At 53.9% G+C, this 57,671-nt stretch carries 48 protein-coding genes and 1 pseudogene (2 of these 49 cut by a window edge); 20 read left to right on the plus strand and 29 right to left on the minus strand.

All coding sequences use genetic code 11. From position 1 onward, the window contains the following. A protein-coding gene (locus tag JMJ04_RS38570; RefSeq protein ID WP_201375670.1) for a zinc-ribbon domain containing protein crosses the window boundary here: on the plus strand, nt 1 shows a 1-nt sliver of it. It extends 368 nt beyond the left edge of the window; just 1 of its 369 coding nucleotides falls inside the window; the start codon falls outside the window, past its left edge; its stop codon straddles the left edge of the window (only 1 of its three bases is visible, at nt 1). A 5-nt stretch (nt 2-6) separates the two neighbouring features. Beyond that, the gene (gene rpsU / locus JMJ04_RS38575) at nt 7-189 is read left to right on the plus strand and encodes a 30S ribosomal protein S21 (RefSeq protein WP_007919684.1); all 183 of its coding nucleotides are present in this window, start codon (nt 7-9) and stop codon (nt 187-189) included. A 153-nt stretch (nt 190-342) separates the two neighbouring features. Here the strand turns inward: rpsU and JMJ04_RS38580 are convergent, their stop codons facing one another. The 3 genes from JMJ04_RS38580 to JMJ04_RS38590 form a co-directional block, all read right to left on the minus strand. Then, the gene (locus tag JMJ04_RS38580) at nt 343-831 is read right to left on the minus strand and encodes a GNAT family N-acetyltransferase (RefSeq protein ID WP_201375671.1); all 489 of its coding nucleotides are present in this window, start codon (nt 829-831) and stop codon (nt 343-345) included. Between the two features lie 288 nt (nt 832-1,119). Beyond that, on the minus strand, nt 1,120-1,677 hold the full coding sequence (locus tag JMJ04_RS38585; protein ID WP_201375672.1) for a dihydrofolate reductase family protein: 558 nt from the start codon (nt 1,675-1,677) through the stop codon (nt 1,120-1,122). A gap of 79 nt (nt 1,678-1,756) precedes the next feature. Continuing rightward, nucleotides 1,757-2,422 (minus strand): DUF899 domain-containing protein, encoded by a 666-nt coding sequence (locus JMJ04_RS38590; RefSeq protein ID WP_201375673.1) that lies wholly within the window; start codon nt 2,420-2,422, stop codon nt 1,757-1,759. 656 nt (nt 2,423-3,078) lie between these two features. On the opposite strand from JMJ04_RS38590, the gene JMJ04_RS38595 reads away from it, so the two are divergent. Continuing rightward, nucleotides 3,079-7,194 carry a DUF6788 family protein gene (locus JMJ04_RS38595; RefSeq protein WP_201375674.1) on the plus strand — a complete coding sequence of 1,372 codons (4,116 nt, stop codon included), beginning with the start codon at nt 3,079-3,081 and terminating at the stop codon, nt 7,192-7,194. A 494-nt stretch (nt 7,195-7,688) separates the two neighbouring features. On the opposite strand, the gene JMJ04_RS38600 is transcribed toward JMJ04_RS38595, so the two are convergent. The 3 genes from JMJ04_RS38600 to JMJ04_RS38610 form a co-directional block, all read right to left on the minus strand. Beyond that, a complete protein-coding gene (locus JMJ04_RS38600) occupies nt 7,689-7,922 on the minus strand; it encodes a hypothetical protein (RefSeq protein ID WP_201375675.1) in 234 nt (77 codons plus the stop codon). A 416-nt stretch (nt 7,923-8,338) separates the two neighbouring features. Next, on the minus strand, nt 8,339-9,121 hold the full coding sequence (locus JMJ04_RS38605) for a DUF6585 family protein (protein WP_201375676.1): 783 nt from the start codon (nt 9,119-9,121) through the stop codon (nt 8,339-8,341). Between the two features lie 203 nt (nt 9,122-9,324). Then, nucleotides 9,325-10,131, minus strand: a complete 807-nt coding sequence (locus tag JMJ04_RS38610) for an AraC family transcriptional regulator (protein WP_201375677.1) — start codon at nt 10,129-10,131, stop codon at nt 9,325-9,327. 207 nt (nt 10,132-10,338) lie between these two features. On the opposite strand from JMJ04_RS38610, the gene JMJ04_RS38615 reads away from it, so the two are divergent. Together JMJ04_RS38615 and JMJ04_RS38620 are read left to right on the plus strand one after the other, a co-directional pair. After that, entirely contained in the window at nt 10,339-10,629 is a 291-nt protein-coding gene (locus JMJ04_RS38615; RefSeq protein WP_201375678.1) for a hypothetical protein, read from the plus strand. Beyond that, nucleotides 10,622-11,413 (plus strand): phytanoyl-CoA dioxygenase family protein, encoded by a 792-nt coding sequence (locus JMJ04_RS38620; protein WP_201375679.1) that lies wholly within the window; start codon nt 10,622-10,624, stop codon nt 11,411-11,413. Before JMJ04_RS38615 ends, JMJ04_RS38620 begins: the two co-directional genes overlap by 8 nt. A 76-nt stretch (nt 11,414-11,489) precedes the next feature. Here the strand turns inward: JMJ04_RS38620 and JMJ04_RS38625 are convergent, their stop codons facing one another. Beyond that, on the minus strand, nt 11,490-12,824 hold the full coding sequence (locus JMJ04_RS38625; protein WP_201375680.1) for a hypothetical protein: 1,335 nt from the start codon (nt 12,822-12,824) through the stop codon (nt 11,490-11,492). Then, nucleotides 12,824-13,363, minus strand: a complete 540-nt coding sequence (locus JMJ04_RS38630) for an RNA polymerase sigma factor (RefSeq protein ID WP_201375681.1) — start codon at nt 13,361-13,363, stop codon at nt 12,824-12,826. Before JMJ04_RS38630 ends, JMJ04_RS38625 begins: the two co-directional genes overlap by 1 nt. 568 nt (nt 13,364-13,931) lie before the next feature. On the opposite strand from JMJ04_RS38630, the gene JMJ04_RS38635 reads away from it, so the two are divergent. Next, entirely contained in the window at nt 13,932-15,200 is a 1,269-nt protein-coding gene (locus JMJ04_RS38635; protein ID WP_201375682.1) for a chitinase, read from the plus strand. A gap of 61 nt (nt 15,201-15,261) precedes the next feature. On the opposite strand, the gene JMJ04_RS38640 is transcribed toward JMJ04_RS38635, so the two are convergent. Then, a complete protein-coding gene (locus JMJ04_RS38640) occupies nt 15,262-15,678 on the minus strand; it encodes an SRPBCC family protein (protein WP_201375683.1) in 417 nt (138 codons plus the stop codon). Nucleotides 15,679-15,977: 299 nt separating this feature from the next. Further along, nucleotides 15,978-16,436, minus strand: a complete 459-nt coding sequence (locus JMJ04_RS38645; protein WP_201375684.1) for a hypothetical protein — start codon at nt 16,434-16,436, stop codon at nt 15,978-15,980. A 372-nt stretch (nt 16,437-16,808) separates the two neighbouring features. On the opposite strand from JMJ04_RS38645, the gene JMJ04_RS38650 reads away from it, so the two are divergent. The 3 genes and pseudogenes from JMJ04_RS38650 to JMJ04_RS38660 all read left to right on the plus strand — a co-directional run. Next, a complete protein-coding gene (locus tag JMJ04_RS38650) occupies nt 16,809-17,261 on the plus strand; it encodes a hypothetical protein (protein WP_201375685.1) in 453 nt (150 codons plus the stop codon). A gap of 577 nt (nt 17,262-17,838) precedes the next feature. Continuing rightward, a complete protein-coding gene (locus JMJ04_RS38655) occupies nt 17,839-18,264 on the plus strand; it encodes a hypothetical protein (RefSeq protein WP_201375686.1) in 426 nt (141 codons plus the stop codon). 15 nt (nt 18,265-18,279) lie between these two features. Then, nucleotides 18,280-18,714 (plus strand): annotated as a pseudogene (locus tag JMJ04_RS38660) (DUF4037 domain-containing protein); the annotation flags it as partial. 71 nt (nt 18,715-18,785) lie between these two features. Here JMJ04_RS38660 and JMJ04_RS38665 read toward each other — a convergent pair. After that, nucleotides 18,786-19,973, minus strand: a complete 1,188-nt coding sequence (locus JMJ04_RS38665; RefSeq protein ID WP_201375688.1) for an MFS transporter — start codon at nt 19,971-19,973, stop codon at nt 18,786-18,788. 624 nt (nt 19,974-20,597) lie between these two features. On the opposite strand from JMJ04_RS38665, the gene JMJ04_RS38670 reads away from it, so the two are divergent. Next, complete coding sequence (locus JMJ04_RS38670) at nt 20,598-21,035, plus strand: RidA family protein (RefSeq protein WP_201375689.1); 438 nt, start codon at nt 20,598-20,600, stop codon at nt 21,033-21,035. A gap of 332 nt (nt 21,036-21,367) precedes the next feature. Then, nucleotides 21,368-25,393 carry a DUF6788 family protein gene (locus JMJ04_RS38675; protein WP_201375690.1) on the plus strand — a complete coding sequence of 1,342 codons (4,026 nt, stop codon included), beginning with the start codon at nt 21,368-21,370 and terminating at the stop codon, nt 25,391-25,393. On the opposite strand, the gene JMJ04_RS38680 is transcribed toward JMJ04_RS38675, so the two are convergent. Continuing rightward, nucleotides 25,385-26,086 (minus strand): DinB family protein, encoded by a 702-nt coding sequence (locus JMJ04_RS38680; RefSeq protein ID WP_201375691.1) that lies wholly within the window; start codon nt 26,084-26,086, stop codon nt 25,385-25,387. The genes JMJ04_RS38675 and JMJ04_RS38680 overlap by 9 nt on opposite strands. Nucleotides 26,087-26,663: 577 nt before the next feature. Then, nucleotides 26,664-27,905, minus strand: a complete 1,242-nt coding sequence (locus JMJ04_RS38685) for a YbfB/YjiJ family MFS transporter (RefSeq protein ID WP_201375692.1) — start codon at nt 27,903-27,905, stop codon at nt 26,664-26,666. Between the two features lie 572 nt (nt 27,906-28,477). On the opposite strand from JMJ04_RS38685, the gene JMJ04_RS38690 reads away from it, so the two are divergent. The 8 genes from JMJ04_RS38690 (at nt 28,478) to JMJ04_RS38725 (ending at nt 38,554) form a co-directional block, all read left to right on the plus strand. Continuing rightward, nucleotides 28,478-28,813: a hypothetical protein gene (locus tag JMJ04_RS38690; protein WP_201375693.1), complete on the plus strand. Its 336-nt coding sequence runs from the start codon at nt 28,478-28,480 to the stop codon at nt 28,811-28,813. Then, nucleotides 28,779-29,780 (plus strand): class II fructose-bisphosphate aldolase, encoded by a 1,002-nt coding sequence (locus JMJ04_RS38695; RefSeq protein ID WP_201375694.1) that lies wholly within the window; start codon nt 28,779-28,781, stop codon nt 29,778-29,780. Before JMJ04_RS38690 ends, JMJ04_RS38695 begins: the two co-directional genes overlap by 35 nt. A 48-nt stretch (nt 29,781-29,828) precedes the next feature. Then, nucleotides 29,829-30,686, plus strand: a complete 858-nt coding sequence (locus tag JMJ04_RS38700; protein WP_201375695.1) for a DMT family transporter — start codon at nt 29,829-29,831, stop codon at nt 30,684-30,686. A 125-nt stretch (nt 30,687-30,811) separates the two neighbouring features. Then, a complete protein-coding gene (locus JMJ04_RS38705) occupies nt 30,812-33,592 on the plus strand; it encodes a winged helix-turn-helix domain-containing protein (RefSeq protein WP_201375696.1) in 2,781 nt (926 codons plus the stop codon). 212 nt (nt 33,593-33,804) lie between these two features. After that, nucleotides 33,805-34,479: an MOSC domain-containing protein gene (locus JMJ04_RS38710; protein ID WP_201375697.1), complete on the plus strand. Its 675-nt coding sequence runs from the start codon at nt 33,805-33,807 to the stop codon at nt 34,477-34,479. Nucleotides 34,480-34,767: 288 nt separating this feature from the next. Further along, nucleotides 34,768-36,261 carry a PfkB family carbohydrate kinase gene (locus JMJ04_RS38715; protein WP_201375698.1) on the plus strand — a complete coding sequence of 498 codons (1,494 nt, stop codon included), beginning with the start codon at nt 34,768-34,770 and terminating at the stop codon, nt 36,259-36,261. A 139-nt stretch (nt 36,262-36,400) separates the two neighbouring features. After that, nucleotides 36,401-37,510 carry a WD40 repeat domain-containing protein gene (locus JMJ04_RS38720; RefSeq protein ID WP_201375699.1) on the plus strand — a complete coding sequence of 370 codons (1,110 nt, stop codon included), beginning with the start codon at nt 36,401-36,403 and terminating at the stop codon, nt 37,508-37,510. A 78-nt stretch (nt 37,511-37,588) separates the two neighbouring features. Further along, nucleotides 37,589-38,554, plus strand: a complete 966-nt coding sequence (locus JMJ04_RS38725) for a hypothetical protein (RefSeq protein WP_201375700.1) — start codon at nt 37,589-37,591, stop codon at nt 38,552-38,554. A 155-nt stretch (nt 38,555-38,709) separates the two neighbouring features. Here the strand turns inward: JMJ04_RS38725 and guaB are convergent, their stop codons facing one another. Then, nucleotides 38,710-40,191 (minus strand): IMP dehydrogenase, encoded by a 1,482-nt coding sequence (gene guaB, locus JMJ04_RS38730; protein WP_201375701.1) that lies wholly within the window; start codon nt 40,189-40,191, stop codon nt 38,710-38,712. A gap of 204 nt (nt 40,192-40,395) precedes the next feature. Here guaB and JMJ04_RS38735 point away from each other — a divergent pair, with 204 nt between their 5' ends. Next, nucleotides 40,396-40,572 carry a hypothetical protein gene (locus JMJ04_RS38735; protein WP_236038883.1) on the plus strand — a complete coding sequence of 59 codons (177 nt, stop codon included), beginning with the start codon at nt 40,396-40,398 and terminating at the stop codon, nt 40,570-40,572. Between the two features lie 38 nt (nt 40,573-40,610). On the opposite strand, the gene JMJ04_RS38740 is transcribed toward JMJ04_RS38735, so the two are convergent. The 15 genes from JMJ04_RS38740 to JMJ04_RS38810 all read right to left on the minus strand — a co-directional run. After that, on the minus strand, nt 40,611-41,381 hold the full coding sequence (locus JMJ04_RS38740; RefSeq protein WP_201375703.1) for an SDR family oxidoreductase: 771 nt from the start codon (nt 41,379-41,381) through the stop codon (nt 40,611-40,613). Nucleotides 41,382-41,492: 111 nt separating this feature from the next. Continuing rightward, nucleotides 41,493-43,295, minus strand: coding sequence for an ABC transporter ATP-binding protein (locus JMJ04_RS38745; protein ID WP_201375704.1), 1,803 nt, complete (start codon nt 43,293-43,295; stop codon nt 41,493-41,495). A 243-nt stretch (nt 43,296-43,538) separates the two neighbouring features. Then, nucleotides 43,539-44,627 carry an energy-coupling factor transporter transmembrane component T gene (locus JMJ04_RS38750; protein WP_201375705.1) on the minus strand — a complete coding sequence of 363 codons (1,089 nt, stop codon included), beginning with the start codon at nt 44,625-44,627 and terminating at the stop codon, nt 43,539-43,541. A 207-nt stretch (nt 44,628-44,834) separates the two neighbouring features. After that, nucleotides 44,835-45,452: a GTP cyclohydrolase I gene (folE, locus tag JMJ04_RS38755; protein WP_201375706.1), complete on the minus strand. Its 618-nt coding sequence runs from the start codon at nt 45,450-45,452 to the stop codon at nt 44,835-44,837. 101 nt (nt 45,453-45,553) lie between these two features. Beyond that, complete coding sequence (queE, locus tag JMJ04_RS38760; RefSeq protein ID WP_236038885.1) at nt 45,554-46,354, minus strand: 7-carboxy-7-deazaguanine synthase QueE; 801 nt, start codon at nt 46,352-46,354, stop codon at nt 45,554-45,556. A gap of 6 nt (nt 46,355-46,360) precedes the next feature. Beyond that, nucleotides 46,361-46,816: a 6-pyruvoyl trahydropterin synthase family protein gene (locus tag JMJ04_RS38765; protein WP_201375707.1), complete on the minus strand. Its 456-nt coding sequence runs from the start codon at nt 46,814-46,816 to the stop codon at nt 46,361-46,363. 88 nt (nt 46,817-46,904) lie between these two features. Further along, nucleotides 46,905-47,663 carry a 7-cyano-7-deazaguanine synthase QueC gene (gene queC / locus JMJ04_RS38770; protein WP_201375708.1) on the minus strand — a complete coding sequence of 253 codons (759 nt, stop codon included), beginning with the start codon at nt 47,661-47,663 and terminating at the stop codon, nt 46,905-46,907. A gap of 15 nt (nt 47,664-47,678) precedes the next feature. Then, entirely contained in the window at nt 47,679-48,122 is a 444-nt protein-coding gene (gene queF / locus JMJ04_RS38775; protein WP_201375709.1) for a preQ(1) synthase, read from the minus strand. Nucleotides 48,123-48,689: 567 nt separating this feature from the next. Beyond that, on the minus strand, nt 48,690-49,136 hold the full coding sequence (locus tag JMJ04_RS38780) for a hypothetical protein (RefSeq protein WP_201375710.1): 447 nt from the start codon (nt 49,134-49,136) through the stop codon (nt 48,690-48,692). Nucleotides 49,137-49,325: 189 nt separating this feature from the next. Continuing rightward, nucleotides 49,326-50,285 carry a tetratricopeptide repeat protein gene (locus tag JMJ04_RS38785; RefSeq protein WP_201375711.1) on the minus strand — a complete coding sequence of 320 codons (960 nt, stop codon included), beginning with the start codon at nt 50,283-50,285 and terminating at the stop codon, nt 49,326-49,328. 106 nt (nt 50,286-50,391) lie between these two features. Next, nucleotides 50,392-53,403: a winged helix-turn-helix domain-containing protein gene (locus JMJ04_RS38790; RefSeq protein WP_201375712.1), complete on the minus strand. Its 3,012-nt coding sequence runs from the start codon at nt 53,401-53,403 to the stop codon at nt 50,392-50,394. A 69-nt stretch (nt 53,404-53,472) separates the two neighbouring features. Then, nucleotides 53,473-54,606 carry a PP2C family protein-serine/threonine phosphatase gene (locus JMJ04_RS38795; RefSeq protein ID WP_201375713.1) on the minus strand — a complete coding sequence of 378 codons (1,134 nt, stop codon included), beginning with the start codon at nt 54,604-54,606 and terminating at the stop codon, nt 53,473-53,475. After that, the gene (locus tag JMJ04_RS38800; protein WP_201375714.1) at nt 54,507-55,403 is read right to left on the minus strand and encodes a hypothetical protein; all 897 of its coding nucleotides are present in this window, start codon (nt 55,401-55,403) and stop codon (nt 54,507-54,509) included. The genes JMJ04_RS38795 and JMJ04_RS38800 overlap by 100 nt, the downstream gene beginning before the upstream one ends. Before the next feature lie 52 nt (nt 55,404-55,455). Next, nucleotides 55,456-56,241, minus strand: coding sequence for a hypothetical protein (locus tag JMJ04_RS38805; RefSeq protein WP_201375715.1), 786 nt, complete (start codon nt 56,239-56,241; stop codon nt 55,456-55,458). 73 nt (nt 56,242-56,314) lie between these two features. After that, a protein-coding gene (locus JMJ04_RS38810) for a hypothetical protein (RefSeq protein WP_201375716.1) crosses the window boundary here: on the minus strand, nt 56,315-57,671 show its 3' portion. Its footprint extends 689 nt past the window's final position; 1,357 of the gene's 2,046 nt are visible here — the last part of the coding sequence; the start codon falls outside the window, past its right edge; its stop codon occupies nt 56,315-56,317.

Genomic DNA, 57,671 nt, shown 5'->3' on the forward strand with positions numbered 1-57,671 from the left:
AGCCTGATGAGTCAAGTTATTGTAGGACCAGACGATTCCTTCGAGTTTGCCCTTAAGCGCTTCTCACGTAAAGTGCAACAGGCGGGTACCCTGGCAGAGGCACGTAGACGCAGATTCTACGAAAGTCCCCAGGAGAGGCGCAAACGCAAGGCGGAAAGCTCCAAACGCCGTCAGCGTCGCAGCCGCTAAGTCGCTTGTCCAAACAAAAAAACAAAGACTATCCCGTCACCTACTCAGGTGGCGGGATGCTCTTTTTTGGCACGATAACAGAAGAGCGAGTGTGAGAAATATCCATAGAGGCCATGCTTATGGCAAGCCATGAGCATGGCCTCTATTATTTGCTTATTCCCAGATGAGTTCCATCTCGGGGACGTGGTTGTGTTTGATGACGAAGCCGAGCTTTTCGTAGACGGGCTGACCGTCCTGGGTGGCATAGAGACAAATGCGGTGCGCACTGGTCGTTTTGATGAAGGCGAGCATGTCTTGCAGGATGCGCGTGGCGAGGCCGTGTTTGCGCCAGGCGGGGGTGGTGTACATGTTTAAGATGAGGGCTTCTTTGCCAGAGAAGTGCCTGGGCGAGGGTGGCTTCTCGATGAAGATGAGGCCGCCACACGCGACGATCTCGCCCTCGGCCTCGGCGACCCAGCTATGGTAGCTTTCGTCGGCGATCTTTGCCAGGAAGTATCTGTGGCACTCTCCCTCCAGGGCGGAGAAGATGGCTTCGTCCTTAACTTTGCGCGTCTCGCGCAGGAAGTCCAGGCGCAGGCGCACGAGGGCCTCAAGGTCTTCAGTGGTGGCTTTGCGGAGTGTGGGGACAGTCTGTATACTCATATAAGATGCTTTACCTTTGTTCTAGATGAGAGATATGTATAGCTTAACCTCTCTCATTCTAGCACATCAATAACCTAAACATCGGGAAGGCCCGCCGCCCGTGCAGGAGGACTGAGGTAGGTGCGCGGCCGTGCCCCCGAATGGGGGTTTTCTCCGGCATGGGCATGAGAACCGATGTTTGCTGTCAACGCGGTGCCTCGGTAGAGCCACATTAACTGATGAACGAGGGGGTATCCGTTATCTTTTTGCGGACACCCCCTCGTTCACCAATTATTTTTCGTCACTCTTTCAAATATTCTGGTAGGTCAATCTTACGACGCCGTTACCAAACGTCTTTGTTTCTAGCAGTTTGAGGTTGACTTTCTCCTGGAATAAGGGCGCTCCACTGCCAACAAAAACAGGATGGACATACAGAACATATTCATCAATGAGGCCAGCCTTCGCAAAACTTTGAATGAGGCTGGCACTCCCAATAATCATCATATCCTTGCCAGACTGCTGTTTGAGTTTTTGCATCTCTTCCAGAGCATGCTCTTTGACCACTCTTGCGTTGTTATAGGTGCCCCAAGGAGCGCTTTCCAGTGTTTTGGAAAAGACCAGTTTGGGTTTCGGATTAATATGGTCAGCTAAGAACGGTTCCTCCTCCTTTGTCTTCTCAGGCCAGTAACTGACCATGCCGTGATAGGTGACCCGTCCCAATAAAAAGGTGTCGACCGACTGTTGGCCTTCACCCAATGCTTGCGCGATTTCATCCGTGTAGATCTTTTCCACCCAATCCATCTCAAGGCCAGGCCCTGAAACGAAGCCATCAAGAGTCATAAACTCGACTGCAATTATTTTTCTCATGCGGATTTCTTTCTGTAATCTGGTCCATTCCGGCTAGATATGGACCCTCACCGTAATCGAGGGTGGGAACTGCGACGCGTTAGACGTCATAGGTGTCGTGCAGGCGGAGCCATCCCATTGCCGAGGTCGTGCTGCGACCGGATGGCTCTTCCCAGTCCTCCTGCCGTCCGAGTGGGGTTAGGTCGAGATATTTGTACGTTCCAAGGAGCAGTTCGTTACCACGGTCGAACGTCGAGTACGTGTGAAAGATGTTCTCGTCCACGCGCAGGAAGACGCTCGTCGCCGAGACCTCGCCATCTTCTTCCGTGGCATGAAAGTCATAGTTGAAATTGCTGCCATACGAGGAGACCCACGGAAGAGTCCAGCCCATGCGCTTTTTGAATGGCTCGATCTTCGCCAGGGGCGCACGCGAGACAACAACCAGCGAGGTATCGCGGGCGTGCAGGTGGGCCAGGTGACCGACGTTATCGATCAAGAACGAGCAGCCCTTACAGCCCTCATCCCAGTCTGGACCAAACATGAAATGGTAGACAATCAACTGACGACGCCCCTCAAAGAGGTCCAGCAAACTCGCCTTGCCGTCCGGTCCCTCGAAGAGGTACTCTTTCTCAACCTTGACCATGGGTAGCCTGCGCCGTTCAGCATTGAGTTTGTCTAGCGCACGGGTGGCTTCCTTTTCCCTGGTGAGCAACTCCTGGCGCGCAGTGAGCCACTCGTCTCGTGAGACAATTGGTGGATAGTTCACGATATTCTCCTTTGGTTTGATGATTGGATTGCTCTGCTTCTCCCTTGAGTCGTCATCTGGAGGGCGCGTGCAAAGAGCAAGCACAGACAATCTACCAGAAGTCGATCAGGAAAACTTCTTCTATCTTGCTTACATCTCTGTGTGGCCAACCTTTCGAGTAATCGGCACTTTTGAAGCTCTCTCCCAGCACTGCCAACGGGTCCATGAAGCGACCGTGGAAACAGGGTAAGCTTGATCTGGTACATGGACAGGCCGATGAGATCCGCGTCAAGGGTCGGAAGATAGTCGCGTGGATGGGGTTAGCCATGATGGTTTCCACGCGGTTCTCAACGCGGTGCCTCTGGTGGGGTATTAAAATCTTGTATAAAATTGCGTGTTTCACCCAATTCTCCTAGTGGCGCTGGTTCTTTTTCAAGGGGTTCCTCTGGTATAATGTAAGGGATTATTTCATTTTAAAGGCATAGATGGCCCATCAGGCGCGTAAGTCGTACCATGATATGTAAGCGCGTGCTTTAGCAGCGTGGCTCCCCTCATGACGTTTCGCGTATTTCATTGTATACTTCGGCGGTGTAGCTTCTTATGCGGAAACCAACGCCACTGTCGTGGCTAGCGCTCCGCGCTCAGGTTCCCTGAATAGGAAGAGGAGAGTTCGTGGGATGAATAGCAAAACGACATATCATCAACAAGTCAGCTATTGTGGTAAGCCACGCTGCCGTAAGTGCCGCGAGGGGACGGGTCATGGGCCGTACTGGTATGCGTATAAGACGGTCGATGGGCGCACCACGCGTACATATATTGGTAAAAACCTGCCGCCGGAGATTCAGGCCCAGCTTGAGGGTCGCTCCGAGACCTCCGCGCTGGCGGAGGCCAGTTCGCAGTCGCAGGCCCTGGTCCGCATCTATGTGCTGGGCCAGTTTCGCCTGGAGCGCCGTTCTCCCCGCTCGGGCGAGTGGCAGACGGTGACGGAGTCGACCTGGCAGCACCAGCGAGTGCGCGCCCTGCTGGCGTCCCTGGTCTGCGCAAATGGGCGCAAGATGGGCCGTGAGCAGATTATTGAGATGCTCTGGCAAGACCTTGATTATGAGACGGCCTCCAATCGCCTGGATCGCGCCGTCTATAGCCTGCGCCAGCTCTTTGAGCCACAGCGTAGCCGTCCCGCGACCTCTCCACTCCTACTGACCGAGCGTGAAGTCCTGGTCCTGGGTGATCAATCCCAGGTCTGGATCGATGCCGATGCCTTTGAGCAGTTGTTAACTCAGGCCAATGCATTGATACATAGCGATCCAGGGCAGGCCGAGAAGCGCCTGAACGAGGCGGCGACGCTCTATGGCGGCTCCTTTCTTCCCGAGATGCGCAAGATGGAGTGGTCTGGTGCGCGCCGCAGCTCACTACAAAGGAGCTGGATCGGCATGCTGTTGGAGCTGGCTGATATGCGCACCCAGCGCGAAGCCTTCCAGGACGCCATCATACCTCTTGACCGCCTGCTCGCGGTCGATCCCACCAATGAGGCCGCTGTACAGCGCATAATGAAGCTGCTGGTCCACCTGGACCGGCGCGGCGAGGCTTTGCGCGCATATAAGCACCTGGCCCAGGTCCTGCGCCAGGAATATAATATTGTGCCTTTACCGGATACGCGCCAGCTCTATGAAGATCTTAAGCGCGGCAATAAGAGCGTCGCGACCGAGGTGCGCGGTTCAGCCATAGGAGTTGCCGAGCAGGTCGCGAGCGTCCAGGCCACGCGCACCAGTGGTACGGAGAGCAGCCCGGCCATCCAGATTGGTCGTGCCCACCAGAGTCCCTTGATTGGTCGCGAGAAGGAGCTGGCGATCCTGCGCGAGATGGTGGAGACGACCGAGCATGCCGCGCGTTTCAAGCTGACAGTGCAGAAGAAGACCATCGCCTCGACCCTGGATACACCGCGTCGCCCACAGTGTGGTGTGCTAATGGGTGAGGTTGGCATCGGCAAGACGCGCCTGGCCGAGGAGCTGAGCCGCGAGGCACGGGGCAAGAGCTGGGCCGTAGCCTGGAGCCGCGTCTATGCCCAGGAAGGCTCGATCCCCTATCGCCTCTGGACCGAGGTATTGCGTAAGGCCACGACCCAGGGAGCCTGGCAGCGCCAGGAGCTGACGCGCCGCCCCCTTGTCTTCCAGCCGCTAACCGCGCTCCTGCCCGAGCTGACGGAGTTCCTGCCGCCCGTGGCGCTGACGCCGCCCCTGCCACCCGAGCAGGAGCAGCTGCGCCTCTGGGAGGCCGCGCGCGAACTGCTCACACTTATCAGCGAGAGCACACCCCTGATTATAGCCCTCGACGACCTACAATGGGCCGATGGCAGCAGTTGCGAGCTGCTGGCCTACCTGGCGCGGCGCATCCAGGGCTACCCCATCGTTATCGTCGGCACCTGCCGCGATAACGAACTCCCGCTCAATCATCCGCTCAAGGCCCTACTTACCGACCTACAACGTGAGCATGCCGTCGAGACCGTCAGCCTGGAACCCCTGGAGACGGAGCAGATCAGCACGCTTGTCTCCTATGTCTCCAATATTTCGCAGCCACTCGCGCAGAGCATCAGCAAACGCGCCGATGGCAACCCCTTCTTCGCCGAGGAGCTGGCGCGTGGCCTCGGCGCACAGTTGGCGACCGCCGCCGCCGGCAATGGCCAGAACGGGAACGGCCACACTACAGTAAGGAGCGCATTGAACAAGGTCAATGCCAATGGCGAGGAGCCGCTGCCCGACACCATCTCCGCCGTGCTCGACCTGCGCCTGGAGCGCCTGAGCGATGCCTGCCGCCGCCTGTTGCAGAAGGCCGCCGTTCTGGGTGGTTCCTTCCAGTTTCAGGTCATCTGTGCCATGGAGGCCAACACGCCCGACATGGACGAAGACCTCGTGCTCGACCTGCTTGAAGAAGGCCTGACCTCTGGCATGCTCACCGAAGAGGGCACGGGCACCCGCGTCACCTACCAGTTCTGGCATCCCCTGCTCGTCAGCCACCTCTACGACAGGCTCTCAGCCGCGCGCCGTGCCAGCCTGCATCGCCGCGCCGCCGATGTCTTCCAGCAGATGTACGGCGACCACGAGGAGCACGCCGCAACCATCACCGACCACCTCGTCAAGGGTGGGTCCGTCTCCAGCAAAATCGCGCACTTCGCTGAGCTAGCGGCCCGCTTCTCCTACAGCCTCTCCGCCTATCCCGACGCCGAGAAGCACTACAAGATCGCCCTCGAAAACCTCGATCGTATCACCCAGAACCAGGAGCACTACGCGTATTTGCTAGAGTGCCTGGGAGAATGCACCCGTGTACAGGGAAAATATGAGGAGGCGCGAGGCTTTTATGAGCAAGCTTTGGAAGAGCGTAAAAGGCTTAACGGCTATGTATCAATTTCTAAAGATGAGGCTCAACTACAAGCGTTACTATGCTGTGAAATTGGTGTCACCTGGTACGATGTGGGTAACAGTGTTAATGCTCAAAACTATTATTTAGAAAGCGAAGAAATACTCAAGGCCTCAGATATAACTACAGGTTATGTATGGGCTTATCTTCGCTACCAGGAGAGCCATATCAGTTGGAGAGAAGGCAACTATAATAAGGCGAGAATGAACACGGAAGAAGCACTCCGCCTGTTTCAAGAGGCCGAACAAGTACAAGCACACAAGGTGCCGTTCCAAGATCTTTCAACTCAATTACGTCGTATTTTATCTGGAGACACTGTTACTCTTGGTCGCATACATAATTTATTAGGTATGATAGAAGCGACTGGAGGACGTAGCGGCGATGGTTTAAGTCACTATAGCAAAGCGTTAACTTTGTTTGAACAATATGAGAGAGCAAGAGATATTGCGCTAATATCTTGTAACATGGGCGATGTTCTTCTAAGAAGAGCTGAGTTTGAACAGGCTCAATCTGTTTTAAGACGTTCTTTAAATCTTGCTGAACGTGTAGGGGAAGCACCACTTGTGGCCTTTGTATATGGTAATCAAGGGGTGTTAGATACGCGTATTGGGAGTTTGATCGATGCAGAGAATGAGCTTAAGAAATGTTTAGAGCTGGTAGAGAGATTAAATGAGCCTGCCTCAATTAGTGTATGGTGTATGTATCTTGCTGTTGCTTTACAAGAGCAAGGCAAGCTTATAGAGGCATCAAAAATGCTTCGCAGAGCTTTGGGAATTTGCCGTTCTATGGGCATTATCCCATATATTGGTATAGCATTTGTAGATATTGGCAATCTGCGTATTGCTCAAGCTCTAGCCAGTGAAGATACACAGCAAAAGCCAATGCTGAGAAAAGCAAAGAGTACGCTGGAGAGAGCATTAAGCCTTGAGGGGCTGGAGGCTGAAACGAGAGCGGAGGGCCAGTTGGCTCTTGCTAAAGTTTTGCTGTTAATGAGAGAACATGAAAAGGCTTCCGAACATGTGAACCAAGCCTCTGTTAATATCAATAAATATGAGCTTATATGGCTACAATGCCTAGAGCAGCGAATTCTCGGTAGCGTAAAAGAGTATGCTACGAATATAATAGAAGCGGCTCAATGCTATGATCATGCCTTGAGCGCTTCACGTAAGTATGGTATGCGCCTTGAAGAGGCTCACACACTCTTGAGTTATGGGCAACTCCTGCTTAAGAAGTATGCTGATCTCGCAAACCACGAAGAGCAAGGCTACCAGCGTGGCATGCGCTATTTGCAAGAAGCCCTGCGCATCTTCAAAGAATGTGGCGCGGAGCTGGATGCCCAGCGCGCCGAGAAGATCCTCGAAGAATCCTACCCCACGTTATAGGCGCCCCGTTTACGGCGCACAAGGCGATTTATCGCATGGATATAAGGTTGCGATCAACCATATGGCCTTGGGGCCGTCATTCATGCAAATTCTGCCTTGCGGTAAAAGACGTGACTCTGTACTCGGGCGATAAATCGGGCGTCTATGGTATTGGTGTGTGGGCGTGTGTGGTGATTGGTTGTGGCATTGGTGTGTGGGCGTGTATGGTGATTGATTGCCCAGGAACCCGTGCAGACATCCAAGAATTTGACGATGTTCACCTCAGAATGATATGTCCCTAACAACTTGTAATCCTCAGCGACGAAAGCGACGATAGCCGTCCATCTCTACGATCCCCCGCGCCTGGCGAGGCATGTCCGCAACGCGTGAAAATTGTGATCAAAAGGCCGCGCTAAAGCCCCCTTATCCGGTATTATTCTCTCACAAGGATATGACGCAGGCGAAACCAGAAACTAAAAAACGCTAAAAAAGGTCAGTACCAGGCTCGCCCACCGTCATCGCTTAGTACCGCACCCTTTGATCCTTAGCTCGCTGGCCTGCATACCTGGTATCGTCGACCAGGGCAGGCACCCATGACACACCCGTCCGCACCCAGAAAGGATGTGCCACCCATGAGTCTCGCACTGCGCAAAAACCAGATGTTCGCCCTCTTCCTGCTCGCCATCTTGACCCTGATCGTCGTTGGCCTTGTCGCCTTCAGCACCATTGCTCACATCAACTTGTGGCATGCATTCACTTCTTTAGACTTCAAGCCTAATGTGGTATATCCCCACAGCTAGAAGTTAATTCTTTGGCCAACAGCACTTATTATCTGCGACAAGCCGTATGATCGGGCGAACCGCAGGGACGCAATTTTAGCGCTCGCCAGCCAGTATATCGAGGACCAGGCCTGTTGAAAGGATGGTTAGCATGTCACATTACGATTAGCCAGGCAACATCTCATCTTGACACTACTCCGTCTCGGGCATTGCCCGACACCGCGCGAACGAGAGGACCATCCCTAGTGAGCCAGGGATGGTCCTCTTTTGTGGGTGGGCTGCCCATGCAGGAGGGGCCTTGGTAGTGCGAGAGGCCCGCTGCCCATGCAGGCGCGAATGGTAGGTGCGCGGTTTACAAGCACCTACCATTCGCGCCTGCTACATTGCTATCGCCTGACCTGGTTGAGGATGGAGCGGGTCAGGCTCATGAAGACGAAGAAATTGGGGATTTTAGCAACGGAGATGGTGGACCAGTTGAGCCACTTGCCCTCTTTACGGACAGAGACAATACCGCGATTGACGCCGAACTCTTTGATCTCGTGCCAGGGAATGGTCTCTTTGCTATTGCTCACACCTTGCCGGCTTACACTGAGAGGGCCGAAGTTGAGGACCTGGCCCGCATTATAGGCGGCCAGGGCGCGTGGTAGCATAAAGGTGGTTATAGCATCGCTCAGGGCATCGCCGAGCTTTCCCACTTCTTTGAATTTATTATTGAAGATGACCTTATGCCCGTCCAGGCGTTGGATTGTATATTTATGCGTCGTACCAGTATAGATGCCGTTGCGATAGTGCTTGGTGACCTCTTGCCACATGCCCTGGATCTGGTCCCAGCGGAAGGGGTCCGCTTGACTGCCCTTCATAAGCAGGAAGCCTTGCTCACAGAGATAGACTCGCCAGGACATATGTATCAGGAAATCTACAACATAGTAGATCAGCAATATGAGGCCTAACAGAAAAAAGATGAGCATTACATTGCTACTGTCATTGCCTGCTTTCACGAGAAAAAAGCCGAAGAAAAGTGTTATAGCCAGCCCTAAGATGATTCCGCTAATATAATGTCGGTTTAAGCCCACCTTGAACTCTGAGTGGTAAGCGCCTAGTTGATAAGTGCTTATCGCCTGTTGCGCGGCGGGAGAAAGGGTTGGACCTGCTTGATATGGATAGGCCATAGAAGTGGTTTCTCCTTAAGAATAGATGTACTCACAGGCGCCACTGGCGCGATATGCATATAAATTAACAGATCAGCTGAGATTTGACTAGAGTTTTTATCTATTTTTATTACAAATGTGAGGTAATACCACTTCTCGCACCTGCGGTGCTCGCTGGGTAAGGGTTATTGGTGGGAGAGTCGGCTTCTCACCACACTATAACATCATACTCCGCAGAGGCCTTTGCGGTAGGCGGCGGGTGAGACACCAATATGGCGCGTGAAGATGCGCGTGAAGTAATAGCGGCTACCAAAGCCGCTGGCGGTGGCGATCTGCTCGATGCTCTGGTTGGTCATCAGGAGTTGCTGCTCGGCCTGTTTGACGCGCTGCTCCTGGATATACTGGACGGGGGTGCGGCCCATGCTCAGGCGGAAGCAACGGATGAAGTAGTCAGGGGTCATATGGCAGAGCTGCGCTAAGATAGCGTTGGAGAGCGTATCCTCAAGGTGAGCCTCGATATATTGTAGCGCGGGGAGAATTGGCTCGATGGTCTCAGATTGTAGCAGATAACGCTGGATTTGCTCATCCGTCAGGTTCTGGAGATAGAGTAGCAGTGCCTCGTAGAGGATAGCTTTAATGCGTAACTGTAGGAAGAGATCCAGCTTTTGTTGCTCTAATTCGGTGCGGAGTGAGCATACGGCCTCTTCTAGTGCGGGTCCGGCTGGTAGGCAGATGGGGTTGGTAAAGTTTTCCTGTTGCATTTGGTAAGGGAGGCCTAGCATGTCAAAGTGGACATACAGGTGCCCAACGCTTTGCAAGAGATTGGTGGAGAAAGGTACCTTGGCAGGTATGAAATACAGGCGTCCCTGTTCCAGGGTATAGTGCTGTCCCGCGTGTTCAATCCATGCTCCATCGGCGTCATTGCAATAGAAGCGCCAGAAACTGCTATAGCGCGTGGGAAAGCGCCAGAAGGGTGGCTCCAGGCGTACAACGTGATAGGCCAGGAGCCGGATATGAACGTGGTCAAGCATCTAAATCCCTCGATTAAAACCTGCCTGAGTAGAGAAACAGGCCGGAATCGGACACAACTGGTTCGAATCTGAGTATACCATTGAGACGCCGTAGAGTGTACTCTTTATGAAAGAAGCCAGCGTGGTTTATTGGTACATCCAATAAGCTGTATGGTCCAAGCTCGCTTGGACTAATAGGCAAAGCTAAGAAGCAAGAAAGGTCTCTCAATGAGTCAGACTCGCCAGCAAATTCTGATTCTCCACCTGGCGCTGCCCAGCCTGGAATCAGACACAGTTGCCTGGGCGCTCTACGATGGAGCTACACCCAGTGGAACCCTTCCAATGCAGTCGGGTGATTCCTATGAACCTCCCTATTCCTCAGTTCTGGAGGCCATGCGCGATGGCTGGAATGTAATTCAGGTGCCGCCGCTCCCTCTCTATATCCATGGATATGAGCACGAAAGTGGACATCTGCCTTATGAGTATGTTTTGGAACGAAAGGTGGCGCTTCATGAGTAATGTAGAACGACAGCATCTCCTGACGGCCAGTCAGATGGCGTATTTTGTCACCTATGGCTACTTGCAGCTTGATGAACTGGTGCCGCGTCCATATAATGAGGCTGTGCTGGCAGATGAGAAGCGTATGCCAGATGCAGGCTATCATTTCTGGCAGCGTTCAGAGGCTGTACAAGCCGTGTTTGATCTACCCCAGGTCAAAGGCGCTGTACAGAGCTTCGTTGGCGTCGATCCCGCTTATGATCACTCCTATCTCCATATCGTTGGCCCAAAGGGCCTCAAGGCCCAGGAGTGGCATGCTGACTCCGTGATTGATACACGACCCTTTGCCTTCGACATCCAGGCCTTCTACTTCTCCCATGATACCCCTGCCGAGATGGGGCCGACACTGATCCTGCCTGGTTCACACCTGCGGCGCGTTAATACTAGCAGCATCGCCCGCTACAAGAATATCGTCGGCCAGCGTCAGCTCGCCGCCAAAGCGGGTACGATTGTCTTTATGCACCAGGCCATCTGGCACTGCGCCCAGCCCAATCATACCGACCAGACGCGCTACGTCTTCAAGCTGCGCCTGCATCCCCGGCAGCAGCAGCGCAACCTGTTTAACACCGAGGGCTATCAAGATCCCGAGGCCACGAGCATCATTGAGCGTGGCTATCTGCCCTGGCAAGGGAACGAGGCCCGCCTGGAACATATCATGCGTGCCCGCTTCTGGCGCTATGTGACCGGCGATGACCTCGTCGATGTCTCCTTTGAAAAGGCCCTGACGCGCATGGCGCTTGAGTAGAATAAATGCCAAGAAACGGGTTGAGGCCAAGCTAGCCTGGCCTCAACCCGTTTCTTGGCATTTATTCTATATAAATTTAGGCGGCTGGGACGGTGAACTGGAGTTCGCCGCTGCCGATGCCCAGGGGTTCACCTGTGGATTGAATCTTCAAATTCCAGGTGCCTGGCTTGCCGAGCCAGTCCTCGGTAATGGCGATTGACATGCCTTTGAGGGGATCCCATTTGCCGGTAAGCTTGCCATTGTCGACCTCATAGATCTCGGTCTTGCTTCCATTGACTGTGGCTGAATACGTTCGCTCGGGAGGAGTATTCACTGCCTCTTCGGGTTTCACGGAGAGGTAGGTCGCGCTCAGGGTGACACAGACCTGGGTGAGCTTCAAACGGTGTCCGTTGATGACGAGGTTCTGATTGGGAGTCGCGACCCGCTTTTCGCTTTGCATTGGCACGGTAAAGTTGAAGAATGTGGTCGGGAAGCTTGTACCTACAGGATCTTCCCTGGTGGCACCTCCGACCGCTAAGAATGTGGCCGTGATTTGAAGCTGTTTCGCGTTAATCGCATCCTGTGGTATAGAATAGGAGTCCAGGAAAAATGTTTGCTTGCTCTTCTGATCATAGTAAGAACCGCCACCATGTGACGTATAGCCAGCTACAGGATCGTATATGTATGTCTGGTTGCCATCCTGAATAGTCAACTTAGATATGGAAGCGCCACCATCATATCTCTGGCTGATGTTGCCGGTTTCGACATACTTAATGAGCAAGCGGTTGGCGTCCGCGTAGGCGGAGATCAGTGTGAGCTTATGATCGTTGATGGTTGCTGAATCTTGTAGCGGTGTCTCTTTGCCCTGTAAACAAACCGCGTGCTCGCCGTTATCGGGAATATAGTTTCCATCTGCGAAAACGTGAGAGCAATCAACCTTCACTTGTGGTTGGGTTGTGACGTTGCTGGAGCCAGTCGTTGTTGATGGGTTGGCGTTCCGGCGTGCGTTCAGCAGGAGTGCGGCGCTGCCAACCAGAACGGCGACGACCAGGACGGCGGCGATGGTATTGAAAAGGCGTGAGATATGGCGCCACCTGGGTTTGCGCTGAGATGCAAGATCCTTCTTGCGTGAACTGGTTGCCTCAGATTGAGGAGCATTATCGATCATCATCGTCTTCCTTTCATGATGTTCGCGTATTTCTGCGAATGTAAGGATATTTGTTTCCTGGTGTGAAGGCTGCAAGCGGCTCTCCAGGAGCTTGCGCACGCGCTGTAGCGACTCCTCGTTTGCCAGCTTATCATCACTCTGGGTGTGATACATCTGCTGGAGATCCTCCACCAGGTACCTTGCCTTGGTATCCAGGTAGCGAGCAGGCTGTTCGATCTGCTGATCGAGTTGCTCCTGTTGGAAATCTTTGCTATGCTCAGTCATCAGAAACTCCTTTCTGCTCGCTCATCGTCGTAGACGCTACGTAGCAGTTTTAGCGCGCGATAGAGTAAGGCGCGAACTGCGCTCTCACTTTTCGATATCACCTGAGCAATCTCCGCACAGCGCATATCCTCGCCAAAGCGCAACTGCAAAACTTCGCGTTGCATCTCTGGCAGGTTTCGCACATACCTTTGTAGTTGTTGGTACTCCTCCTGGCGCAGGGTTGCCTGTTCAGGTTCACGTTCCTCGCGCTCATAAATACGCTCCTCGACACCAACAAGCGACACCTGGGGAAAGCGTCGTGAGCGACGATAGTGGTCAACGACCTTGTTACGGGCTATGGCCATAATCAATGGGCGTAATGAACGTTCATCCTGTCGTAAAGCTGACCCTTTTTCTAGAACAACAGTAAATACCTCCAGCAATATATCTTCCGCATCTTCACGCGAACCTAGCTGCCTCAGCAGGTATGCCAACACAGCCGGAGCGTGCCTCTCGTAAAGATCCATTGATTGCTCAGGGACCAGGCCGGGTTGTTGCATTGCTTACTCCACTATTCTTGAGATCTCATTAGTATATTCGCAAAAACGGGCAAAATAACGCGCAGTCTTACGAATGTATTGCCTACTTTCGCGCCTACGGCGCTCAAGGTAGGATGTGTGAGCGTGTGGCACTGGCATTCGCCAGTGCCACACGCTCACACATCCTACATACAGGCGAGCTTGCGAGCCGAGGTGGAAGAGAAGATACGCAAGAAAATCTTAAAAAATTGGCTTAAAAAATTGGTATATACATATTGACATTAGTATGAGGATTGGGTACACTCATGTATAAGTTCACTTGTATTTAGTGTTTTCCTGCTATCCGTGCCATTCAACGTATCATTCACCTTGCTCATTTTTCGGCTGCAAAAAAGCCTTTTTGTAGCCTGGAGGGCTGTGCCCTAAAACTTGTGTGAACGGTGGACCTGTCTACCGAATGTATGTAAGTAAGTGAGTTGGGAAGGTGTGATGGGTTGCATAGCTGGATCAAAGCGCAATTGGGATCGACTGACAGCGGTAATGTTTGCCCGCAAGGATTGCTGGCAATACCTAACGCAAGGAGTGACGCATGTCGAAAAAGAAGCTGTTGCGCCTGGGCGCACTCTCCCTGGTTGGATTGTTTCTCTTCTCTCTTCTGATCGCTATCGCCGATAAACCATCTACGGCGAGGGCGGCCTTCAACACAAACTGGTATAACGCGGCCCCCTATGTCATGCCTCTCGCCAACAACCCTCCCAGCCTGACATCGGTGATGTCGGCGAGCGGGGTCAAGGCCTTTACCCTGGCCTTTATCGTGGCCAACGGTGGTTGTACCCCTGCCTGGGAGACAGATGCCGGGATGGATAATGTCTCCTCTGATACGCAGATAGCTCCCATTATCAACGCGATTCGCGCGGCTGGCGGGGATGTCGTGGTCTCCTTTGGCGGCTATAATGGCAATAAGCTTGGACAGACCTGCGGCACGCCCCAGGCGACCGCCGCCGCGGAGCAGGCCATCATTAACAAGTATAGTCTCCACGCCCTCGACTTTGATCTGGAGGAGCCAGAATACGAGAACGCTACTGCCATCAATAACGAGCTGGCTGCGGCCCAGATTCTCCAGGCCAATAATCCCGGCCTCTACGAATCGATTACCATTCCTGGTACCACCAGCGGCACAGGCTACTTTGGTCAGCAACTGCTCAACAACGCGAAGACGCTGGGCTATACCCCCAACAACTACGCGATTATGCCCTTCGATGGCGGCTTTAGCGGCGCAAGCAGCCAGATCAGCGCCTTGCAGAGCTTTAACACAATTCTGATGAATACCTTTGGCTGGAGTAGCGCGACTGCCTACGCACATGAGGGCATCTCATCGATGAATGGTCGGACCGATAGCGCGGAGTACTTCTACCAGTCGGATTTCCAGACCGTGCTCAACTTTGCCGAGAGCAACCACCTGGCGCGTTACACCTTCTGGTCGGTCAACCGGGACCGCCAGTGCAATCCCCCCGATAACAATGGTTCACTCTCGGGTACCTGTAGCAGCGTGCCACAAAGCGATTGGGACTTCACCAAGATTATTGTGCAGTTTGCGGGTGCAACACCACCTCCACCGACTCCCACACCCTCGCCCACATCAGGCTCCACGCCGACACCCACGCCTACTAAGACCGTGACCCCAACTCCCACGCCCGGTGGTTCATGTGCGGGTGTTGCCGCGTGGCAGTTGAATGTCGCCTACGTTGGAGGAAATCGCGTGACCTATAACGGCTCCCTCTGGCAGGCCAAATGGTGGACAGAGAATGATGTCCCTGGAGGCGCGGCTGGCGTCTGGACCCTCATCTCATCCTGCTAGCTAATAGCAAACAGAAACGCCAGGTTGACGGAGCGCCGTCAACCTGGCGTTTCTATTAGCCTTAGTTCTCTTCGGTGTAGCGTGCCAGTGAGTTAACAGTCTCTTGCAGTTCTTCTTGCTTGAAGCCCATGGCCTGGGCCAGGCCCTCGGCATCGGGACCTTCAATCTCAATAATATGCGTAATCTGCGTGCCATTGGCCAGCGGGGTCAGCACATGGCGACCGATGATGGCTGTGTCTGGTCCAACAGGCGTGCGATCCACAAATTGGCAACCTTCTTCAACGAGGAGCAGCGAAAAAGGCATCTCTGGCCCTCCCTCGGGCTGCAAGACGCCAGATGTGCCAGTGGCGAAGGGGCCATCTGGCCGATAGAGGACCAGGCCCTTATCCCATCGGGGCCAATTGGCGACATCTTTATAAGCAGCCCAGACATGTTCAGCCGTGGCACTGGTCTGTATTGTTGCAGAGATAGTCCACATAAACGCTTAACTCCTATTTTTTCATAATTAGCACTATTGCATATGCTGATGATACTATCATAGATGAGCTTTAGTATGCAAGCAATGATTTAAGAGTAGTTTTTCTGTACTTCTCGGCAAATGAGGAAATGTCTGCCCGCATAGGCGCGTACGTAAGTAGCGCACTGCAACCAATGAGTGGGCAGTGCGCTACTTACGTACGCGCCTACGTAGTTGTTGCGTGATAGATGCAAAGATTGCATCCATTTGGTAAATGAGGAGATGCTCACCCGCATAGGCGCGTACGTGAGCGCATCCTTTTACGCGCACTTGAGGGCGACCTCGGAGGAGGCGTTTTCGGGAACTTGATGCCAGTCGGTGCTATCCTGGTAGCTGCCGGAGGCCACGCTTCTAAAGGTCAGGGTCTGGCCCTGCGAGCAAGCGACAGAGGCGGCTGCGCTCAGGCTCTTGGCATACGAGGGACCCGAGGTATTGCTCTCACTGAGCTTGTACCAGGAGCCGCCTACGTTGACTTCGAGGCGTGAATTGACCTGGAGCGAGGTTACAGCGCGTGCGCATTGGATACTGCTTGCGGATGTGACCTGCTGAGTCTGTCCCAGCGCTGGCGCGCGTGCACTTACCTGGCAGATGGCTGGTGAAACCTGGAGATGATGAGGACTGAGGCTGTGAGCCTGCACAGCCCGGGTGGTTCCCAGAGCCAGGGCCATGCTCACTATAAGCACAACGAGGGCCTTGTGCCAGGAAAGCATACGAAGCATGTTGCTACCTCCTTCTCAATGCATTTTTATGTCTATGAGTGACGATAAGAGGGCGCTAAGGCAATCCATGAGTTGGCCTCACCCTCCAACATCACAACGCATTGAGAAGGCCCCATGTGACACAACCTTTATCCAACTTCGATGCCCACCGCGCCAACCTCCTGCTTGAAAATCAGCAATTGCCACCTCCCTCTTTGTGAAGCAGGGTTTCGCGAAGATCTGTAGTAGGGAAATCACCCTGGCAGCAGGCACGAAAGCTTAAGCTGGCTATGGCGATTGATTTTATCTCGCATGCTATTCTTTATATAGAGATCTACCAGTAGAGTACTCTTTTGTCGCTTGGAGAGCTAGAGAAAGGAGTGGGTGAGTTTCATGAGTGGGCCAGAGGAAAAACAATCTCAGCCAGAGAAGACAGAACACGTGGACGAGCGCCTGAACAATATAGCTTATTCCCTGGGCTACTTTCTGGGAAATACGCGTTTACGCGCTCAGCATTTCGCTCAAGCCTTTCGTGAGGGGAATATAGAATCAAATCACACACACCAGGAGCCTGTGGAAGCGCAAAGGGAGCCTTCAGAGCAGCAAATGGAGACGAATTCAATCATCACTGAATATGCGGCGACTCCCAGGCAGCCTGAGCCTACCTTGACCCAGAAAGCAGAGGATGTGATAGAAATTGTGGGCATCCAATTGGATACGCTTTTCACAGTTTCGCGCATCCTTATGCGTAGGACGGTTGCACGTATTCGCGAAGATGTCGAAGATATATGGGTAGAGAGTCAGATACTTCGAAAGCGCCAGAGGCGACGAAGGCTCGAACGATAGTAGAGGCGCTGTGAGAGATGACAGATTCTCTCACTGAATAGGCAAAGACTTTCTCGCTTTGTGCCTTTCTCTGTAAAGGGAGGAATGATGCTGTTTTAACAATTAACCAGAGAATAGGTGAACATCCTCATTCTCGGATTTAATATTAGAGCATTACTAATGTACATATTTTAACCTTTATATAAAGTTGCTTTAACAAATATCTACTATAATGAAAATTCAAGCAAGCACTGTTGTGTTATCCAACTGAACTGATGCATTTTTCTCGTGACAAAAGGACATTCCTATGCTGTGGAAACTGGCTTCGATGATTCTTCTCGATATTCTCAAGACTTTGATTGTTGAACTGGCTATAAAAGTCATCTCTTCGCTTATTTCGCATTGGATCACCTCCATGAAATCGCTCCAGGTGCAACCTTCTCCTGCCCTAGGCCTTAACCTTGTTCCTAGCGCTATATAAATGCTCCTGAACGAAACGTCATGCGCGCTGGCGCACCACTCCGAGCACCCAATATGCCACCATCTTGAGTGCCTGTGCTATGCTGTATGCACCAATAGTCTCTAAAGGTGGATATGTATGCTTTATGCCAGCCAGTGGCGTTGCGATATTGCCCGGCGTATCGCGCCCATTATCGCCCGTAACCCTGCTGTCAGCGCCATTATGGTAAGTGGCTCGACCTCGCGCAACAGCGCTGATAGCTTCTCCGACATTGAGATTGGTGTCTTCTGGTCGCGCCCGCCACGCGGTGAGGAGCGCATGGCACCCATCGAGCTAGCGTGTGGTACCTTCTGGGAGCTAGACCCTTATGATCCCGAGGATGAGGTCTGGATGGAGGAGTGGGGCCTCAACGAGCTGAAAATCGATATGCGCAACATGACTGTTGAGGGCCTTGAGCGCCAGCTGCAGGCCGTCCTCGTCGAGCACGACACCACCCCCTTTCGCCAGTACACGCTCTCAGCCGTGCAGCATGGCATTCCTCTACATGGTCACGAGATCATCTAAGGCTGGCAGGAGCGCCTCGTCGCCTATCCTGTAGGCTTGCAAGAGGCCATGGTGCGGCGCTATATCGCTGGCGATCTGCGTGAGTGGTGCTGGTGGATCGATCAACTCCTCAGTCGTGGCGATACCTTGCTCGTCTACCAATCCTTCAATGAAGCCATCTTTAGCGTCATCAGCATCCTTATGGGTCTCAACAAGATCTATCACCCCGGCTACAAGTGGTTGAAATACTCCCTGGCCGAGATGTCCATTCAGCCTGAGAACCTGGGCGAGCGCATCCAACAGGCTTATCAGCTTGCTCCCCACCAGGGATTTGTTACCATCCAATCCCTGGTCCTTGAGAGCTACGACCTGGCAGTCCAGGCCCTCCCCCAGTTTGCAGAGGAGATCACTCACGCTCGCACACGCTTCCTCCACCAGCGCAAGCGCTTCGAGCACGAGCCTTCCCACTAGTAGCCGCGTACGCAAGTAGCGGGCCGCTACTTGCGTACGCGGCTACTAGTAGGGAGAGAGGTTTGCAAGCACTATTCGATCTTTTCGGCAGTACTCGTCGCTGGGGCGCAGAGCGCGGCAAGTACACATAGAAAGACCACCAGGAATAACGCGAGTCGAAGTCCCACTCGATCAGCAATAAAGCCAATCATGGTTGGACCTGCAATCATGCCAAAATATCCCCATGTTGTGACCGTTGCAAGAGGGGAACCCGTATCCTGCTTAGCGAGTCGCCCCGCCGCACTTACCACAAGAGGAAACGGAACGGAAAGGCCGATTCCTACCAGGCTCAGGCCAAAGAGCACCATGGGCGTCCAGGTAAACACCAGCGCCAGGGTAAGCCCGATGGCTGCAAGTAAGCAGGAGTTACGCACAAGCATAGCCGCTCCGAAGCGCATCGCCAGCTTATCGCCAACGCTGCGCCCAAGAGTCATACAGAGTAAAAAGGCGGTGAAGCCTGCCGCTGCTAATCCGGCTCCGGTATGGAGCGTACTGGAGAGATACACAGCGCCCCAATCGAAGATAGCCCCTACGCTAAGGAAGGCACAGAAAGCAATTATCCCTAACAATATGAGTGGTCGTGAGGAATGCAGAGGCAGCGCTTTCTGAGTGGGTTGTTTTCGTGCGTTTTGTATCGACCTTGATGGCAAAAGCCAACGCGCACTCCCTATGAAGCCAGCACAGGCGCAGATAGCTATGGAGAGAAAATGGAGATCAGGGCTTACATGTAAAGCAGCCAAAATACTACCGAGTGAGGCACCAACCAGGCTTCCCACGCTAAAGCACGCATGGAACGAATTCAGAATAGATCGGCCATATGCCTGCTCGACATCGGCGCCCTGCATATTCATCGTGACATCCATTGCGCCATTGCTGGCTCCAGAGAAGACAAGCGCCAGGAAGAGTAGCGACATTGTTGGTGCTACAGCCATCAGAGGGAGCGCGACACCCATACCAAGCGCGGCAACGGTGCCAATCACATTGCTGCCATAGTACCTGGAGAGTCGACTGGCAATATTCATAGCGAGGAGTCCACCGACAGTACATCCTAGTAGGGCCAGCCCTAGTTGGCCTGAAGGTAGGGCAAGCTTCATTTGTAGCTCAGGAAGACGTGTTGACATGGTAGCTGTCATCATGCCATTCAAGAAGAAGAAAACACTCACGGCTACCCGAGCTAGACCTGAGCGCCGTTTATCTGTTTGCTGAGACTTTGTTATCATAGCACCCTTCATTCCAGGAGAGAGCCTGTAGGGGCAGAGCTTGCTCAGCCTCCGAGCGCAGCGATATGCCCAGCGGCTGTCGGCCTGCGGGCCTCGGAGTCCATGCCAGCATGGACCCTACAAACGTGGTGAATAGGCCAATAAGTGGTGGTGAAGGGGACATACTCGCTTGAAGAGTGGAGAAGCAGCGAAAAGGAGAATGAGATGCGCAGCTTAAACTCCATCGCAGGATCACTCCATGAGCGCGAGATGTCCAGCGATACACGCCGCGAAGATGTGAAGAGAGGTAGGAAGCTATGAGAATGCACCTGTTATAACAGAACAGGTAAGATTGTGGATTTGTAGCCTGTATTACCCCGCGTAAGCCTGGCGTGATCGCTTAGGCGGGTAATTTGGTTGCGTTAATCATGGTTTCGCTTGCTTTCAACACAAATGGTTTTCTTTGGGTAAGGTCAGATCTTTTGTACACAAAACTCTACCAGGAGACTGGTGCTCTGTCAAGCAGCTTGCAGGGTTAGGCAAGAAAGAGGGCCAATCTTGTCCTTTTAATGAAGTATAGTATGAGCAAGTTGACAGGCCAGATACGACAAGTATCCAGCAAACTCTATTTAAGGGGGAAAAGAAATGTCTCATTCTACACAACCGAACCCAAACCAGGGGATTATAGAATTTCTTAACCCTGAGCATCTACATAAAAATCCCGCGTTCACACAGGTAATTAGCGTTAGCGGCCCGGCGAAAACCGTTTATATTGGTGGTCAGAATGCGGTTGATGCCCAGGGAAACATTGTTGGGAAAGGAGATATCAAAGCGCAGACTCAACAGGTTCTCGTCAATGTACGCGAGGCTTTAGCGGCTGCTGGAGCCGAGCCAGAGCATATTATCAAATGGAACTTGTATCTTATCCAGGGTCAATCGTTGCGTGAAGGATTTGCAGCCTTTCAGCAATTCTGGGGTTCTCGCCCCAATCCACCTGTCATCACAATGCTCTATGTTGTGGGGCTAGCGAACCCTGACTTTCTCCTGGAAATGGACGTGACTGCAGTCGTTCCATTAGCTTAATTAACTGTACAACCTATATTCTAATGTATTCTAAAAGGTGCCAGGAACCGCATACGCGGTTCCTGGCACCTTTTAGAATACATTAGAATATACAAGTTTTCGTACGTCTTATATTTGGGTGGCTAAAAAATAGAAGAATTAGGAAATATGTGGTATTTTTATCAGGTAGAGTGCTGAAATTTAGCATTTGAGACGCTATAATGGAAGATAGTACGCTTTTCTTTATATTACTACATTTGACTGCCCTTATCCCCCATGGTTCCTTGTCTCCTAGCCTGGCGGCAATGAGCTATTTATCTTAGATCTGGCGGCGATTCGGTAAGGAGGGAGCCTTGAGTACGAAAATAACCTATCACCAGCAGGTGAGCTACTGTGGTAAGCCAACGTGTAGCCGCTGCCGCGAAGGGATCGGCCACGGCCCTTACTGGTATGCCTACAAGACTGAGAATGGCCACACAACGCGTACATATATCGGCAAGGAGCTTCCCCCCGAGGTGAAGGCTACACAGGAGGAGCTGGCTGGTATGCAACCGGATAAATTGTCGCCACGCGTGACGAGCGCCGCAGCCCTGGAGAGTGGCTCGGCCTTCTTCCGTGCCCATTTGCTGGGGCAGCTACGCCTGGAGCGTCGCGCACAACGCCAATGGGCTCCCGTGACCGAGAACGAATGGCGACAGGGGGCGCTCCGCACGCTCTTCGGGTACCTGCTCTGCCAGCCCGGACGTTGTGCTAGTAAACAGGATATCGTGCGCGATCTCTGGCCCACCGCCGGGGTCGAGGCCTGGTCGCTGCTGGATAAGACGCTGGCCCACCTGGAGCAAGAGCTGGCGACTCCCCTCTCCATGAAAGGCGGGAAGGCGACGGCCCGCCAGGCACATGTGCAGCAGCCTCTAGTACGGATCACCGAAGACGAGGTTATCCTGGCGGGACAGGCCCAGATCTGGGTAGATGCCGATGGCTTTGAGCAACTAGCAGGCGTACTGACAAACTCAGTTACTAGCGAGCCAGGATCAGAGCGTGAGCAATTACTGGTACAGGCCGCCACGCTCTACGGCGGCGACCTCCTACCTGAGGAACGCCAGGCCTCCTGGCTGCTAGAACGTCGCCTACGCCTGCGTCGAGCCTGGCTCTCGCTTCTACTTGAGCTGACTGATCTCGCCATAGCTCGTCAGGATTCGCTGGGTGCCCTCAAGATGTTGGATCGTGTGCTGGCGGTCGACTCCCTCAATGAGCAGGCGGTGCAGCGCTCGATCTATCTGATGGCGCGTCTTAACTGGCGTGGTGATGCACTGCGTGCTTATAAGCGCCTGGAGGGGGCGCTGCTCCAGGAACAGGGGCGCAGGCCCTCACCCGAAACTCGCGAACTCTATGACGCCGTACGCAATGGACGTGAGCCACAACCTGTCTTCGCCTCTACACACGCCACTCCCCAAGAGCCTCAGGCCGCTCCCACGGCCCCCGCACCTCCCGCACCCCCAGTAGCCGCGTACGCCAGTAGCGGGCTCCCAGTCCAGATTGGTCGCCCGCGCCAGAGTCCCCTCGTAGGGCGTACCAGCGAGCTAGAGACGCTGTATGGCTTACTCGACGAGGTGGAGCAGCAGGGGCGCCAGGCATATCACTCACAGCGCCAGGCCACGGGCCTGCCACTGGATACGCAGCGTCGTCCGCAATGTGTCTTTTTAATGGGGGTGACAGGTATTGGCAAGACGCGCCTGGCGGAAGAGATGGCGCGCCAGGCGCGCCTGCATGGCTGGAATATCGCCTGGAGCCGTGTCTACCATCAAGAGAGTGGTATTCCTTACCACATCTGGACCGATGCGCTCCGCAAAACCATCGCCGAGGCCAAGCTCTTCTCGGATATATTCGCCTCCTTTGGTACTCATGCGCAGTTAGCGGGTTCATCCTCACTCGCGGCGCCGGGTACGCAAAGTTCGCGCCTCGCTCTCCAGGAGCGCACACAGGTGGTGACCCATGAGCAGAAGAACTTCTCGCGCTCCACCCGGGGCCGCCCACGGCGTGCGCCTCGCGAGACGCCGCTCGCCTCAGAGGCGGTACCTACCACTTCGCTGCAACTCCAGCCGCTGGTAACCCTCCTGCCTGAGCTAGCCTCGCTGGTACCTAATCCGCGTGGCACCCTTATGCCCTTCCTCTCGCCTGAGCAGGAGCAGTTACGCCTGCACGAGGCCGTACGTGATCTCCTCTTTGCCGCCAGCGAGGCCGCGCCCCTGCTCGTCGTACTTGACGATATCCAGTGGGCAGATGCTAGTAGCGGTGATCTGCTGGGCTATCTCGCGCGCCATGCTGCGGGCCGCCCCCTGCTCTTCGTTGCCACCTGTCGCGAGACCGAGTTGCCGGAGACGCACCCTTTGCGCAACCTGATCAACCATATGCAGCGTGAGCACTCGGTGCGTACCCTCCAGATCGAGCCGTTGAGCAGCGAGGAGATCGCGCGCCTGGTGTCGCACCTGCCGGAAGACATGGTCCAGCGCATTCAATCGCAGGCCGCAGGCAACCCCTATTTCGCGGAAGAGCTGGCGCACTCGACGCCTCCTACCCTGCCCTCGTCCATCACCGCGGCGCTTGAGCATCGTGTTCGCACATTAAGTCACGCCTGCCGACAGTTGTTGGGGAGCGCTGCCGTGCTGGGAGGATCGTTCGAGTTTACTACACTCTATGCCATGGAATCTGCCTCCTCTAGCCCGGTCAATGAGGATACCGTGATCGAGTATCTGGAAGAGGCCCTGGAATCTGGCGTATTGAGCGAGGAGCGTGTGGGGGTACGCGCTATCTATCACTTCTGGCATCCCCTGCTGGTCAATCATCTGTATGATCATGTCTCCGCCGCTCGTCGCGCCCGCCTGCACCAGCGGGCCGCCAACGTCTTGCAGGAGATGTATGAGGGGCATGAAGAAGAGGCTGCCGCGACCATTGTGCGCCACCTTGTCGCCGCAGGCGCACCAGCGGAACGTATTGTCTACTACGCGCAACTTGCCGCCGAGCATGCCTATGCCCTGCCAGCCTATGCCGAGGCCGAGCGCCACTATAGGCTAGCCCTGGAGCAACTCGATGCGCCGGAGCGTCCCTTCGTCAGACGTGACAACTCGGCTGTTATACCTGAAGCAGAGGAGCAGCATAACCTGCGCCTTAGCCTCCTTGAGCGCCTGGCGGAGTGTACCATGATTCGCGGGCACTTCAGTGAGGCTCGCGCGCTCTATGAGCGTGTCTTACAAATGCGCGACTCAGAGCAGCCCCTGGCGCCCTTCGAGGCCCAGAAACAGGCCCTGCTCTGGGGCGAGGTTGGTCGCTGCTGGCGTAATGCCAGCGATACCAGTATGGCTCGCACCTGCTGTGAGCGTGGCGAGCGTGTCTTGAGGGAGGCTGGCATTACCAGTGGACCCGCCTGGGCGCGCCTGCGTTACCAGCAAGGTAGCATCTATCGCATGGAGGGACGCTATCGCGAGGGTCGCCAGGCCGCGCGCGAATCGCTGGACTTCTTCGATAGTCAGCAGACCATGCACCTGGTGGGTCCCATTATTCAGGCCACGCGCCTGGAGCGTGCCCTGGCTGGTGATCCCGTCGACCTGGGGAATACCCACCGCCTCCTAGGATCACTCTCCGACGCCGAGGGACACGCCGAAGACGCCCTGGAGCACCTGGAGACCGCCCTCATCATCTTTGAGCAAGCCGAGCATAAGCGCTTGATCGCGCACGTTTGCTGCGACCTGAGCTATGTGCAGATCAAGAAGGGCGACTTTGAGGATGCCCAGGCCAGGCTACGCCACTCTCTCAACCTGGCCCAGAGCGTCGATGACGATCCCCTTATCGGCGTCATATGTAGCAACTATGGCGAATTGTATGCTATGAAAAACGAGCTGGACGAGGCCGAGAACTGGTATCGCCGCAGCCTGGCCTATGCTCATAGCCATAAAGACAAGGTCTATATCAGCCAATGGAATAGCCGCCTGGCCGCCGTCCTCCTTGAAGAGGACAAACTTGCGGAGGCTGCGAACTGCATCGTACAAGCCGTCAGAACTGCCCGTGTTATCCGCAACAACCCCAGCCTGGGGCGTGCCCTTGTCAGCCTGGGAAATTACCGCATCGCAGAAGCCCTGGGTATGGAGACCCTACCCACCATTCGCCGTCGCTTGCTCACACACGCCCTGCATAACCTGAAGCGCGCCCTCGCCCTCGAAGGTCTCGAAGCCGAGACCCGTGTGCGTGCTCACCTGGCCCACGCCCACGCTGAACTCCTCCTGGAGCAGCCTGATGCCCGCGAACACTTGCACCAGGCTCTCCACGAGGCTCGTGCCTGCGACCTCGTTCCCCTCGTCCAACAAAGCGAGCGCCTATTAGTGTAGCTCGACCAGGTCGGGGTCAGTGGGAGCAAATTCTCTGCTTTCAGGATAGAGTTCGAAGGCCTGTTGCAGCGTAGGTTTGGCTTTCTCTAGCTGGTCATGTGTAGCGTAGAAGCAGGCCAGGTTATAGAGCATATAGCCCTTCAAGGTGTCGGGTACCTCGCCCTCTACGACCCTGCCTGCCCAGGCCTCATATGTGTGTAGCGCGCCTGCAACATCGTGCCGGTCGAGGAGATAATATCCCAGGTGAATCTGGGTATGCTCGTAACAATTTCCCATAAAGGAGAGGTAGAGTGGCATACCTTCTTGCACCCAGTCGAAGCGCTTGAAGGCCGTCAAATCCTCTTCTGAGAACTGCTCGGTCAAAGCGATGAGATCGGCGTATACCTGGTCGGATTCAGCGAGAATATCTGACCAGGAGTGATAGCGGTTCTTCTCGAAGACGACGGGATTAATCTGCTCAAAATGCCCAATCTCCTCCGGCTGTGGCTCCTGGCGTAACTGGGCCTGCAACTTGAGCACGAGTCGCTGGCGCCAGAATGACAGATGAGCCACATGGTCTTTAGCAGACCAGCGGTCAGGCTCGCCAATAGCAGCCAGCTCGGCGGAAGGCAGTCCCTGAAAAAAGGCATTCTGCTCAGCCTGTGCCTGGCGTAGGAGATCGAGTAAAATGGGTTTAAAAGCCTGTTTGCTCATGGTTATTTTTCTTCCTTGCATTGTTTGAATGAAATGGGAACATACGCAAGGCATACATAGCCCTGCAAGCAATATCCAACATCCCAATATCTAAAGATGGGGGAACAAGAGGAGGCAATGCACCGGAAGAGAGGATGTAACGCTTGCCTATCAGCAGCAAATATTCCTGACACCTGAGGTGCAGAGCCCCATTGAAAGCCTAAAGGAACGGCTCAGATGGCTCATAAATGGCACCTCCTTTCAGTCTAGCAAAAACGTCATCCAATAAGCTAAGTATACCAGAACGCCCCGCTTCTAGCAAGGTAAAAAAAGAGTAAGGATGTTCCGGACCTGCTACATGAGGATACAATCATACCGAGACATCGCAAAGACGAGAGAAGGAAGGAGCGGACGCACCATTTGATTGCTAGGTGCGCCGCTTCTCTTGCATACAGCAAACTTGCTTCTACAGGACCTTTGCAGAGCGGGAATGCTCTCGCTGAATAATATACACGCCGAACCACTCAATTTAAAGAAAATGCTGGCGCGTTTTGGCCTGAAAGCATCTCTTGGAGACAAGTAGAGCAGCCAGTATCACTTAAGATGAACGGGTCGTACTATGGTCTTTATGACCTGTATTATTGTCATGCTTATGTTCCTCCAAAAGACGATGTTCTTGCTGAAATACCGCGATCACGAGAGCCAGTAATAACAGGATGGGTGCTAGCCAGACGCCAGCAGAGATATTTCCTGTGTAATCAGAGAGCCATCCTGAGAGGACAGGACCTATTGCTTGACCGACGGCAAAACCGGCTGTCATAATCGCAATCCCAGCCGTCCAGAAACTGGAATGAAGATGGCGACGGCACAACCCTGTAACGGCGGTTGGTCCAGCCATGAAACTGCCACCAAAGATGATAGCTGAGACTAATGCTGAAGGGAAGCCAGGATAGAGAAGCACCGGAAGTGTCCCGGTGAGGACGATTGCAGACACGATTGCAGGCCCCCAACCGCCTTTACACCGGGCAAGGATTGGTCCCCATCCCAGAGTTGATAGGGCAGAAGCAATTCCCAGAATGATAAAGAAGAGAGCAGACATCCAGGGGGTGGCACCCTGTGCATGCAGCAAAGCAATTACAAATGTCATGTACGTCACGTACCCAGCACCAAAGAGCAGGTATCCAAAGAAGGTCGGACTCAGCTTACGGAAATCGCCTAGCCTTAACATGGCGCTCCCCTGCGTGTTTTGCTTTGGAAGGGTTCTATAGGCGAGCCAGGTGGGGATTAGAGCAACTAGCGCGGCAACCCCCAAAATGATCCAACCAAGACGCCATCCACCCGAACCACTGGTGAGTGCGGTAGGCACGACGATGCCAGAAATGATAATCCCAAGTCCTGGGCCAGTAAAATAGACTGGCATCAATGTTGGGCGTATGCGAGCCGCTAGGGCGGAACCAAGTACAAAAGTGATCGCTGTGCTTATGCCTCCAATGAAACGCAACACGAGCAACATTGTGTACGTGCTTGTCGCACCACTCAGAAGGAGGATAAGAGCGCTGATGGCCATACTTCCTAGGAAAGTCAGGCGGTTCCCAAGGCGTTGTGCAACCCAGGCAGTGATTAAGGTTCCGATAATATAGCCTATCGCGTTTGAGGTATTGAGCCCACCTGCCTGGGCAAAATTCCAGTGCAGTTGTTCGCGCATGGGCGGGAGCAAGAGAGAATAGGCAAAGCGAGAAAAGCCGAGTGCGACGACAGGCCCTAGCGCAAGCCCCAGAGCTGCGAACATTTCGCTCAAGCTAAACCGTTCTCGTGTTCGTGTCGTTCCCATTGTTGCCATACCATGTATCCCTTTATAGAAGAATAAGTGTAATAGTGTTCCTCGCCTCAAAATTGACTGGTAGTGTCACAGCGAAGAAAACATGTCAGGTTTGATCATGTCCTGATAAAAGAAGAGAGTCGTAAGGATAGCTTCTAAACTAATACAGTTATGAAAACTGTCCTTCTCTCTCTTACCTAAGGAGCACTGATCTTTGACCGCTAGTATAGGTTCCTCGCTTGTCGTTGTCATGGCCAAAAATAAGTAACATATGAGGTGTAATCTGCTCTTTGATCAAATTAATTATTGACCTAAAGTAAGTAGTACGCGAAGCTTCATTGTAAATGGTGCTGGATGTTGGTATGGAGGAAGATGAGAGAAACAGGGTTACATCTTTTTAATCATAGGAGATACACATTTTAGGCCATGACACGTCGCGAGGCACGTCCTATACTACTGGTTGTAAAAAAGGAGGCAAACCAGTATAGACTGATCTTTCTCCTTCGATTTCTGACACATATGGTACACAGCTTCAAGCATAGGAGCATTGCTCCTATGCTCAAGCAATTGTTCAAAATGAGGAGGAATAGAGGATGTACCAATCAATTGAGGAATTACAAGCCGCTCTCTCGCGGTTTACGTATAGTCGCGCCAATACTTTGCATGTTACAGATGAGCAGGCTCTGCGAAACACAGGCATAGATGATCTCATCTTCACAGCCGTCTTTGCGAGCGATTCAGATCTCAAAACCAGGGCGCGTGCAGCCGTTCGACAGATCGCGGAAAACCAGGGCATTTATTCCGCCTCTCTTCACTCCTACTACCTAGCGATTGGTAGTGGAGAGGTTCTCACAAGCGCTACGGTTCCCGCAATCAACCTTCGCGCCATGACCTATGATGTCGCACGCTATTGGTCCACTGATCTTTGAGATCGCCCGTTCTGAAATTGGTTATACCGGTCAGCGCCCGGACGAATATGCGAGTGTGATCCTGGCGGCAGCGATAAAGGAAGGATACAGAGGGCCGGTTTTCTTACAAGGCGATCATGTCCAATTGAACGCCAGTCACTACAAAAAGGATGCTCTAAGAGAGCTACAGGCCGTGAAAGCACTTATTCAAGAAGAGCTTGAGGCAGGCTTTAGAAACATCGATATTGATGCCTCGACGCTAGTTGACCTCAGCAAGATGCAGCTAGAAGAGCAGCAGAAAGAGAACTATCGTGTCACAGCAGCCTTAACCGCATATATTCGCTCACTGCACATACAGGAGACAGTCTCAGTTGGCGCAGAGATAGGTCATATTGGAGGGAAAAATAGCACACCAGAGGATTTAGATGCTTTTATGCATGGCTATACTCAAGCCATAGGAACACAACTTCCTGGTATCAGTAAGATTAGCGTCCAAACGGGGACCAGTCATGGCGGCGTACCTCTGCCTGATGGGAGGATGGCCGAAGTGAAACTCGACTTCTCAGTTCTCGAACGGACTGGGCAGGTCGCGCGTGAGAAATATCACATCGGTGGAGTAGTACAACACGGTGCGTCAACACTTCCTGATGAACTCTTTGACCAGTTTCCCAGGCATCAAACGCTTGAGATTCACCTGGCGACTGGCTTTCAGAATACGCTCTACGCCAGCTTGCCAGAGGAATTGCGCACACGCATGTATCAGTGGGCTGAGCATAAATGCCAGGGGGAGTGGGAAGAGGGATGGAACAAGCAGCAGTTCATCTATAAGACACGTAAAAAGGCCTTTGGACCTTTTAAGGAGCAAATGTGGCACCTCTCTAAAGAAGAAAAGCAGCCTATCAGGAAAGCACTTGAGCAACAATTTCGCTCTCTCTTTGAGAAGTTAAATGTCTTCAATACACAGTCTATATTGGCAAAGTATGTTTGAAGATTTACAACGAAAAACAGACTGGCTGTAAGGAGCAAACAAGCATCTATGGGAGGCATTTTAGGATTACTTGCCGCGATTGGTTGGGGAAGCGCCGATTTTCTTGCACGGTATGCTACGCGTTCTATTGGGAGTTATCGCACGCTCTTTTTCATTCAGTTCATTGGCCTGGCTGGTTTGAGTGTCGTCATGGTTGCAACCGGGTCTCTACAATCTCTCTCTCGCTTGACGGGTGACGTCTGGATCTGGATGGGCTTGGCGGCCTTCCTTTATACTGGAAGCACACTGGCGCTTTACCGAGCCTTTGAAATTGGCAAGCTTGCCCTGGTTTCTCCTATCGCAGCCAGTTACGCAGCTCTTACGACGCTGCTCGCGTTTGTGAGTGGTGAGCAACTTTCCTGGCTTCATGTATTGGGTATAAGTCTTGCTCTTGTGGGAGTACTACTCGCAGTCATTCCGCAAGCTTTAGGAACAGAGAAGTCTAAGACGCGAGCACGCGGCATTGGCTGGGCCATAGGTGCAGCCATCGGTCTGGGCCTCACCTTCTGGATCTTAGGTTTTCATATTACATCAACGCTGGGTGGGATCACGCCAATCTGGCTGCTCCGCTTGGTGGCACCAGTCCTGCTCATGTTGGGAGCACGTCCGCTTGAGCAATCTCTTGAGCTGCCGCCCCGCCCTGTCTGGAAATATCTCATTGGTATAGGTCTTCTTGACACGGGTGCCTTTGTCGCTAATGCGCTCGGGTTTACGCTGGCTCAAGTTTCCCTGGTGAGCGTGCTTGGCTCCCTCTTTAGCGCTGTCACAGTCCTGCTGGCCTGGTTTGTCTTGCATGAACAACTCTTCTGGCGGCAATGGCTGGGAATTGGTACCATTTTTCTGGGAATTTTTCTTGTCAATAGTTGAGACACCCTTTGCATCAAAAAGCAAGAAACTATGCTACCATATATTCGTGATAGTCATACTTTGTGTTTACTGGGCAGCATAAAGAAGAAACGAAAGGAAGTAGTTGTAGATGTTGGAGGGCGTATATGTTTATACACGATCCGTTGTTGGAGACCAAGTTTGCCATTCCCATTTCACCACATGCCTTGATGACTCGCCCTCGGCTGACCACTCTGCTCAATCAAGGATTGCAGCGGCAACTACTTCTTGTCTCAGCGCCAGCTGGTTTCGGCAAAACAACGCTACTTGCACAATGGCAGAAAGCACTTTCGCAGAAGTCGGTGTTTACGGCCTGGGTAACGCTTGATAAAGGTGACAATTATCTCCTCTCCTTTTGGCGATATGTCCTTGCCGCTTTCAATAAATGTCAGGAAGGTATCGCTACAGAGGCATTAGATGCGGTCATGGCGCCACAGAAGCCGCGTATTGAGTATGTGCTTACGACCTTCATTAATGTCCTTGCAACAAGTAACGCGACCTGGGTGTTGTTTCTGGATAATTATCAGGCAATTACAGATCCAGAAATCCACGACTCGTTGACATTTCTTCTAGAACATCTGCCAGCACACCTGCATATTCTTCTGGCTACACGTGTTGATCCACCACTTCCTCTTGCTCGTCTGCGTGCTGGAGGTCAACTCTTAGAACTACGCACCGAACAACTACGCTGTACACCCGAAGAGATGACGCGTTTTCTCAACGAAGTCATGGATCTCTCTCCCCCTCAAGACCTGGATGTCCAAAGCGTGGCCTCCACAGAAGGTTGGCTTGTTGGCTTGCAATTGATGGGCCTCTGGCTCAAAAAACAACCTTATCCCCATGAGGCACTCAAGACTCTTCATGGGAGTCACCGCTATGTCTTTGACTACCTGATGGAGGAAGTGTTGAGCCAGCAGTCTGAAGAGGTGCAGGCCTTTCTGCTACAAACCTCTCTTCTTGAGCGCCTTAGTGCCCCCTTGTGTGATGCCGTTACCGAGTCGTCCAATAGTCAAGAGATGCTTGAGTTTCTGGAGCGAAATAACCTGTTTATTGTGGCTTTGGATGAAAACAGATGCTGGTATCGCTATCAATCGCTCTTTGCGAAAACCTTACGTTATCGACTCGAACAGAGTGATGTAGCACAAATTCACGCCCTGCATCTGAAAGCAAGCCGCTGGTATGCCAGAGAAGGGGCAATCAATGAGGCGATAAACCATGCATTGAAAGCACATGCATGGTATGAAACTGCTGCTTTGCTCGAACCTATTATCCAGAGGCTTCTCTGGAAGCGCTGCGAACTCCCAATTCTGTGGCAATGGCTTCAGCAACTCCCACAGGAGGTTATACGCATACACCCGTATCTGGGCTTGGCTTATGCGATGATCCTCTTCCTTACAACCTCGCCCGAAGAAGCTATCCCCTGGCTCCAGGCAACTCAAGAGGCTATAGCCGTCCACTCTCCAGCATATAAGGATGTGAGTGGCGATGTTCTCTCTCAAAATGCGTCACACGAGAAATTGCGTGGAGAAGTTACCGCTCTTGAAGCAATCATTACCAGTTATCGAGGTGCGGATACGGTAACGTTAGATCTCTGTTCTCAGGCATTGACCTATCTTCCTGAAGAGGATAATAATGCTCGTGCGACCATCTTCCTGGCTCAATCCCTGGCTTATTTTGCGCAAGGCCGAGCAGTGGATGCAACCTGCTGTGCGCTCAAGGCCTCCAGTTTTGCTCAAGAAGTAGGTGACATTCCAGGGGCGATCTGTCATCTGAGCATCGCGGCTTACTATCTTCTCTTGCGTGGTCGGCTTCAAGAGGCACACAACCTCTTACAACAGACATATCAACTTGGGAGTGCGCCTGGTAATTTCTCCTGCTCAGCTGTAGCCTGGGCAAATATGTGCCATGCTGAGATATTGAGAGAGTGGAATCGGCTTGATGAAGCCCTTGCGTTGACGCCTGAGGGCATGCCTTCAGAAGAACAGATTGAATTACTGATTCTATTGAGTACGGGCTACCTACAGTTGGTACGCTTGTATCTGTCACGTAACGAATTAGATGCGGCTGACAATGTCTTTCAGCAAAGGAGGAAAAGTCCTTTACAGGCCGATAGTACTAATCAACTTGCCTGGATACTCGCGGTTGAACAAGTTCGGCTCTGGATCGCGCATGGAGAATTAGAACGCGCTAGCCATTGGGTACAAGAATTAGAGTGGCGCGAGAGGCCACGCTCGCTTTTTGCCTGTGAACGAGAGGGCGTTGCTCAAGCACGTGTTCTGCTGGCACAACATCAACCCTCTGAAGCCCTCGGGGTCCTTAGTTTCCTGTTACCACATGCTCAAGAGATGGAGCGTTGGGGAAATGTCCTCGAGATGCTGATTCTGCAAGCGCTAGCCTATCACATGCAACAAGAAGAGATCCAAGCGCTCTCTATACTCGCACAAGCTGTACGTATCGCTGAGCCTGAAGGCTATATTCGCATCTTTGTCGATGAGGGAGCACCAATGCAACTCTTGCTCAGCAGACTCAAGGATATCGAGCAGAGGCCTCCTCATTACTTAGACACGGTCCTTGTAGCTTTCAAAAGAGGAAAAGAGACGCTTTCCACTGGAAGTCAGGAACCAGGTACAGTATCAGTTATTGGAATTTCTTCAGGTCAGTATGCAGAGCACAAAATCATGCAACCATTGACTGAAACGTTAAGTATGCGTGAAATAGAGGTGCTTCAATTGATGGTGAAGGGAAAATCAAATCAAGAGATTGCCAAGGATCTGGTTATCGCGACGAATACAGCAAAACGACATGTGAGCAATATCTTTATAAAGCTAGGAGTCAACAATCGTCTTCAGGCCGTAGCCCGAGCACGCGAACTTGGCCTGATCTTGTGATCCCCTTCCTGGCTGTGCGACTTTCCGAATCACAGGTGCTTGTCTAGTCCCCCAAGAACCTAAATATGGAGTTGCTCCAATTCAGTAGAAGCCAAGAACAGAAGGAACGTTTACTTTGCCTAGAAATTGAAGAGTATATCATGAATAGTATAAGATATATTATTAGCAACAATAGAGAATGCCGCGAAAATTAGGAAGAGGGAAATACACATATGCCAACTATGCGGGTTATTTCGGTCAATGTGGGGTTGCCGCGAACGGTCAACTGGGAAGGCAAAGAATTCCAGACCGCCATCTATAAGCAGCCGGTAGAAGGGCGTGTACGTGTGCGCAAGGAGAACCTTGACGGTGACCGCCAGACTGACCTGAAGAACCACGGCGGGTTTGATAAAGCCGTCTACGCTTATTCCGCCGACAACTATCCCTACTGGCAGCGAGAACTGAACCGTGATGAACTGCCCTGGGGTTCTTTTGGCGAGAATCTGACTCTCACAGGCCTCAACGAGCGCGAGGTACGCATCGGCGATATATTTCGTATAGGCAATGCAAGCTTCCAGGTCACACAGCCGCGCACACCCTGCTATAAGCTGGAGGCGCGCCTCCAGCAGAAGCGCTTTATCAAGCCCTTTCAAGATAGCGGCCTCGTTGGCTTCTACCTGGCTGTGCTTGAAGAGGGCGACGTCGCAGCGGGCGATCCCGTCGAACTGCTCAAGCGCGACGAGACCAGCATGACCATCGCCGAAGTCGCCGCGGTCATCGGCGATAAGAGCGACCTCGTGGCCCTGCGCCGCGCCGCCGAACTTGAGCATTTCCCTCCCAAGGTCCGCGCCATCTTTGCCCGCTCCCTACGCAGAAAAGAAGCCTCAGCCCAAAACAGGGTAAGGTAATGGGCGATGGTTTTCGCGCGCTGAGGCTTGCTACTGGCTTCACGGCTACTGAGAGCGTACCTCTCAAAACAGAGTAAGATAATGGGCGATGGTTTTCTTGCGCAACGCGCAAGAAAACCATCGCCCATTATCTTACTCTAAGAGCGCCGTAGGCGCGAAGGGATCAGGCAGGTGTGACTTTTGCGTATCTCGCAGCCATATTTTTGACGATGAGATAGGCCGTACGATATAAGTAGTCTATAAGAGTATCAATAAAAAGATAAACCATCTTTAGAATAAAGGACCAGTATGAGTCAGAGAGCAATAGACCTTGTGCGGCAGTTTCCGCAGAAGCGCGTCTTTCTTATAGGCGATGCGCTCCTGGATACCTATCTGGAGGGAGAGGCCTCGCGGCTCTGTCGCGAGGGACCAGTTCCGCTCCTGTGGAAGACGAGAGAACAGCATGCCCCCGGCGGCGCCGCCAATGTCGCCGCCAACCTCAAGGCCTTGAATGCCCACGTCTCCTTTCTCAGTGTGATCGGTAACGATTACGCCGGGTCTCTCTTGCGTGGCGAACTGGAGGATATGGGCATCGACACGCAATGGTTGCTGGAAGACGACACGCCATTGACTCCCCATAAAATGCGTATCCTTGCCGAAGGTCAGTATGTCATTCGCCTCGATGATGGCGCGCGCCAGGGCGTGACCGTTCGTCCCACGAATGAGGCTCTGCGCACCCGTTTGCACCAACATATTGAAGAACTCTACGCTAACTCTGACGTGGTCGTGATCTCAGATTACCATTATGGCATTGTATCGCAGCCGGTCATCGAACAACTCACAGCCCTTGCCAATCGTAATCCCAAGCCCATCTTGATCGACTCCCAGGCCTTGCAGCGTTTCCAGCATCTCCCAGCTACGGTTGTTACCCCCAATCATGCCGAAGCGCAGCGCCTCGTCGAACTAGGTGGAGAGACACCCGCCGAGGATTGGGAGGAGCTAGCGCAGCAGCTTCATAAGGTCCTGCATGTTGACTATGTCGCCATCACCCTGGCGGAACATGGCGTCTACCTGCGCCAGCGCGCCGCCGCCTCTGGCCTGCATGTGCCGACCCGCCCGGTCGAAAATGCCCAGGATGTCGGCGCCGGAGATTCCTTTGCTGCCGCCTTCTCACTAGCCCTGGCTGCTGGGGGAAGCATCGAAGAGTCTGCCCAGATCGGACTTGATAATGCGGGCATCGCTGTTACCAAACCCAGAACGGCCTTTGTCTCACAACAGGAACTGCTGCAACGGGCGAGCTTACGCACCTTCACGGCGGTCCTGCAAACCCAGGAAGACGAGCTTGAGAGGCTTCGCGCCACGCTGGAGATCGAACGCCTGCGTGGAAAAACCATCGTCTTCACCAATGGCGTCTTCGACATCTTGCACGCAGGACACATTCATTTCCTGCGCCAGGCGCGGCAACTGGGCGATGTCCTGGTCGTGGCCATCAACAGTGATCGCAGCACACGCAGCCTGAAGGGTCCAGGCCGGCCCATCCACAGCGAGCAGGATCGCCTGGCCCTCGTCGCGGCGCTCGACCCCGTCAACTACACCCTGCTCTTCGACGAAGACACCTCCAGCTCGATTATTAGCGCGCTGCGCCCCGATATCTACGTCAAGGGCGGCGACTACAGTGATGAGGCCATTCCAGAAGCAGCGGCCATCCAGGAAGCAGGCTGCCACCTCGTCATCCTCCCCCTCGTTGGCAGCGCCAGCACCAGCAACGTCATCGAACGCATCGTCGCCACACAAGAAGGCTAAATTCATGATCCGGCGCGTACGGGCCGTACGCGCTGTCCCCTCATATTTGACAATAGACTCATCCTTGCGTCTATAATTGCTAGAAAGCAAGCGCCAGAGCCTATAAGGCCAGCGCGCAAGGCAAGGAGATCCCCCTCTTATGGAAGAGTTACACACAGAGGCAGACGAACCACACGTAAAAATCGTGCGCCTATCGACCCGGCGCAAATTCCTCACAGCTATTTTGGGTAGCGGCGTCATCCTGGGCCTGGGCAGCCCGGCGCTAATGTATTTAGCCCGGAACTTATGGATCACTTTTAGCGCGAAAGGCGCTCCCCCGCTCTCTCATTTTGTCCATGATAGTCTCTCGTCCGACCTGAATCTTATGGCTATGGAAAAGGTTGGTGAAAAGTATAGTGATCCGGATATCGGAGGCTATATCTGGAATTATCAACAGCAGCGTATGATCTCATTGCCTGCCGGTGTTCGTGTTGGCGTTTCAGCCTGGTCACCCAACAGCAAATATTTATTGTATCAAGCAAAACGGGCCGATAATCGCATTTCATTGGATCTATGGGATGTCCAGGCCCAACAGAAGATATCAAACTATGCAAATGGAAAGTATGGCGTGACTGACATGGTGTGCTGGTCGCCTGATGGCTCCCAGATAGCCCTCTACTACAAAGATGAAAATAAGCTCCTGTTTATGACTGTTCAGCCATTAGAGCCCTTGTTTGTTCTAAATGTGCCTTCTTCGCTAGAGGCATTGACCTGGTCTCCTGATAGCCAGAGAATTGCCTTCATGCTTGGCACCCCTGAGCAAAGTGGCTGGAGCGTACAGATCTGGGATCGTCAGTCACTCCGAATGAGCCAGGAGATAACCTTTCAAGGACGGCCAGAGACCTATGGCACTTGCCTGGCCTATTCACCTGACGGCGCATATATCGCGGCTCTGTGTCGTGGACAATTGCAGATCATGCAAGTCAGGAATACTATTTCCAGCTATCTACTGACAGAGCGTAATTTGGGGAGAATAGCCTGGTCTCCAGACAGTAAGTACTTAGCTGTAATTGGTACCGAAAATTTTGGGGATATTTGGACTTCCTTTGGCAGTAGTTTCGAGATCTGGAATCCATTTCAGCGGCAAATTGTGCGCTCGTATAATCGCGGAACCGCTCCTGTTCCTGATGCGCTTGGTTGGTCGTCAGATGGTAAGGCCATCATTGTGATTGGCGTATCTTATACCCAAGAGAGTTGGGATGGCATATAGAGTTCGCTGCAATTGACCTGGATAGCCGAAGTCGAACCTTTTTATGTGTGGTTTTTAGACCTATAAAGGTAAAAGCATATGCTGCGTGGTTATGATCCTCTGAAAGAAATATATCAGTGGAGCCTGGTTGCTTATCTGTTTGGGGTAGAGGTAATGCTGTTCAGCATTGCATTATCTCCAATATACAACAATCTGATGTTTTTCAGTTTGATGCCTTTCGTTGGATTAATCTTGTTGTATATGGTATTTACGGTAGCTCCACCGCTTTTCTTTGTTATCAGTTACAGACAAGAGAAGCGAAAGAGAGATGGCTTAAGGCGGGCGGCACTGAATAAAGACCTTGCTTTGCTGGCTTTATACCAGCCTTCCGTAATGCCTACATTTTCACTCCCACTCCGGCTTGAGCGAACAGAGGATTTCTTCTCTCTTGCAAGGCTGATCATAGGTAGCCTACTCACTGTTTTTGCTTTGATTATCTGTTATATTCCCATTATCTATGGCTTCTGGACCTTGCCCTTCTATTTGCTCATGGCAACATTTGCTTTTGGGGTATTCTTACCGCTCTTGTCTTTGAATTTTGCTGGTAGGATCAAACAGCGGCTGTCTAGATATTATTTGTATCCCTCACTCTCTATTGATGATGATGGCATCACTGCACATTATGATCGCAAGGCCATCACAATGCATTGGCAGGATATACGCTACTTCGCGCTCACTAGTAGTACAGCGTTGGGGAGGGAACTCAGAACGACTAGCCTTTTTAAACGTGAGGCTTACGAAGTCTGTGATGGCGAGAATATCATTTGCTGGATTGGTGCCATCCCGTATGGTGGTAATAGCTGGGTAAACAATAACTGGCTCGTTGAAGGTATTAGCTGGCTTCGCTCTAGCATGGCTCCTTCGGAGAGGGATAGACAGACCGAGATTCTTCCCTCGCTTATCGTGGCAAAGACGGGCCTGCCCTTATATGATTTGTGCCTGCCCGCCCAAAAACGCGCCAGCCAGCTACGCGAACGCGCAATGTCATTGGCCAGGCGGGGGTAAATATGCCCAGCGGTAATGAAAGGAATCACACTCAATATTCCGACCTGCTGGCGCGTATTCGCGCTCACTGTGAGGAGGCAATCTGGGCTGTGCTGGATTACCAGTAGGGAGAAGTTGCCTCGTGGGCAGCTTCTCCCTATTTCCAAAACGTTCGGTTAGTAACCTTTCACACCGGAATAGTTAGGAGCCTCTTTTACGATGTGTACATCGTGTGGATGCGATTCGCGCAAGCCTGCGCTAGTGATGTGCACAAAGCACGTTTTCTCCTGCATCTCAGGAATCGTCGCGCACCCCGCGTAGCCCATCGCCTGGCGCAGACCGCCAACCAGCTGATAGACCAGGGGAGCGAGCATGCCTTTATAAGCTACGCGGCCTTCGATGCCTTCAGCGATCAGGCGCGCTTCATTGATGATATCGCCCTGGAAGTAGCGGTCCTTGCTGAAACTACACTGCTTCATGGCCCCAACTGAACCCATACCACGATAATCCTTGAAACGCTCGCCCTGAGAAATGATCAGCTCTCCAGGACTCTCGTCCACCCCGGCCAGCAGACTGCCTAACATGACTGTATCCGCGCCCGCCGCGATAGCCTTGGCGATGTCACCAGAGTACTGGATACCACCGTCGCTGACGACTGGTATATCGTACTGACGTGCAACGCTTGCGCACTCGAAGATAGCGGTGATCTGCGGTACGCCCACGCCCACAATCACGCGAGTGGTACAAATTGAAGCTGGACCAACCCCTACCTTGACCGCGTCCACTCCCGCCTGAATCAAGGCTTCGGTGGCCTCGGCGGTGACGACGTTGCCAGCCATTAGCTGCACCTGTTTGCCAAAACGGTCCTTCACGTGTGCGACAGTTTCTATGACCATCTGCGAATGCCCATGCGAAGTGTCCACAACCAGTAGATCCACGCCCTTCTCAATCAGGGCAGCGCATCGCTCGTCGGTGTCCACGGCCGCACCCACCCGCAGGCGACCTAGTTCGTCCTTGGAGGCGTTGGGATAGAGGATCTTCTTCTGGATATCTTTCATAGTGATCAAACCCTTGAGCATGCCATGTTCATCAACAACGGGCAGCTTCTCGATCTTATAGCGATGCAAGCTGTCCCGCGCTGCCTCCAGAGTCGTTCCCACTGGCACTGTAATCAGCCGCTCGCTGGTCATCAATTCGGAGATGGGGCGGGTCGTATCAGCCTCGAAACGCATATCGCGATTGGTCAGGATGCCGACCAGTCTGCCGTGCTCGGTGAGCGGAATACCAGAGATATGAAAACGTTTCATCACCGCCTGAGCCTCACTCAAAGGTTGGTGCGGCTCCAGTGTGATCGGGTCGGTAATCATACCCGACTCCGAGCGTTTGACCTTATCCACTTCCTGGGCCTGATCCTCGATGGAGAGATTGCGATGAATAATACCAATACCCCCCTCACGCGCCAGAGCGATGGCCAGACAGGCCTCCGTCACAGTGTCCATAGCCGCACTGAGAATGGGGATATTGATGGAAATGCTTCTGGTTAGCCGTGTTACTGTCGAAGCTTCGCGTGGCATTACCGACGAGGCCGCTGGGATAATTAGCACATCGTCAAATGTGAATCCTTCTGTCGCAAACTTGTGCTCAAAATGGAAAGTCATGCGGATGTTGTCTCCTTAACAAAAGACCTGGACTCGCTTCTAAAGCGACCCAGGTCTCCCACCTAAAAATAATACTGCTGGACGTGGTGGCAGATTTCGAATAATTCCGGGTACTAGATCACCTGACTTGTTGAAGTGTCAAATAGTGTGTGGCGAGGGCAGAACAAGCGCATCTCGTCTTTTGAATTGGTTTTGCAAGGTGTAGTGGCGCATGTTGAGCAGGGCGATGATCCCTGGTTATACCTTAACGACTTTCTCCACGATTGGTGGCGTTACGCCGTCAACAATCGGCATGATTTGATTATGAGGCCACCAGCCCCCACTACAACCTATATAACTCCACGTGCAAATTATTTCAAGCAGATGGGCGTAGTGCAGTAGCCGCGTACGCCAGTAGCGGGCTACTGCACTACATCTAGCTACAGCGCGCCGGTGTTGCGCATGAGGCCGCCGTCGATGACGAAGGTGGAGCCGGTGACATATTCGGCGGCGCCGGAGGCCAGGTAGAGCGCGAGATGTGCGACCTCCTCGGGCTGGCCCATGCGATGCAGGGGAATCTCGTCGATCAGGGCCTTGTATTTGTTGGGATCAGACTTTACGTCGGCGTCGATGGGGGTATCTATGGCGCCTGGTGCTATGTTGTTAACAGTAATGTTGTGCTTGGCTAGCTCCAAGCAGATGGTGCGCATCATCATGCGCATCCCGCCCTTGGCGCAGCAGTAGGGAACGTTCTCGGGCATGGGCAAATCCTCGTGCACTGATGAGATGTTAATGATCTGGCCCCGTATATTCTGTTTGACCATCTCGCGCGCCGCCGCCTGGGCGCAGAAGAAGGCTCCCTTGAGGTTGGTATCGACGACGCGGTCAAATTGCTCTTCGGTGACGTCCAGGAAGGGGCTGTGAATTTCCATGCCTGCGTTATTGACCAGGATATCCAGGCGCCCAAACTGCTCGACGGCCCGTTGTGCCAGCCCCTGGGCCTGCTGGTACTGTGAGATATCCGCCTGTTGCACAAAGCAGGTTCCGCCCTGCTGCTCAATCATGCTCCTGACTTCATTAGCCTTCTGCTCATTGTGCGCATAGTTAACTACGACGGAGGCGCCCTCCCGGGCGAATAAGAGCGCGATGGCCCTCCCAATGCCGCTATCGGCGCCCGTGACAAGCGCGACCTTTCGCTCCAGTAATCCCATGCTCTTCTGTATCCTTTCTCGCGAGTATATTCTGCTGTAAAAGATGTTCAATGCCGTGATTGTCCACCTTCAACACGTATGGCGAGCAAGAGTGGATACGCCAGGGCGGACTTACCCATCCATGCCATAAGTAGGTGCATACCCTGTGTCCTTTAGGGTAGACAAGAGTGCGACCGCTTGCTCGACGGTGATAAAGTGGGGCAGGCGTGGGTCATGCTGTTGCAGGCGGGTGGAGAGCATGGCCGAGATTGGCGCGCGCAAACCTGTGACTTGCAGGGCCTCCTCTTCGCTGAAAAGCTGGAGCGGGGTGCCACTAAAGACGACCTGCCCATCACGGAAGGAGACCAAGCGCTGGCAATGCTCCGCCACTAGTGTCATATCGTGCGTGATGATCAGGATAGTCTTTCCTTGCTGCTGGAGGGCGCGCAGTAGTTGCATGATGCTGTTGATCGAGTGGTAATCCTGGCCCGTGGTTGGCTCGTCGACAATAAGGATCTCAGGCCCCATGGCGAGCACGGCGGCGACGGCCAGGCGCTGGCGCTGCCCCTTGCTCAGGAAGAGTGGGTCCTCGTCAGCGTAATCGACGAGATCTACGGCCTCTAACGTCTCGCGCACTTTGGCCTTACGCTCCTCAGCCGAGAGTCCCAGGTTCTTCAGGCCATATTCGATCTCATCGCTCACTTTGCGACAGAAGAGCTGGTGATCAGGATTCTGGAAGACATAGCCGACATAGGAGGGTAGACGTTTACGCATACGTTTATTCGCCAGGTCTTGCCCAAGGACCTGCACGCGCCCCGAACTGGAGCGGTAGATGCCCGCTAGGATCTTGGCGAAGGTCGTCTTTCCGCTCCCATTGGGACCCAGCAGGGCCAGCATCTCGCCGCGTCGCAAGCTCAGATCGATGCCTTTGAGCGCGATGGTACCATCCTCGTAGCTATACCCCACTTGCTCAGCGCAGACAACTGGCTCTCCTGGCTCCTCCTCAACCACGCCAGGCGCAGAGCTATGGGCATCGCCGGGCGTCAAGAGGGGGACGAAGGCCTCTTCCGCCTCATCAAGCGTGAGCGGGGGACGACCCTGGAAGGTACAACTGCTCTCCCAGGAGATGCGTGTCAGCTCACCAACTGAGGCCCCGTAACACTCCAGAACATCCCGGCGCGCGTAAAACTCTCCCGGTGGGGCGACCAGCTCTATGCGCCCACCATGGAGCAGAGCGATGCGGTCGCAGAAGGTGCTCAAAATCTCGGGGTCCTGCTCTACCAGGATTACAGTTATCTTATAGTCTTGGCGTAAACGAGCGATGGTTTCGATGACCTCGCGTTTGCCCACGGGATCGAGGTCGCTGGTTGGCTCATCGAGGATCAAGATCTGGGGGCGCATGGCGAGGAAGGCGGCGATGGCTACGCGCTGTTTCTGCCCGCCCGAGAGGTCGGCGGGATGGGTATAAAACGCGCCGTGCCAGAGCCGCTCCAGGCCAACCCATGCCAGGGCCTCATGTGCGCGCTGGAGTATCTCTTCCCTGGGTATGTCTTGCAGTTGCAGGCCGATGCCCAGCTCATGCAGCAGGCTCATGCGCAGGAACTGGTTCTCGGGGTCTTGCATGATCATGCCCACCTTGTGGCTGGTGGCGGTCTTCGAGGTAATAGGCTCGCCGAGTAGCTCAAGGCTACCGCGAAAATGTGAGCGTAGCTGCTCAACGCTCAGGCGCGCGCTATAGGGGAGGATGCCCATCAGCATACGGCAGAACGTGGTCTTCCCCGCGCCGCTGGGTCCCGTAATGCCGAAGCACTCTCCCGGCTCAATCTGGAGCGCGATATCGCGCAACGTCCAGGGGAGCGCCTTCTCGCCGGGCTTGCCCTCACCATAGTCTGGATAGCGCCACCACAGGCCAGATACGGAGACCGCGCTCGTCATGTGTCTTTCTCTCTTTCCATTGACATAATCAAGCATTTCTCGCCCTTCTTGCCGAGTGGAGTGTTTCCCCTATGGTAGGGACCCGGTTTACCGCGTCCAAAGGCGATTCATCGCCTGTAGGCGCGGCCCCAAAACGTTCCAGATGGTGTTGTTGTGTGACGCCTGTAAAAAATGGCTTGCGCCGCACTGCCATGAATGGCCTTTGGACGCGCTAAAGCTGGTCCCTACCAAGAAATTATCGTGTCACACTAATATCGCTGGCCAGAGCAGGGCCGTCAGGTTGAAATGGGTGCCGAAGGAGAGGTAGAACAGGAGCAGGCAGAGAACGATGGCGCTCCAATCCATCACACTCCAGGGCTGGGTCTCATAGAAATCGTTGGTGACCTGGTTGATGCGGTAGCCGCGCGCCATGAGGGCATCACCGATCTCACCCGAGCGGCGGATCATGACCGCGATCAGGGGGACGGAGATGCTGGCCAGGTCGCTGAGCTGGCGCAGGAAGCTGCGCGGGCGTGCGTTGATGGCGCGGGCTAGTTGTGCCTGGTGGATAGTCTGGTAGTCGACCAGGGCCAGGTCGAGCGCACGAAAGACGGTACTGATAAAGAAGATCACGGGCTGTGGGACGCGCAACTGGCGAAGGGCGCCAATCAGCTCCGCGTCGCGGCTGGAGACCACGAGGGCGATGGTTGAGAAGATCAGCCCTGAGTAGCCGAGGACCTTCGTCAGCGCGATTAGCAGACCGTGATCGCTGACCAGGAGCGTCAGGGGATGGAAGAAAGGGACCTGCGCGAAGGTCCAGGTGGGTAGCGCCAGGAAGTGTGAGCCAATAAAGGTGAAGAGGGCCGCCAGCACCAGACCTAATATGACCTTGCGTGTCCAGAGAAAATAGCCCAGCGTCAGTCCCAACCAGAGCAGGAACCAGGTCGAGATGCCCAGGTCGAGATGCCCGCTATACACTGGTGCCTCTAACAGCGTAACACGTCCCGGAACCGGGTTAAAGACGATCCAGGTGGAGAAGAGGCTGATCAGCGTGGGAATAGTCAGCAGGACATAGATGCGCGCCACACGGCTATGCATGCCACTGCCCAGGAACATCGCCAGCGAGAGCAGGCTCAACAGCGCCGCAGCCAGCGGATCAGGTCTGGCCACATCAATCGCCCGTAACTGGACAATCGAGATACAGATCACGAGCAGGAAGCGTACCAGCAGGTGGAAGCGAGCGAATGGGGCATTGACGCGCCGTGAGAAGATAAACGAGCGTACATAGCGCCGCCCCGGAGGCACATCCATAAATATGGGGAGTGGTGTGCGCAGGCCCTTGCTGCCCTTCACAATCAAGCCTCCTTCAGCATTTTTAAACACATGTATCGATAGCATCTAGTATAGCTGATTTATGCTGAAACTTCATGGTATAGGACCGGGTTGTTTGTATAGAGGGGCACGACGCTACTAAAGTACGCGTCTATATATTACGCGTATATGTAGACGCGTACTTTAGTAGCGTCGTGCCTGCTGGGGTCTGGGGAAACTTCTCAGATTTTACTCAATCAGGCGTAAGAATTCGAGGCGGGCCTCGCTCTCGCTGCGGAAGACGCCGCGCATGACCGAGGAGGTCATCACGCCAGGTGTGCGGATGCCACGCGCTGTCATACACATATGCTCGCCTTTCAGCACCACTGCCACATCTGGCGAACCTGTGATGCGCGTAATCTCGTCGGCGATCTCATGACCGATGCGCTCTTGCAGCTGGAGCTTGTGGGCGAACTGGTGCGCGATGCGCGCGAATTTGGAGAGTCCCAGCACCTTGTCACACGCGATATAGCCAATGGCAACATCGCACCAGAAGGGCATCAGGTGGTGCTCACACATCGAGAAGACGCGCATGCCCGAGACACAGACCATTTGATCGGTCGAGGCGGACGAGAAGCAGGTCTCGGTCGAACCTGGGTCATACTCAACAAACTCGCGCCAGGAGTCGGCCCAGCGTCTTGGTGTGTCCAGCAATCCCTCACGGTCCGGGTCCTCTCCAATCGCGATCAGCAGCTCGCGCCCCAGCTCAAGCAGCCTGGGATAATCGACCCTCTTCTGTTCATTGGAAAGTAGCGAATGGAGAGCGGCATGGCCATTCATCTGCTCTTTATTTATATGTGTTGTCATTCTTGCATCCCTCACTTTAAACGAAACACACCTTGTCCCTCAGTAGCCGCGTATGTAAGTAGCGGGCGCCCGCTACTTACATACGCGGCTACTGATAATACCTACACGCCGCGCTTGTTGCCCCAGAGGAGGGTGTGCAACTGCGGCAGGATCGTGACCTCGTACCATTGGTCCTCGACGACGCGCTGGATCAGCCAGTCCATGCGGCTGAGAATACCGTTGATGTCGATCTCATTCGCCAGGTGCGGCGGTGTATGATTGCCCGCTTGCAGGTAGAGCGGAATATTGGGGTAGCGCTCGGCCACGTGTTTGGCATACTGGTAGTCCTCTTCGTCGAAGATAACGATCTTGAGGCAGATACCAGGCTGCTTGCCTTCGTGACCCTGGCGCGCATAGGCGATACAGCGGTCCAGGCGCTCCCAGTTGGTGGGTTGGGGATTCTGCATCCCAGGAGCCTTGGGCGAGAGGGTCAGGTAGTCCAGCTTGGCGAACCAGGGTTGGGCGATGCTGCCCTGGGTCTCGATGGCGAAGGTATAACCCTCGGCATGCCCCAGGTCAATCAGTTCCTCCAGGGGCTGCATGGCGGGATTCCCGCCGGAGAGCGTCACCAGGATGGGCCTGTTGTGGGCGAGCTCGCGTACCTGGGCGAAGACCTCCTGTGTCGTCATCTGTTGCCACTCGGAGCGATGTTCCGGCAGGACGGCATAGAGGGTATCGCAGCGCTGGCAGCGGTAATCGCAGCCGCCTGTACGCACGAAGACAGTCGGTTTGCCAATCAACGCCCCCTCACCCTGGATAGTAGGTCCAAACGTTTCAGAGATGGACAGCTTCTTCTGCTTGGAGGGCTGCAAGTCAGGCTCAATTTGCGTGGACGCGAGGCTCTCACTGACGGTATTGCTCATAAAAATCTACTCCAGGCCGCGCTCAGCGCGTGTAATTTCGGCATAGCCCTTGGCGGTCTCCCACAGGCGCACACGGTAGAGCAGCTCCTCGCGCACGCCGCCGCTCACCAGAGCGTCCCAGATCCAGTGGACCAGGTTCTCGGCGGTAGTGCGGATACCCGTGAGCGCGTTGAGGTCGTTGTGATCCATGCCGCCCTTCTCAACTGGTGTGGCTTCGGGTCCGCGTGGCACAGAGTCAGATAGACTCTCGATAATGCAGTGGTTGACGATCTCTTTCAGATCCTCGAAATCCATCACCATGCCATCGCTCGACTCGCCAGATGCTTCGATGATGGGTCCGCGCAGAGAGACCTCCAGGCGATAGGAATGCCCATGTGGACGTCGGCACTTCCCCCGGTGATTGGGCAGGTGATGCGAGGCTTCAAAATTGAACTCGCGTGTCACGATAGCGTATTTTGGCATAGGTCCCTCCTTACGGGAAACACTGGGTGCAGCGTGGGTGCACCTCCCTGGCTGTCTGAGTGCCCCAATACTGTGCGTGTCTGCGAGATTAAGCGCGCTGGCCAGGGATATTCAGGAACAACTCGGGATCATTGGCGTACTGCGTTGGGTCCTCCACGCCTGCATGCTTAAAGGCCTCATAGCGCTCGACGCAGGTGCCGCAGTGGCCGCAGTGTTTATCGCCAAAGCCCTCGCTACCACCCTCGTAGCAACTCCAGGTCAGCTCAAAGGGGACATCCAGGCTGGCGCCGAAGCGGGCAATCTGGGCCTTAGAGAAGCGCATAAAGGGAACCTCGACCGTGACCTGGTCCGAGTCCATGGCGCGATTGAGCATGGTATTAAAGGCGTCGACGAATTCCTGGCGGCAATCGGGATACTGAGCGTAGTCGCCATAGTGCGCGGCGAAGGCCACGACGCGCGCGTTCTCGTTCCAGGCCACGGTGGCCGCCTGTAAGAGCATATTCGGATTGCGGTAGGGGACGACCGTCGCCTTCATGCTGTCATCGGTATAGTGTCCATGTGGCATGCTCTGGTCGGGGTTGAGTAGGGCCGAGCCAGAATTGGGTGAGAGATGTGCGATGGGCAGCGCCACGACCTGGTGCTGGATCTCCAGGTTACTATAGCGCTCGCGCAGCGCGCTGATATAGCGTTCGGCATAGGTTAGCTCTTTGACATGCTTCTGGCCATAATTAAAGGAGAGAAGGTGCAGGTCGAAACCTGCCGCGGCATAATAATGAGACAGCACGCAGCTATCCATGCCGCCGCTTACGATCAAAACTGCGCGCTCTCCGCGTCTCTTAGTGGTCATAGAAATGCTCCTCACTTAGACATACTGTTGATAACGGCGATACTCGGGCCGGGGACCATTATAACCCGACTCCTCGTGCTCGGCAAAGATGATAGTTTTGATGTTGCCGCGAACGGTAAAATCGCCAACCACGCGCATCCAGCGGGGTGAGAGCAGCGTCACCAGGTCATTGAGAATCTCATTAGCGGACGCCTCATGGCTGATCTGGCGCTCGCGATAGCTATTGATATATAGCTTGAGGCTCTTCAACTCCACGACCGAGGGGCCGGGAACATAGTCAATAATGATCGTCGCGAAGTCTGGGAAGCCAGAGCGTGGACAGAGGCAGGTAAACTCGGGAATCTCAAAATGCACTACATACTTGCTCTCTGGATAGGCATTAGGCCATGGCTCCAGGTGGTTCGATTTGATCTCATCGAAGCCATAGCGTCCAGGGACGCGCTGCTGTTCATTCTCCATCTTGTCTTATCTCCTTTATATGCTAATCTCTCTTATTCCTACTTGCCTAATGCGCCAAACCGTAAAGTCTAAATAAGGAAGGGGATACCTACAGAACGCCAGAGTAATCTGTGGGCTCTGTGACGACCGTGACGTTACATATAAGAGGTGGAAACTCAAAACCCTCTACGCTGTAGGTATCACTGGCAGAGCCTGGAGGACCCTGTTCGCTATCCCTCACAAAAGATACCATGGAAAGCTGGTCCATAAAGGTCTTTTTTCCGTGACGACAGGCCACACTGCAAGCTAATTTTTCAGCGGCTGCATGTGCTTTTGGGGCGGACGTCCAAGAAAAGCACGAAGTCTATGAACGTGAGAACGCCATGATGTAGAAAGGCTTCTGACCACGCACCGCTTCCCCTATACCTGCCTGTATGCAAAGATCAGCATCCCCTGATACAACACCCTCAACCCAACCAACCACTCACTGATAAATGCCGAAAAGTATTATAACATGTTGTGGCCCCCAGGTGTGCCAGTTTGCAAACTGGCACACCTGGGGGCCACAACATGTAGCGAGAAGGTATTTTACCTGGAAGCTAGCTGTATGTAGAGGTGGCGGCAGAAGCTGAGGACAAGGTAAGACGCCACGCAGGCCATGAGGATAAAGGCCAGGCTTAGAATGGGTGTGACAAAGGGATGGCTAAACTGAGAGAGGACGCCAAGCACATAGCCGCCCAGTAGCAGCAGATAGGCGCAGGCCGCCAGGAGAAAGGCCAGCATGGCGGGGCGGGAAAACCAGGAGCTAAAGGGGGCGTTGCCAACCGCGCGCAGACCGCGCGCGAATAAATATTCCAGGAGGGTAAGGAGACCAGTAAAGCCGAAGGCGAAGATAGAAATCGTGATCCAGGGGGTGACGGCATTGTTGCTAAAACCTATGACAAATAAAATATCGGCGGCGATCATTGCGCCGAACAATGCCAGGCCCAGATACATCCGAATACGCTTACGAAGCAGGCTCTTCTCGTAATCCATGGGAAGTCCTTCTACGCTATATTCCGCGCGACTGTATAGACGGTCATGTATTATCTCGGCATATTACCATATTTCCCTTTCTGATAAAAGCTTCTTCTCATGCGGTTTGTAATCGCGCCTACAGTGCTTGAGAGAGCATGATATATAGGTGTAGGTGCTGAGCGAACGCTCAGCACCTACACCTATATATCATGCTCTCTCAAGCATCTCTAGTTTCTCATTGACCGTTGCGATGGCGAAAGCAATGTTGAGTTGGTGCGCAAGGCTGGCCGCTTTCTCAAAATGCGTGCGTGCTTCGTCGCGTTTTCCCTGCTTGTAGGCGATGTCTCCGTGTGTGACTTGTGCATATACTAGATAGTTCTGGAGCTTCATCTCTCTGGCAAGCTGCTTGGCTTGCTGACAATACTCTAATGCTTGCTCCAGGTTGCCCCGCTCGACATAGACATCGCTTACTAATAATTGAGCCGAGGGCAAGCCTCTTTTGAACCCTATCTCCTCGCGTAGAGCGAGGGACTTCAATGCGTAATTCAAGCTCTGGTCCAGATCTATCGACATGTACAGGCCTGCCAGGTGACGCGTGGCCTCAGAGGCTCCCCAGGCATTGCTAGAGCTTTCTGCAAGCTGTAGTGCGCGCTGATAATATTCTTGAGCCTGTGCATCTTGGTGCTGCCGCTCATAGGTCAGGCCAGTATAGAAGAGGGACTCGGCCAAATTATAAGAATCATTTAGTCTCTCATAGAGGGTTGATGATTGTTCAAAGTAGCTACGCGCTTCGAGGTAGTCGCTCTCGCCAGTTTGCAGGTTATGGTAATACAGTGTTTGACCAATGAGATAAAGCGCGGTGGCGATCCCAGACGCATCTTGCTTGGCCTCTGCTAGCTGCCATGCCTGCTGTGCTAGCGAATGCATGCGTTCTTCCTCGCTATTAGTCAGGAAGTAGTAATGTATCACGAATTGCCCGTATTTTAACAGGAAGCTTAGTTTATGCTCTGGAGATACTTCTTGGAGCGATAGCCATTGCTCTCCAGCCTGGAAAAGCCGCAAGGCCTCATCAAGGCGGCCCTGGAAGGAATATGCATTGGCAATCTCGCTCGTTGCTTGTAGGGAGGTAGCGTAGCGCTCGGAGATAGCTTCTGTAGATAGTGACATATAGGAACCTCATTTCTCATATTTGTGTTCGATCTACTTCCATAGGATAGTGCCTGAAGAGCTGAAGTACATCACCTGAAAGGAGGATTGAGCGTGGAGGATTGCATCAGAGCAGATGCAGAGTACGAGCTTGAGCGATGGCCTGCGTGCGATTATGTGTTCCTAGCTTGCCATAGATGTTTTTCAAGTGAGTCTTGACTGTATTGAGGCCAATAATGAGCGTTTCAGCGATCTCTGCATTCGAGTGCCCGCTAGCGAGGAGGCGCAGAACCTCCTGCTCGCGCTGGCTTAATTGCTCAGCAAGGAAGGTAGCGCTTACCTGACCAGGTTGAGGAGAATAAGTGCTATGGAAAGCTGAGAGCAGGCGATTGAGATAGCCAAGGGAGCAAGACTGTGCTGCCGAGGTGCTTTGTTGGTAGGACTGACGCAATCGTTTAAGAAGGGATGCTATCTGTGGCCCTTCATCAATGAAAGTTCGCATATATCTCTGCGGTTCCGCAAGACTGAGTGCCTCTTCCAGGGATGCTAATGCCCGATCAGGTCTTTCTTGTTGCACATAGGCGCGAGCCATGCTCAGGAGAAGGGATAGTTTGAGGCCAGGCCGCCTGGTTTGCTCTGCTCTAGCTTGTAGACGGTGCAAGAGGCGTAGTGCGAGATCCGGCTTATGGAGTTCAATAAAAGCCTGGGCTAGCTGGTGATAGTCATACTCGTAGAAACCATCTAGCTCCGAATCAAGGTCCAATTCGCATTCCTGCGCCCAATCCAGGAGGGGTACAGTATCACCCTGAAGGGCACTCAAGCGTGGGCGGATCAGCTTTAGCCAGGCGATGCCACGCGTGAAGTTCGTCTGGCGAGCCAGGTGTTCGGCTTCAGTAAAGAGCGACCAGACTTGCTCATGTTTGCCACATGCTAGCGTCGTATAGATCAGTCCAACATAACCCAGCAACCAGATCTTTACATCACCTCCGCGCTGGCCTAATGTAATCCCCTCGCGCAAATAATGTTCGGCAGCTTCAAGATCATTCCATTCATAGAACAGTTCTCCCAGGCCAACATGGAGGAAACCTACGGGTAGCAGATGTTCCTGGTGTGTCTGGAGTGCATATTCAAGACCATCCTCATAGAGCTTGCGAGCCAGGTGCAGCCTGCCTTGGTCCCTGTAAAGCATCGCCAGGGAGCGGAACGCCAACATGGTTGCGCGTAGATTGCCACATTGCTTGCTATGTTCAATCGCTTCACGATAAGCATTTTCGGCTACCTGCGTCTCACCCAGCACTTCACTCGCAGTGCCCAGGCTCAGGACAGCTTCGCCGCGCGCTGAATGGTCGTCCTGCGAGAGCCAGCCCAGGGCCTGGCGGGCGAGAGTAACACCGTCTTCTACGCGATTCTGATAGATGGCTACGCGTGCTCGAATAGCGGCAATCTCTCCCCAGAGTAAGCGACGCTCGTCTTCCTCCAGGCAAGTATTACCAGGGCCATGTTCAGCAGCATGTAGATAACGCTCTATGGAACCAGTATGCGAGGTATGCAGGAGCGTCCAGGCCGCAAAGACGCAGAGATGTGGGCGATCATAAATGACCTCTTCCGGCAGGGCGCGCAGCCACGTTCCTAGCATAATGACCTCGTGTCTCATGAGCACATCCTGCCCCTGTTTCTCTATGAGTTGTGCCGCAAGGGCAAAATCCTGGCCTTGTAAGGCATATGTGATGGCTTCGGCTTGCATATCATTTTGCGCATACCATTGAGCTGCCCGACCATAAAGCATTGGAATTTGCGCTGGATAGGTCTGTTCCAGGCGATTACGCAGGAAGTCCTTGAAAAGCTGGTGATAGCGATACCAGAGATGATGCTTGTCGAGAGGAGAGAGAAAGAGATTTTCATGCTCCAGTTGCCGCAGGAGATCCTGACTCTGTTTTTGTAAGGTTATAGCATCGCACAGCTCTCCATGGAAGCGCTCCAGAATCGAGGTATGTAAAAGAAAATCACACATCTGCACGGATTGATGAGACAGGACTTCACTGGCAAGATATTCGAAGATTGCTTGAGAATCTCTCTGAGGAGGGGCCTGCGCATATGTCCTCCTATGTCCAGCGCGCAAGGCCTGGGCTGCCAGGGTCAGGCCAGTCGCCCAGCCCTCCATGCGCTCTAGCAGCCTGGAGAAATTTTCGTCAGGCAGGAAATCGCCGATAAGCGCCTCCAGTAACTCCCTGGTTTCCTGGGTGGTAAAACGAAGATCAGCAAAGTCGAACTCAGCCAGCCCTCCACGTGCGCGCAGGCGAGCTACAGGAAGAGGTGGAAGAGAGCGACTGGCCACAACCATGCGCAATTGTTCAGGCATATGCTCTAATAGGAAGGCCACACTTTCATGTATTGGCTGACTGGTCAGTAGATGATAGTCATCTAAGACAAGCACGATTTCGTTGGGTAAAGTCGCCAGAGCGTTTATCAGGAGGATCAGAAATGGCTCCAGAGTATCAGTCTGTAATGTGGGGAGAAGCGTAAGCAGGTGATTGGCAAAGCCAGGGAAATGTTTTTGTAGAGCAGTGAGTAAGTAGCTCCAGAAACGGCCTGGATCATTGTCGCTCGCATCTAGCGAGACCCAGGCTACGGGAAAAGATGATTCGTATAGCCATGAAGAAAGCAGTGTTGTCTTGCCGGAGCCGGCGGGTCCAGTCACTAGGAGCAGTTTACAGGAGGCATACTCGCGTAATAACGCCGTGAGCCGTGGGCGTGCGATAATTGTGGGGGAGAGCGCAGGGGGAGTTATTTTTGTTGTGAGTAGTATTTGCTGGGCGAGGGGAATCGCATTTTGTCTGGAAAACGTTGGTACTGTGTTCAGTGTGTTGGCGATTTCCGTGAGACGTGAGAGGGTTAGCTCCTCGCTTTTGCCCAGGTAGGCATTTCGCAGCGAACCATGCTGACGACGATAGACATACCAATACCAACCTGCAGCCCTCTGTTCCTTACGCGCGGTAAAGTTACCACTCGGCGATGTGAATCTGAAAACGCGGTGCTCCTTAAGCCAGCCAAACCAGTCCGGCGAGCCAACGGATATCGCCTGTGTATCATCATGTGTATTGAGTAACCCCCATTGAACTCTCGCCGTCATGCGGGCCATAGATACTCACCCCCGAAGTCGCACAAAGTTACACAAAACATAGCACGACGCTGAGCATGAGTCAAGATGCTATTCTTCCGCTAGCAGGCAGGCTATGACGACGCTGATGTTGTCGTGGCCGCCGTGGGCCAGGGCTGCCTGGATGAGTAGGGAGCTGGCGCGCGAGGCATGGGTGCTTGTGCCAGAGAGGATGTGCTCAATCTCGGGATCGCGCATCATCTCCCAGAGTCCGTCTGAACAGAGGAGCAGTATGTCGCGCTCTTGTAGCTCGACTTTGAAGTAGTCGAACTCGACTGACGCATGCTCGCCCAGGCAGCGATAGATCTGATTGCGCTTGGGATGGGTATACACTTCGTGTGGCTCTATCAGCCCTTTCTCGACCAGGCGCGCCACGACCGAGTGGTCGCGGGTAATCTGCGATAGACCTTCAGAGGGGCGGTAGCGATAGGTGCGGCTATCGCCGACGTTGATAACGTGGGCCATGGTGCCGACGACCAGGGCCGCAGTCAGAGTGGTGCCCATCATATGTTCTTTCTGGCGATTGCGCTGGTAGAGCGTAAGATTGGCGCGATGTGTCGCGTCTTTGATGATGCCGCCGAAGGACTCCTCAAGCTCCGCTTCGCGCAGCAAAGTTGGCGAGACGATATCGCTGATAATCTGGATGGCCAAGCGGCTGGCCTCCTGCCCATCGGCATGACCTCCCATTCCATCCGCGACGACAAAGAGTCCCACGGGTTCGGGACCAGACGATCCTGGGCGAATGCCCTGCATGGCAAAAATGTTGTCCTCGTTGGGCGCGTCTTTACGTACGAGGCCAGGGTCCAGACCCATGCCTACGCTCAGGCGATACTGTGGCTTACTGCTAGCCTCCTGGGGAAGCATCTCTTCATCTGCGTATTCTTCCTCCTCCTCAGCCCGGACAGGGCGCGTGTCATACTCCTCGATGTCGTCTGAGATTGGCGCGATACTAGCCTGGCTGATACTATTTACTGTGCCAGCGGCACGCGCACGCTGGCGCGTGGCCAGCTCTATCGGCGCCGCCTGCTGTACGCGCACTGGCTGCAGCGTGTCATTGACAGCCTGGGGTAGGGGCGCGTGCTTCTCTATACCTGTGGCGAACTGGAAGCCGTACCCTGTATAGGACTGCCTGAAGGTGGCGCTGACGACCCGGATGTGATTGCTGGATAGGCTGTGCCAGGCCATTCTGGCACTGGCGTTTCTGCTGGGGCCTGCCTGGCTACCGGGCGCGCGGGGATGATAGCAGGTGCGGAGGAACCAAAGGCCTGCACCTGCGCGCGGCGTGGCTCTTCTAGCTCCTCCCACGTGGCCGAGGTTCTAGCAGCTCGGTTGGCAAGCGGGGCGCGTGCCGAACGTAGTCCCTCACGCTGAGGCACATCAACCTCCTGCGTGGGTGCAAGGGGCGAGACAGGCTGCGAGGCGCGCAAACGTAGCCCTATAGAGGCTGGCTGAGGCTCCTCCTCTTCGTACTCATCATCTTCTATGTCCTCATACATATTATTGGCGGTGACGCGAGCTGCTTGCGCCGTTTTATTATAGAGTTTTGGCCTGCGCGAGGCACGCGGCATGGCGGGGGCTGCTGCGCGCTCTGGCTGTGTGTACTCGTTATCCAGCACCTCTTCAAGGAGTTCCTCAGACAGGGCATCAGCCTCAGCCAACTCGCGGGCGAAGCGCTGTTCTTCATAACGCTCACGCCACTGGTGAAAGAGCAGGCGTAGCGTCACTGTGAGCAATATCATCCACAGGATGAGGAGCGAGAGCGAGAGCAAGAGCAGGCCTGTAAAGGGGATCAGCATGGCTGGTCCCTGGGCCCGCCACAGCTCAGGAAGGCGTGGCAAAAGCGAGGCCAGGAAGCTCCAGGCCCAGGGAGGGAAGCCACCAGATAGCGTGTAGAGCAGGATGGCACACAGCAGTAAGCAGCCATAGACCACCACCCGCACCGCCACCTGAGTTTGATAGAGTTGTTTTAGTTCTTGCTGCATAGGTCCGCTCTTTCTCGCGCCTGTGGCGCTTGCTGTTGAAATTTTCTATCACTCACACTGTGCCAGTCGCGGCACTGGCCGTGAAGGACGTTATCTTGACCAGCGTACCAGGCTGGATGAGCACGCGTACGCCCGCCTGCCCTTTGTTGAGCGAGGCATCTTTGATCGTTGCCTGCCAGGTGGCTGGTTCGGGCGCGTTGGTCTGCCAGGCGCGGGCCATAAGCTGGTTGCCGAGGGCGCGGAAACGAAGCGCGTAGCTCGCGCCGCTCAGAGCGGCGAAGGGCATACTGACCAGTTGCTGATTGACTCCAGCGACACGGCGCATGATGATCAGGTGATTGCCATCGATATAGGCCTTGTACCAGTTATTGACGTTGTGCCAGCGCAGGACCGAGCCAAAGTTATTCTGACCCGTGAATTTGTTTAGTGAGCCATTGATCAGCAGATCAACGTTGTCGCTGGCAGGCCCCAACACCGCGTTAAATGTGCCGTTACCATCGGTGATGGAGCCAGCCGTATTCTGGACCGAGAAGATTGCCAGTGCATTGGCGTCGGCCGCCCAGGTATGGCCATCGCTGGCCTGGCCCCAGAAGCTCTGGTTCTGGCGTTGAAAGGTATCCTGAGCCAATACATTTGTCTTTGGCGTGGTTGGTTTGCCCGTGGGTGTCACGGGCATCTGAGCCACAATCGTAGGCTTGCCCGCTGGCCCATCGTGGAACATGCGCTGCATGTCCGGGAGGGTAAGCGAGCGCTGAATCGTATTCGCGAAGACGCCCGCCGTTAAGCCGAGGAGCATCAGCACTAGTAAGAGTGTTATGGCGATGACACGCCTTGTCATGATTGGCCTTCCTTCTGACTGTGAAATCTCACGCCTGCGGCGCTCGCTCTGGTAGGTGGTGCGGTGCGGGCATTTATGCCTTAGCGTGGAGAATATCTTGAATCATCTGGATCGATTGTGGGCTGGGTCGGTAGGGTGAGACCTGGAAGGTAGAGATGGACTGCATGTGATCGTGAATCCAATTCGCCCCGTGCAATGTCTGCCCTGTGTTGGCGTCGGTCTGTCCGATATAGGCGTTGTTGGTGTTGACGATCATGTCGTTGATGAGCGAGAGCGTCGAGGGCTGGCGCATCTGGTCGTCGTTCATCTGCATGATCTTCTTGCCATCGCTACGCACCTGGTTGAGCCAGCGATTGACGTTACTCAGAGCGTTGACGATATCGGTCGCGTTCTGGCGCAGAGAGGCTGGTGCGTCCGGTGCCTGCAAGAGCCCGTTCAGGTGCTTCATAACGTGTGAGAGGTAGCAGGGTGGCTCCTGATCGGGGCCGTTGACCTGGATCAGACCTATCTGGGCCAGCCGACCATCGACGAGCGCAGGCGTGCCAGGTGGAAGGTCTAGTCCGACAAAGGATGCGCCATCGAGATAGGCCAGGGTACGTGCTGTCATGCGCCGTACATAGTTAATGTCTTTGTTCGCCTCCCAGGGATCGCGCATGCTTGTGGTCCACTCCACTAGTTTAGCCGTGTTGCGGTAGAACCAGGTGTTTAACCCACCAGGAAGGTTCAGCTTCTCCAGCGTGGGGTCGCTGGCCAACAGGTGGCGCAGGTGATCAAGATAGCTAAAATGGTTAGTGTTATCAGGTGTGTTAATTGGGGCCTGCGAGACCTCTCCATAGTAGCGCCAGGCGTTATAATCGGGTGTGGGCGAGATAGGCGTGACCGAGGCGCTCTCCTCCGTCACCAGGAAGCGGCTCGTTGTGAGCAGCAGGTTGCTGTGCTGCGGGTCGCCGCTATAGAAGAGATGTGCCTTGCCATTACTCACGTTCAGGCGCCCCATCAGAATAGTGTGTGCCTCACTCTGGCTCTTATCTCCCAGCAGCCAGGCATAATAGGCCTTGCCGCTGGCGGGTGGGTTTAATTGTTGGAGGTCGATAGTTACCTGGTCGGAGATGCCCTGGCTGCTCTTCTCGCTGATCTGGTTGCTGCTGACATATGAGATATCGCCCACGATGGGCGGCACAGCACTCGTAGTGGTCGTGGTTGGCCACTGGTGATAGAAGACCAGGAAGTAGCTCAGGCCCGCGACCGAGAGCGCGATGATGGCCACGATTGCCACAAATTTGGCGAAAGTATTCCTGGGGGCCCGTGGTGCTGGAGCACGTGGCTCCTCGCGTGGTGTGGGCTGTGTCTTTTCGACGAGCATACCTGTGCTCGCTCTTTGCGCGGCTCCGCTCCGACGCATAGGTGGAGCATTGTGTTCTAGTATGAGA

Source organism: Ktedonobacter robiniae (genome assembly GCF_016587375.1).
Taxonomy (GTDB): Bacteria; Chloroflexota; Ktedonobacteria; order Ktedonobacterales; family Ktedonobacteraceae; genus Ktedonobacter; species Ktedonobacter robiniae.

Bases quoted from the DNA above. Each gene is read 5' to 3' on its own strand.
- rpsU (WP_007919684.1), top strand. From the start codon at position 7: ATGAGTCAAGTTATTGTAGGACCAGACGATTCCTTCGAGTTTGCCCTT.
- JMJ04_RS38580 (WP_201375671.1), bottom strand. From the start codon at position 831: ATGAGTATACAGACTGTCCCCACACTCCGCAAAGCCACCACTGAAGAC.
- JMJ04_RS38585 (WP_201375672.1), bottom strand. From the start codon at position 1,677: ATGAGAAAAATAATTGCAGTCGAGTTTATGACTCTTGATGGCTTCGTT.
- JMJ04_RS38595 (WP_201375674.1), top strand. From the start codon at position 3,079: ATGAATAGCAAAACGACATATCATCAACAAGTCAGCTATTGTGGTAAG.
- JMJ04_RS38600 (WP_201375675.1), bottom strand. From the start codon at position 7,922: ATGCCACAAGTTGATGTGAGCAATGGTGCTGAAGGCGACAAGGCCAAC.
- JMJ04_RS38605 (WP_201375676.1), bottom strand. From the start codon at position 9,121: ATGGCCTATCCATATCAAGCAGGTCCAACCCTTTCTCCCGCCGCGCAA.
- JMJ04_RS38610 (WP_201375677.1), bottom strand. From the start codon at position 10,131: ATGCTTGACCACGTTCATATCCGGCTCCTGGCCTATCACGTTGTACGC.
- JMJ04_RS38615 (WP_201375678.1), top strand. From the start codon at position 10,339: ATGAGTCAGACTCGCCAGCAAATTCTGATTCTCCACCTGGCGCTGCCC.
- JMJ04_RS38620 (WP_201375679.1), top strand. From the start codon at position 10,622: ATGAGTAATGTAGAACGACAGCATCTCCTGACGGCCAGTCAGATGGCG.
- JMJ04_RS38625 (WP_201375680.1), bottom strand. From the start codon at position 12,824: ATGACTGAGCATAGCAAAGATTTCCAACAGGAGCAACTCGATCAGCAG.
- JMJ04_RS38630 (WP_201375681.1), bottom strand. From the start codon at position 13,363: ATGCAACAACCCGGCCTGGTCCCTGAGCAATCAATGGATCTTTACGAG.
- JMJ04_RS38635 (WP_201375682.1), top strand. From the start codon at position 13,932: ATGTCGAAAAAGAAGCTGTTGCGCCTGGGCGCACTCTCCCTGGTTGGA.
- JMJ04_RS38640 (WP_201375683.1), bottom strand. From the start codon at position 15,678: ATGTGGACTATCTCTGCAACAATACAGACCAGTGCCACGGCTGAACAT.
- JMJ04_RS38645 (WP_201375684.1), bottom strand. From the start codon at position 16,436: ATGCTTCGTATGCTTTCCTGGCACAAGGCCCTCGTTGTGCTTATAGTG.
- JMJ04_RS38650 (WP_201375685.1), top strand. From the start codon at position 16,809: ATGAGTGGGCCAGAGGAAAAACAATCTCAGCCAGAGAAGACAGAACAC.
- JMJ04_RS38655 (WP_201375686.1), top strand. From the start codon at position 17,839: ATGCTTTATGCCAGCCAGTGGCGTTGCGATATTGCCCGGCGTATCGCG.
- JMJ04_RS38665 (WP_201375688.1), bottom strand. From the start codon at position 19,973: ATGATAACAAAGTCTCAGCAAACAGATAAACGGCGCTCAGGTCTAGCT.
- JMJ04_RS38670 (WP_201375689.1), top strand. From the start codon at position 20,598: ATGTCTCATTCTACACAACCGAACCCAAACCAGGGGATTATAGAATTT.
- JMJ04_RS38680 (WP_201375691.1), bottom strand. From the start codon at position 26,086: ATGAGCAAACAGGCTTTTAAACCCATTTTACTCGATCTCCTACGCCAG.
- JMJ04_RS38685 (WP_201375692.1), bottom strand. From the start codon at position 27,905: ATGGCAACAATGGGAACGACACGAACACGAGAACGGTTTAGCTTGAGC.
- JMJ04_RS38690 (WP_201375693.1), top strand. From the start codon at position 28,478: ATGTACCAATCAATTGAGGAATTACAAGCCGCTCTCTCGCGGTTTACG.
- JMJ04_RS38695 (WP_201375694.1), top strand. From the start codon at position 28,779: ATGATGTCGCACGCTATTGGTCCACTGATCTTTGAGATCGCCCGTTCT.
- JMJ04_RS38700 (WP_201375695.1), top strand. From the start codon at position 29,829: ATGGGAGGCATTTTAGGATTACTTGCCGCGATTGGTTGGGGAAGCGCC.
- JMJ04_RS38705 (WP_201375696.1), top strand. From the start codon at position 30,812: ATGTTTATACACGATCCGTTGTTGGAGACCAAGTTTGCCATTCCCATT.
- JMJ04_RS38710 (WP_201375697.1), top strand. From the start codon at position 33,805: ATGCCAACTATGCGGGTTATTTCGGTCAATGTGGGGTTGCCGCGAACG.
- JMJ04_RS38715 (WP_201375698.1), top strand. From the start codon at position 34,768: ATGAGTCAGAGAGCAATAGACCTTGTGCGGCAGTTTCCGCAGAAGCGC.
- JMJ04_RS38720 (WP_201375699.1), top strand. From the start codon at position 36,401: ATGGAAGAGTTACACACAGAGGCAGACGAACCACACGTAAAAATCGTG.
- JMJ04_RS38725 (WP_201375700.1), top strand. From the start codon at position 37,589: ATGCTGCGTGGTTATGATCCTCTGAAAGAAATATATCAGTGGAGCCTG.
- guaB (WP_201375701.1), bottom strand. From the start codon at position 40,191: ATGACTTTCCATTTTGAGCACAAGTTTGCGACAGAAGGATTCACATTT.
- JMJ04_RS38740 (WP_201375703.1), bottom strand. From the start codon at position 41,381: ATGGGATTACTGGAGCGAAAGGTCGCGCTTGTCACGGGCGCCGATAGC.
- JMJ04_RS38745 (WP_201375704.1), bottom strand. From the start codon at position 43,295: ATGACGAGCGCGGTCTCCGTATCTGGCCTGTGGTGGCGCTATCCAGAC.
- folE (WP_201375706.1), bottom strand. From the start codon at position 45,452: ATGACAACACATATAAATAAAGAGCAGATGAATGGCCATGCCGCTCTC.
- queE (WP_236038885.1), bottom strand. From the start codon at position 46,354: ATGAGCAATACCGTCAGTGAGAGCCTCGCGTCCACGCAAATTGAGCCT.
- JMJ04_RS38765 (WP_201375707.1), bottom strand. From the start codon at position 46,816: ATGCCAAAATACGCTATCGTGACACGCGAGTTCAATTTTGAAGCCTCG.
- queC (WP_201375708.1), bottom strand. From the start codon at position 47,663: ATGACCACTAAGAGACGCGGAGAGCGCGCAGTTTTGATCGTAAGCGGC.
- queF (WP_201375709.1), bottom strand. From the start codon at position 48,122: ATGGAGAATGAACAGCAGCGCGTCCCTGGACGCTATGGCTTCGATGAG.
- JMJ04_RS38780 (WP_201375710.1), bottom strand. From the start codon at position 49,136: ATGGATTACGAGAAGAGCCTGCTTCGTAAGCGTATTCGGATGTATCTG.
- JMJ04_RS38785 (WP_201375711.1), bottom strand. From the start codon at position 50,285: ATGTCACTATCTACAGAAGCTATCTCCGAGCGCTACGCTACCTCCCTA.
- JMJ04_RS38790 (WP_201375712.1), bottom strand. From the start codon at position 53,403: ATGGCCCGCATGACGGCGAGAGTTCAATGGGGGTTACTCAATACACAT.
- JMJ04_RS38795 (WP_201375713.1), bottom strand. From the start codon at position 54,606: ATGGCCTGGCACAGCCTATCCAGCAATCACATCCGGGTCGTCAGCGCC.
- JMJ04_RS38800 (WP_201375714.1), bottom strand. From the start codon at position 55,403: ATGCAGCAAGAACTAAAACAACTCTATCAAACTCAGGTGGCGGTGCGG.
- JMJ04_RS38805 (WP_201375715.1), bottom strand. From the start codon at position 56,241: ATGACAAGGCGTGTCATCGCCATAACACTCTTACTAGTGCTGATGCTC.